The sequence below is a fragment of the Nocardioides sp. LML1-1-1.1 genome (assembly GCF_040676175.1).
Taxonomy (GTDB): Bacteria; Actinomycetota; Actinomycetes; order Propionibacteriales; family Nocardioidaceae; genus Nocardioides.
Genome location: NZ_JBEGHK010000001.1, coordinates 836811 through 890697 on the forward strand (window position 1 = coordinate 836811; position 53887 = coordinate 890697).

56 protein-coding genes, 1 pseudogene and 2 riboswitches (2 of these 59 only partly in view) are annotated in these 53887 nt (G+C 73.1%); of the genes and pseudogenes, 30 read left to right on the plus strand and 27 right to left on the minus strand.

Translation table 11 applies throughout. The annotated features are described in order from the left end of the window. The 3 genes in view from MRBLML1_RS04065 to MRBLML1_RS04075 are tightly spaced (at most 25 nt apart) and all read right to left on the minus strand, a layout consistent with a single transcriptional unit that may run on beyond the window. Window positions 1–226 carry the 5' portion of a hypothetical protein gene (locus MRBLML1_RS04065; RefSeq protein WP_364511752.1) on the minus strand. The gene continues 290 nt to the left of window position 1, outside the view, so only the first 226 of its 516 coding nucleotides appear in the window; its start codon is at window positions 224–226; its stop codon lies beyond the left edge, outside the window. A gap of 25 nt (window positions 227–251) precedes the next feature. Then, window positions 252–2081 (minus strand): glutamine--fructose-6-phosphate transaminase (isomerizing), encoded by a 1830-nt coding sequence (gene glmS / locus MRBLML1_RS04070; protein WP_414691205.1) that lies wholly within the window; start codon window positions 2079–2081, stop codon window positions 252–254. 18 nt (window positions 2082–2099) lie between these two features. Next, the gene (locus tag MRBLML1_RS04075) at window positions 2100–2363 is read right to left on the minus strand and encodes a hypothetical protein (protein ID WP_364511756.1); all 264 of its coding nucleotides are present in this window, start codon (window positions 2361–2363) and stop codon (window positions 2100–2102) included. A 236-nt stretch (window positions 2364–2599) separates the two neighbouring features. Between MRBLML1_RS04075 and MRBLML1_RS04080 the strand changes: the two genes are divergently transcribed. From MRBLML1_RS04080 to MRBLML1_RS04095, 4 genes are all read left to right on the plus strand, one after another. Further along, complete coding sequence (locus MRBLML1_RS04080; protein ID WP_364511758.1) at window positions 2600–2731, plus strand: hypothetical protein; 132 nt, start codon at window positions 2600–2602, stop codon at window positions 2729–2731. A gap of 176 nt (window positions 2732–2907) precedes the next feature. Further along, window positions 2908–3462 carry a YceI family protein gene (locus tag MRBLML1_RS04085; protein WP_364511761.1) on the plus strand — a complete coding sequence of 185 codons (555 nt, stop codon included), beginning with the start codon at window positions 2908–2910 and terminating at the stop codon, window positions 3460–3462. A 48-nt stretch (window positions 3463–3510) separates the two neighbouring features. Further along, window positions 3511–4443: a GNAT family N-acetyltransferase gene (locus MRBLML1_RS04090; protein WP_364511764.1), complete on the plus strand. Its 933-nt coding sequence runs from the start codon at window positions 3511–3513 to the stop codon at window positions 4441–4443. A gap of 10 nt (window positions 4444–4453) precedes the next feature. Next, entirely contained in the window at window positions 4454–5485 is a 1032-nt protein-coding gene (locus MRBLML1_RS04095) for a serine/threonine-protein kinase (protein ID WP_364511767.1), read from the plus strand. Between the two features lie 3 nt (window positions 5486–5488). On the opposite strand, the gene MRBLML1_RS04100 is transcribed toward MRBLML1_RS04095, so the two are convergent. Further along, window positions 5489–6841, minus strand: coding sequence for a hypothetical protein (locus MRBLML1_RS04100; protein ID WP_364511770.1), 1353 nt, complete (start codon window positions 6839–6841; stop codon window positions 5489–5491). Between the two features lie 124 nt (window positions 6842–6965). On the opposite strand from MRBLML1_RS04100, the gene MRBLML1_RS04105 reads away from it, so the two are divergent. Next, window positions 6966–7505 (plus strand): SigE family RNA polymerase sigma factor, encoded by a 540-nt coding sequence (locus tag MRBLML1_RS04105; protein WP_364511773.1) that lies wholly within the window; start codon window positions 6966–6968, stop codon window positions 7503–7505. Next, window positions 7498–8586, plus strand: a complete 1089-nt coding sequence (locus tag MRBLML1_RS04110) for a hypothetical protein (protein ID WP_364511776.1) — start codon at window positions 7498–7500, stop codon at window positions 8584–8586. Before MRBLML1_RS04105 ends, MRBLML1_RS04110 begins: the two co-directional genes overlap by 8 nt. Window positions 8587–8661: 75 nt before the next feature. On the opposite strand, the gene MRBLML1_RS04115 is transcribed toward MRBLML1_RS04110, so the two are convergent. The 5 genes from MRBLML1_RS04115 to MRBLML1_RS04135 all read right to left on the minus strand — a co-directional run bounded on the left by MRBLML1_RS04115 (window position 8662) and on the right by MRBLML1_RS04135 (window position 13362). Next, a complete protein-coding gene (locus tag MRBLML1_RS04115) occupies window positions 8662–9414 on the minus strand; it encodes a PadR family transcriptional regulator (RefSeq protein WP_364511779.1) in 753 nt (250 codons plus the stop codon). A 235-nt stretch (window positions 9415–9649) separates the two neighbouring features. Next, complete coding sequence (locus MRBLML1_RS04120; RefSeq protein ID WP_364511782.1) at window positions 9650–11599, minus strand: M3 family metallopeptidase; 1950 nt, start codon at window positions 11597–11599, stop codon at window positions 9650–9652. A gap of 30 nt (window positions 11600–11629) precedes the next feature. Further along, window positions 11630–12841, minus strand: coding sequence for an RNA polymerase sigma factor (locus tag MRBLML1_RS04125; RefSeq protein WP_364511785.1), 1212 nt, complete (start codon window positions 12839–12841; stop codon window positions 11630–11632). Continuing rightward, entirely contained in the window at window positions 12834–13193 is a 360-nt protein-coding gene (locus MRBLML1_RS04130) for a YciI family protein (RefSeq protein ID WP_364511788.1), read from the minus strand. Before MRBLML1_RS04130 ends, MRBLML1_RS04125 begins: the two co-directional genes overlap by 8 nt. Window positions 13194–13233: 40 nt before the next feature. Then, window positions 13234–13362: a hypothetical protein gene (locus MRBLML1_RS04135; RefSeq protein ID WP_364511791.1), complete on the minus strand. Its 129-nt coding sequence runs from the start codon at window positions 13360–13362 to the stop codon at window positions 13234–13236. Between MRBLML1_RS04135 and MRBLML1_RS04140 the strand changes: the two genes are divergently transcribed. Further along, entirely contained in the window at window positions 13361–13843 is a 483-nt protein-coding gene (locus MRBLML1_RS04140; RefSeq protein WP_364511793.1) for a hypothetical protein, read from the plus strand. The genes MRBLML1_RS04135 and MRBLML1_RS04140 overlap by 2 nt on opposite strands. Before the next feature lie 10 nt (window positions 13844–13853). Here the strand turns inward: MRBLML1_RS04140 and MRBLML1_RS04145 are convergent, their stop codons facing one another. Then, window positions 13854–14129, minus strand: a complete 276-nt coding sequence (locus MRBLML1_RS04145; RefSeq protein ID WP_364511796.1) for a DUF1905 domain-containing protein — start codon at window positions 14127–14129, stop codon at window positions 13854–13856. Between the two features lie 66 nt (window positions 14130–14195). Here MRBLML1_RS04145 and MRBLML1_RS04150 point away from each other — a divergent pair, with 66 nt between their 5' ends. The 3 genes from MRBLML1_RS04150 to MRBLML1_RS04160 are packed head-to-tail and all read left to right on the plus strand — an operon-like array spanning window position 14196 to window position 16860. Then, on the plus strand, window positions 14196–15473 hold the full coding sequence (locus MRBLML1_RS04150) for an MFS transporter (protein WP_364511799.1): 1278 nt from the start codon (window positions 14196–14198) through the stop codon (window positions 15471–15473). After that, window positions 15470–15862, plus strand: coding sequence for a DUF4440 domain-containing protein (locus MRBLML1_RS04155; protein WP_364511802.1), 393 nt, complete (start codon window positions 15470–15472; stop codon window positions 15860–15862). Before MRBLML1_RS04150 ends, MRBLML1_RS04155 begins: the two co-directional genes overlap by 4 nt. After that, window positions 15859–16860, plus strand: coding sequence for an NAD(P)H-dependent flavin oxidoreductase (locus MRBLML1_RS04160; RefSeq protein ID WP_364511805.1), 1002 nt, complete (start codon window positions 15859–15861; stop codon window positions 16858–16860). The genes MRBLML1_RS04155 and MRBLML1_RS04160 overlap by 4 nt, the downstream gene beginning before the upstream one ends. Window position 16861: 1 nt before the next feature. Here the strand turns inward: MRBLML1_RS04160 and MRBLML1_RS04165 are convergent, their stop codons facing one another. Next, a complete protein-coding gene (locus tag MRBLML1_RS04165) occupies window positions 16862–17362 on the minus strand; it encodes a mycothiol transferase (protein ID WP_364511808.1) in 501 nt (166 codons plus the stop codon). Between the two features lie 44 nt (window positions 17363–17406). Here MRBLML1_RS04165 and MRBLML1_RS04170 point away from each other — a divergent pair, with 44 nt between their 5' ends. Next, window positions 17407–17958: an MmcQ/YjbR family DNA-binding protein gene (locus tag MRBLML1_RS04170; protein WP_364511811.1), complete on the plus strand. Its 552-nt coding sequence runs from the start codon at window positions 17407–17409 to the stop codon at window positions 17956–17958. On the opposite strand, the gene MRBLML1_RS04175 is transcribed toward MRBLML1_RS04170, so the two are convergent. From MRBLML1_RS04175 to MRBLML1_RS04185, 3 genes are read right to left on the minus strand one after another with little or no spacing between them, the layout of a single operon-like run. Continuing rightward, window positions 17937–18458 carry a TetR/AcrR family transcriptional regulator gene (locus MRBLML1_RS04175; protein ID WP_364511814.1) on the minus strand — a complete coding sequence of 174 codons (522 nt, stop codon included), beginning with the start codon at window positions 18456–18458 and terminating at the stop codon, window positions 17937–17939. The two genes, MRBLML1_RS04170 and MRBLML1_RS04175, sit on opposite strands and share 22 nt — an antisense overlap. Beyond that, window positions 18455–19648: a cytochrome P450 gene (locus tag MRBLML1_RS04180; protein WP_364511817.1), complete on the minus strand. Its 1194-nt coding sequence runs from the start codon at window positions 19646–19648 to the stop codon at window positions 18455–18457. The genes MRBLML1_RS04175 and MRBLML1_RS04180 overlap by 4 nt, the downstream gene beginning before the upstream one ends. Before the next feature lie 38 nt (window positions 19649–19686). After that, the gene (locus MRBLML1_RS04185; protein ID WP_364511820.1) at window positions 19687–20217 is read right to left on the minus strand and encodes a Dps family protein; all 531 of its coding nucleotides are present in this window, start codon (window positions 20215–20217) and stop codon (window positions 19687–19689) included. A 154-nt stretch (window positions 20218–20371) separates the two neighbouring features. Between MRBLML1_RS04185 and MRBLML1_RS04190 the strand changes: the two genes are divergently transcribed. Together MRBLML1_RS04190 and MRBLML1_RS04195 are read left to right on the plus strand one after the other, a co-directional pair. Further along, window positions 20372–21331 (plus strand): ATP-binding cassette domain-containing protein, encoded by a 960-nt coding sequence (locus MRBLML1_RS04190; protein WP_364511823.1) that lies wholly within the window; start codon window positions 20372–20374, stop codon window positions 21329–21331. Window positions 21332–21336: 5 nt separating this feature from the next. Then, entirely contained in the window at window positions 21337–22128 is a 792-nt protein-coding gene (locus MRBLML1_RS04195) for an ABC transporter permease (protein ID WP_364511826.1), read from the plus strand. 10 nt (window positions 22129–22138) lie between these two features. Here MRBLML1_RS04195 and MRBLML1_RS04200 read toward each other — a convergent pair whose 3' ends face one another. Then, window positions 22139–23455, minus strand: a complete 1317-nt coding sequence (locus MRBLML1_RS04200; protein WP_364511829.1) for a cytochrome P450 — start codon at window positions 23453–23455, stop codon at window positions 22139–22141. A gap of 107 nt (window positions 23456–23562) precedes the next feature. On the opposite strand from MRBLML1_RS04200, the gene MRBLML1_RS04205 reads away from it, so the two are divergent. Continuing rightward, window positions 23563–24321 (plus strand): HAD family hydrolase, encoded by a 759-nt coding sequence (locus MRBLML1_RS04205; RefSeq protein ID WP_364511832.1) that lies wholly within the window; start codon window positions 23563–23565, stop codon window positions 24319–24321. Next, window positions 24318–26840 carry a glycoside hydrolase family 65 protein gene (locus tag MRBLML1_RS04210; protein ID WP_364511835.1) on the plus strand — a complete coding sequence of 841 codons (2523 nt, stop codon included), beginning with the start codon at window positions 24318–24320 and terminating at the stop codon, window positions 26838–26840. Before MRBLML1_RS04205 ends, MRBLML1_RS04210 begins: the two co-directional genes overlap by 4 nt. A gap of 12 nt (window positions 26841–26852) precedes the next feature. On the opposite strand, the gene MRBLML1_RS04215 is transcribed toward MRBLML1_RS04210, so the two are convergent. Continuing rightward, window positions 26853–27401, minus strand: coding sequence for a TetR/AcrR family transcriptional regulator (locus MRBLML1_RS04215; protein WP_364511838.1), 549 nt, complete (start codon window positions 27399–27401; stop codon window positions 26853–26855). An 89-nt stretch (window positions 27402–27490) separates the two neighbouring features. On the opposite strand from MRBLML1_RS04215, the gene MRBLML1_RS04220 reads away from it, so the two are divergent. From MRBLML1_RS04220 to MRBLML1_RS04235, 4 genes are read left to right on the plus strand one after another with little or no spacing between them, the layout of a single operon-like run. Then, complete coding sequence (locus tag MRBLML1_RS04220; RefSeq protein WP_364511840.1) at window positions 27491–29980, plus strand: molybdopterin-dependent oxidoreductase; 2490 nt, start codon at window positions 27491–27493, stop codon at window positions 29978–29980. 13 nt (window positions 29981–29993) lie between these two features. Continuing rightward, complete coding sequence (locus MRBLML1_RS04225) at window positions 29994–30422, plus strand: hypothetical protein (RefSeq protein WP_364511842.1); 429 nt, start codon at window positions 29994–29996, stop codon at window positions 30420–30422. A gap of 4 nt (window positions 30423–30426) precedes the next feature. Next, complete coding sequence (locus MRBLML1_RS04230) at window positions 30427–31635, plus strand: MFS transporter (protein ID WP_364511844.1); 1209 nt, start codon at window positions 30427–30429, stop codon at window positions 31633–31635. 20 nt (window positions 31636–31655) lie between these two features. Then, entirely contained in the window at window positions 31656–31928 is a 273-nt protein-coding gene (locus MRBLML1_RS04235; protein ID WP_364511846.1) for a hypothetical protein, read from the plus strand. 25 nt (window positions 31929–31953) lie between these two features. Here MRBLML1_RS04235 and MRBLML1_RS04240 read toward each other — a convergent pair whose 3' ends face one another. Genes MRBLML1_RS04240 through MRBLML1_RS04250 form a run of 3 tightly spaced genes read right to left on the minus strand, consistent with a single transcriptional unit; the run spans window position 31954 to window position 34364 of the window. Then, window positions 31954–32853, minus strand: a complete 900-nt coding sequence (locus MRBLML1_RS04240; RefSeq protein WP_364511848.1) for an exodeoxyribonuclease III — start codon at window positions 32851–32853, stop codon at window positions 31954–31956. Window positions 32854–32862: 9 nt separating this feature from the next. Continuing rightward, on the minus strand, window positions 32863–33804 hold the full coding sequence (locus MRBLML1_RS04245) for an NAD-dependent epimerase/dehydratase family protein (RefSeq protein ID WP_364511851.1): 942 nt from the start codon (window positions 33802–33804) through the stop codon (window positions 32863–32865). Beyond that, entirely contained in the window at window positions 33804–34364 is a 561-nt protein-coding gene (locus MRBLML1_RS04250) for an NYN domain-containing protein (RefSeq protein WP_364511854.1), read from the minus strand. The genes MRBLML1_RS04245 and MRBLML1_RS04250 overlap by 1 nt, the downstream gene beginning before the upstream one ends. An 81-nt stretch (window positions 34365–34445) precedes the next feature. Between MRBLML1_RS04250 and MRBLML1_RS04255 the strand changes: the two genes are divergently transcribed. Further along, window positions 34446–35219, plus strand: coding sequence for a glycoside hydrolase family 25 protein (locus MRBLML1_RS04255; RefSeq protein ID WP_364511857.1), 774 nt, complete (start codon window positions 34446–34448; stop codon window positions 35217–35219). Here the strand turns inward: MRBLML1_RS04255 and MRBLML1_RS04260 are convergent. Next, window positions 35216–36442 (minus strand): ATP-binding protein, encoded by a 1227-nt coding sequence (locus MRBLML1_RS04260; protein WP_364511860.1) that lies wholly within the window; start codon window positions 36440–36442, stop codon window positions 35216–35218. The genes MRBLML1_RS04255 and MRBLML1_RS04260 overlap by 4 nt on opposite strands. 131 nt (window positions 36443–36573) lie before the next feature. Here MRBLML1_RS04260 and trxA point away from each other — a divergent pair, with 131 nt between their 5' ends. After that, on the plus strand, window positions 36574–36921 hold the full coding sequence (trxA, locus tag MRBLML1_RS04265; RefSeq protein ID WP_364511862.1) for a thioredoxin: 348 nt from the start codon (window positions 36574–36576) through the stop codon (window positions 36919–36921). Further along, complete coding sequence (locus MRBLML1_RS04270) at window positions 36914–37975, plus strand: LLM class flavin-dependent oxidoreductase (protein ID WP_364511864.1); 1062 nt, start codon at window positions 36914–36916, stop codon at window positions 37973–37975. The genes trxA and MRBLML1_RS04270 overlap by 8 nt, the downstream gene beginning before the upstream one ends. On the opposite strand, the gene MRBLML1_RS04275 is transcribed toward MRBLML1_RS04270, so the two are convergent. Further along, window positions 37965–38597, minus strand: a complete 633-nt coding sequence (locus MRBLML1_RS04275; RefSeq protein ID WP_364511866.1) for a TetR/AcrR family transcriptional regulator — start codon at window positions 38595–38597, stop codon at window positions 37965–37967. The genes MRBLML1_RS04270 and MRBLML1_RS04275 overlap by 11 nt on opposite strands. A gap of 81 nt (window positions 38598–38678) precedes the next feature. Here MRBLML1_RS04275 and MRBLML1_RS04280 point away from each other — a divergent pair, with 81 nt between their 5' ends. Next, window positions 38679–39602 (plus strand): oxygenase MpaB family protein, encoded by a 924-nt coding sequence (locus tag MRBLML1_RS04280; protein ID WP_364511869.1) that lies wholly within the window; start codon window positions 38679–38681, stop codon window positions 39600–39602. A 98-nt stretch (window positions 39603–39700) separates the two neighbouring features. On the opposite strand, the gene MRBLML1_RS04285 is transcribed toward MRBLML1_RS04280, so the two are convergent. Next, complete coding sequence (locus MRBLML1_RS04285) at window positions 39701–41548, minus strand: hypothetical protein (RefSeq protein WP_364511872.1); 1848 nt, start codon at window positions 41546–41548, stop codon at window positions 39701–39703. A gap of 261 nt (window positions 41549–41809) precedes the next feature. After that, a complete protein-coding gene (locus MRBLML1_RS04290; RefSeq protein WP_364511875.1) occupies window positions 41810–42436 on the minus strand; it encodes a hypothetical protein in 627 nt (208 codons plus the stop codon). 126 nt (window positions 42437–42562) lie between these two features. Here MRBLML1_RS04290 and MRBLML1_RS04295 point away from each other — a divergent pair, with 126 nt between their 5' ends. The 4 genes and pseudogenes from MRBLML1_RS04295 to MRBLML1_RS04310 form a co-directional block, all read left to right on the plus strand. Further along, window positions 42563–43249, plus strand: coding sequence for a response regulator transcription factor (locus MRBLML1_RS04295; protein WP_364511877.1), 687 nt, complete (start codon window positions 42563–42565; stop codon window positions 43247–43249). Further along, the gene (locus tag MRBLML1_RS04300) at window positions 43246–44559 is read left to right on the plus strand and encodes a sensor histidine kinase (RefSeq protein WP_364511880.1); all 1314 of its coding nucleotides are present in this window, start codon (window positions 43246–43248) and stop codon (window positions 44557–44559) included. The genes MRBLML1_RS04295 and MRBLML1_RS04300 overlap by 4 nt, the downstream gene beginning before the upstream one ends. A 53-nt stretch (window positions 44560–44612) precedes the next feature. After that, window positions 44613–45851, plus strand: coding sequence for a hypothetical protein (locus MRBLML1_RS04305; protein ID WP_364511883.1), 1239 nt, complete (start codon window positions 44613–44615; stop codon window positions 45849–45851). Further along, window positions 45848–46276 (plus strand): annotated as a pseudogene (locus MRBLML1_RS04310) (phosphatase PAP2 family protein); the annotation flags it as partial. The gene MRBLML1_RS04305 and the pseudogene MRBLML1_RS04310, both read left to right, overlap by 4 nt. Here the strand turns inward: MRBLML1_RS04310 and MRBLML1_RS04315 are convergent. From MRBLML1_RS04315 to MRBLML1_RS04330, 4 genes are read right to left on the minus strand one after another with little or no spacing between them, the layout of a single operon-like run. After that, window positions 46270–46965, minus strand: a complete 696-nt coding sequence (locus MRBLML1_RS04315; protein ID WP_364511885.1) for a (2Fe-2S) ferredoxin domain-containing protein — start codon at window positions 46963–46965, stop codon at window positions 46270–46272. The pseudogene MRBLML1_RS04310 and the gene MRBLML1_RS04315 overlap by 7 nt on opposite strands. Continuing rightward, window positions 46962–47735 carry an ABC transporter ATP-binding protein gene (locus tag MRBLML1_RS04320; protein ID WP_364511888.1) on the minus strand — a complete coding sequence of 258 codons (774 nt, stop codon included), beginning with the start codon at window positions 47733–47735 and terminating at the stop codon, window positions 46962–46964. The genes MRBLML1_RS04315 and MRBLML1_RS04320 overlap by 4 nt, the downstream gene beginning before the upstream one ends. Further along, the gene (locus MRBLML1_RS04325; protein WP_364511890.1) at window positions 47732–48760 is read right to left on the minus strand and encodes a FecCD family ABC transporter permease; all 1029 of its coding nucleotides are present in this window, start codon (window positions 48758–48760) and stop codon (window positions 47732–47734) included. The genes MRBLML1_RS04320 and MRBLML1_RS04325 overlap by 4 nt, the downstream gene beginning before the upstream one ends. Next, window positions 48757–49743, minus strand: a complete 987-nt coding sequence (locus MRBLML1_RS04330; protein ID WP_364511892.1) for an ABC transporter substrate-binding protein — start codon at window positions 49741–49743, stop codon at window positions 48757–48759. The genes MRBLML1_RS04325 and MRBLML1_RS04330 overlap by 4 nt, the downstream gene beginning before the upstream one ends. Window positions 49744–49804: 61 nt before the next feature. Beyond that, window positions 49805–49999, minus strand: a riboswitch (cobalamin riboswitch). A gap of 88 nt (window positions 50000–50087) precedes the next feature. Next, window positions 50088–50293, plus strand: a riboswitch (cobalamin riboswitch). A 105-nt stretch (window positions 50294–50398) separates the two neighbouring features. Here MRBLML1_RS04330 and MRBLML1_RS04335 point away from each other — a divergent pair. The 3 genes in view from MRBLML1_RS04335 to MRBLML1_RS04345 are tightly spaced (at most 51 nt apart) and all read left to right on the plus strand, a layout consistent with a single transcriptional unit that may run on beyond the window. After that, window positions 50399–52780 (plus strand): ribonucleoside-diphosphate reductase subunit alpha, encoded by a 2382-nt coding sequence (locus MRBLML1_RS04335; RefSeq protein ID WP_364511895.1) that lies wholly within the window; start codon window positions 50399–50401, stop codon window positions 52778–52780. Continuing rightward, window positions 52777–53805: a ribonucleotide-diphosphate reductase subunit beta gene (locus MRBLML1_RS04340; protein ID WP_364511898.1), complete on the plus strand. Its 1029-nt coding sequence runs from the start codon at window positions 52777–52779 to the stop codon at window positions 53803–53805. The genes MRBLML1_RS04335 and MRBLML1_RS04340 overlap by 4 nt, the downstream gene beginning before the upstream one ends. A gap of 51 nt (window positions 53806–53856) precedes the next feature. Then, window positions 53857–53887, plus strand: partial view of a hypothetical protein gene (locus MRBLML1_RS04345; RefSeq protein WP_364511901.1) — the 5' portion only. 587 nt of this gene lie beyond the right edge of the window; the window shows 31 of its 618 coding nt (coding positions 1–31); its start codon is at window positions 53857–53859; the stop codon falls past the right edge of the window.

Below are 53887 nucleotides of genomic sequence, written 5' to 3' on the forward strand. Positions count from 1 at the left end.
CGAACGACGCCTCGAGCTCCTTCATCGCCTCCGGCGTGAGGTCGCCGTCGGAATCGGGGAGGTCGGGCGAGTCCCGGTCGACCGCCTCCTTCACCAGCGTGCAGTAGGCCGCCTTGTCGTAGCCGCCGCCGGCGGAGGGCTCCTTCCTCTCGCCGGCGTCGTCGTTGCCACATGCCCCCAGGGCCAGCAGCGCGATCGCGCCGGCCCCCACCCAGTGGAATCTCATGCGCGCACCCTAGATGACCCGCCGGTCACTCGACGGTGACCGACTTCGCGAGGTTGCGCGGCTTGTCGATGTCGTGGCCCAGGCTGAGCGCGGCGTGGTAGGCCAGCACCTGCAGCGGGATCGTCAGCAGGATCGGGTCGAGCTCGCGCTCGTTGGCCGGTACGTCGATCCGCCGCACCTCCAGGTCGCCGAGGTCCACGCTCGCGTGGGTCACCACGGTGAGCGGGCCACCGCGGGCCGCGATCTGCCCCAGGGCCGCGACGTTGCGGTCGACCAGCTCGTCGTCCGGCACGATCGCGACGGTCGGCACCGCCGTGGAGATCAGCGCGAGCGGGCCGTGCTTGAGCTCGCTGGTCTGGTAGGCCTCGGCGTGCCGGTAGGTGATCTCCTTGAACTTCTGCGCGCCCTCGCGCGCGACCGGGAAGCCACGCACCCGGCCGACGAAGAAGAGGCTGTCGGCCTCGGCGAGCTCCTTGGCGACGACCGCGAGCTCGGCCTCGCCGGCCAGGACCTCCTCGATCTGCCCCGGGATCGCGGTGAGCCCGGCGATCAGCCGCCGGCCGTCGGCGATGGAGAGGTCACGCACCCGGCCGAGCTGGACGGCGAGCATCGCGAAGCCCAGGAACATGTTGGTCAGCGCCTTGGTCGAGGCGACCGCGACCTCGGGCCCGGAGTGCAGGTAGATCCCGCCGTCGACCTCGCGCGCGATCGCCGAGCCGACCACGTTGACCAGGCCGATGCAGCGACCACCCTTGCGCTGGATCTCCTGCACCGCCAGCAGGGTGTCGATGGTCTCGCCGGACTGGCTCACGGCGACGTACAGCGTGTCCGGCTCGACGATCGGGTTGCGGTAGCGGAACTCGCTCGCGGCCTCCGCGTCGGCGGGGATCCGGGCCAGCTCCTCGATGAGCGAGGCGCCCATCTGCCCGACGTAGTAGGCCGAGCCGCAGCCGAGGATCTTGACCCGCCGGATCGCGCGCAGCTCGCGGGCGTCGAGGTTGAGCCCGCCGAGGTGGCCGGTGCCGAAGCGGTCGTCGAGCCGGCCGCGCAGCACGGCCTCGGCCCGCGCGGGCTGCTCCAGCATCTCCTTGTGCATGAACGACTCGTGCTCCCCCGCGTCGTACGACGCCGGGTCGATGTCGACCTGCTGGGCCCGCCGGTCGGTGGCGGCCAGCCCCGTCGGCTCGAGCCGGTACGTCGTGAAGCCGCTCGCCGTGACCGTCGCCATCTCGCCGTCGTCGAGGTGGGCGACGGTGGTGGTGTAGCGCACGACCGCCGCGAGGTCGGAGGCCACGTGCATCTCGTGGTCGCCGACACCGATGATCAGCGGGCTGCCGTTGCGCGCCACCACGACCCGGTCGGGGAAGTCGGCGTGCACGACCGCGAGGCCGTAGGTGCCCTCGATCCGGCCCAGCGCCTCGGCGGTGCGGGCCTCGAGCGTCTTGGCGGTGGAGGCGCTGATCAGGTGGGCGATCACCTCGGTGTCGGTGTCCGAGCGCAGGTCGACGCCGGCGTCGAGGAGCTCGGCGCGCAGCGCGGCGGCGTTGTCGATGATGCCGTTGTGCACGACCGCCACCCGGCCGCTCCCGTCCGCATGCGGGTGGGCGTTCTCGTCGGTGGCCGGGCCGTGGGTGGCCCAGCGGGTGTGCCCGATGCCGATCTTGCCGCCGAAGCGCTTGGGCAGGCTGTCGGCGAGGTCGCGGACCCGGCCGGCCCGCTTGGCGACCTTGACCCCGCTGCCGCCGAGGACGGCGACGCCGGCGGAGTCGTAGCCCCGGTACTCCAGCCGGGTCAGCCCCTCCAGCAGCAGCGGCGCGGCCTGCTGGCCCCCGATGTATCCCACGATCCCGCACATGTCGGTGCTCCCTCTTCCTCAGCCGTAGACGATCCGGCGCAGCTGGCGCTCGGACAGCTCGGGCGCGGCCACCACGTGGCCGCGCACCTCCTCCTGGAGCCGGGCGAAGATCTCGGCGTTCTTGGCGCCGTAGGTCTTCAGCTCCGCGTGCCGCCGCCGGACCCAGGACTCCACGGGCTCGTCGTGGAAGGACAGGACGTCCTCGACGAGCCGGAGCGCCTCGGGGGCGGTGAGCCCGCTGCTCTGCTCCACGTGGCGCAGCAGCCTCGGGTCGACGTACACCGGACGAGCGTGCAGCGAGTGCCGCCGAAACTCAAATTCCTGCCCGAAATCGGGCAGATCTGACCGACCTGACGACGGCGATCACTCCGGCGCCACGGAAGGTGGGGCAGCGACTGCGGTTCGGCGCCCCCATCGACCCATCAGGTGGAGGACGAAGGCGCCCGTCATGGCATTTCAGTGGCACGAAGTGGGGAACGTGCTACTCTGGTGAACACAAGGTGAACAGGAGGTGTCCCATGACCAACACCGAAGTGTCGACTCGGCTCGAGATGCGCTGGGTCCCCGTGACCGATGCCAGCGGCCGCACGCACATGGAGGCCGTCTGGGTGGAGGTCGGCGCACCCGCCGTCGCCGCCCACGCCGCCTGACGTACCCCCCAGCTCCGCACAGGAAGGAGCATCCCGTCGCCCCGGGATGCTCCTTCCTTCATTTTTCGGTTGTTCATCTTTGTGACCCAGCACACGCCTTGATCCGGAATGGTTGACGTGTCACCATTGCTTCTAATCGTTGACGTTTCAACAACTTCGATCCTCAGGAGCCCCACATGACCGAGAACGCCGCCCTCACCGACATCTCCGGCGACTACACCCTCGACGTCTCGCACAGCCGCCTCGGCTTCGTCGCCCGCCACGCGGTCGTCACCAAGGTCCGCGGCCAGTTCACCGACTGGAACGCGACCGCCCACATCGACACCGCCGACCCGGCGGCCTCCTCGGTCACGCTCACCATCAACCCGGCCAGCGTCAGCACCGGCAGCCCCGACCGCGACGGCCACCTGCAGTCGCCCGACTTCTTCGACGCCGCGCAGTTCCCCGAGTGGACGTTCGTCTCCACCGAGGTCAGCCGCGACGGCTCCGACTGGACCATCACCGGCGACCTGACCATCAAGGACGTCACCAAGCCGGTCACCATCGAGTTCGAGGAGAACGGCTCGGCCAAGGACCCCTTCGGCAACGTGCGCGTCGGCTTCGAGGGCGACGTCACCGTCAACCGCAAGGACTGGGGCCTGACCTGGAACGCCGCGCTGGAGACCGGCGGCGTCCTCGTCTCGGAGAAGATCAAGCTCGAGTTCGACATCTCGGCGATCAAGAACGCCTGAGCGGAAACTCCCTGCGCACACCCGGGCGAGTCGGCCAGACTCGTCCGGGTGTCGCCTTTCTCCACCCGGCCACTGACCCTGGCCGACGCCCCCGCCGTGCACGCCGTGATCGCCGCCCAGGAGCTGCACGACATCGGCAGCGTCGAGATCGAGGTCGACGACCTCGTCGGTGACTGGCAGCGACCGTCGTACGACCTGGCGAGCAGCTCGGTCGCGGTCCTCGACGGCGAGCGGGTCGTGGCCTACGCCGAGCACCTGGGCGAGGAGCGGTACGACGCCGCGGTCGACCCGTCGTACCGCGGCCGGGGGATCGGGACCTGGCTCGCCGGCTGGGTCCAGGACCTGGCCCGCTCCCGCGGCGTGGCGGTCCTCGGCATGCCGGTGCCGGAGGGCTCCGCCGGCGACCGCCTCCTCACCGCCCTCGGGTACGACGTGCGCTGGACCAGCTGGGTGCTGCGCCTCCCACCCGGCGCGGAGGTCGCCGAGCGCGCACTGCCAGAGGGCTACGGGCTGCGCGAGGCGACCCCCGCCGACCACGAGCAGGTCTGGGCGGTCGTCGAGGACGCCTTCCTGGAGTGGTCGGTGCGGGAGCGCAGCAGCCTCGAGGACTTCGGCGCCCAGGTGTGGCGCCGTCCCGGCTTCGAGCCGTGGCACCTGCAGGTCGTCACCGACCCCGGCGGCGCCGTGGTCGCAGCGGCGAACGTGTGGAACACCGCCGACCCGGTCGACACCTACGTCGCCAAGCTCGCCGTCGCCCGCGGGCACCGCGAGCGCGGGCTCGCCCAGGCGCTGCTGGTCGCGGCCTTCGCCGCCGGCCGGGCCCGCGGCGCGGTGTCCTCCAGCCTCTCGACCGACTCGCGCACCGGGGCGCTGACGCTCTACGAGAAGGTCGGCATGCGGCCGGACTCGGTGTGGGTGCACCGCGCGGTCCGGCTGGACCGAGCCCGAGCGCCGAGGGTTCGGCCGGCGGATCCTGGATAGGCTCCCCCGCATGGGCGAGGTGTTCGCGGGACGCTACGAGCTGTTGGACCCCATCGCCACCGGTGGCATGGGCACGGTCTGGCGGGTGCACGACCGCACGGCGGGCGACGTCAAGGCGGCCAAGATGCTGCGCCAGGCGGACGCCGCCATGCTGCTGCGCTTCGTGCGCGAGCAGTCCGTGCGCATCGACCACACCCACGTGGTGACCCCGCAGTCGTGGGCCGGCGTCGACGACCGGGTGCTCTTCACGATGCCGCTCGTGCGCGGCGGCTCGGTCGCCGGGCTGCTCAAGCGCAACGGCGGGAGCCTGCCGCCCCGGTGGATCGCGGCGCTCACCGACCAGACGCTGCAGGCCCTCGACGCGGTGCACGCCGCCGGGATCGTGCACCGCGACATCAAGCCGGGCAACCTGCTGCTGGAGCCGACCGGCGCGGGACGGCCGCACCTGCGGCTGACGGACTTCGGGATCGCCGTTCCGGCCGACGAGCCGCGGCTCACCCACGTCGCCATGGTGATCGGCACGCCGGGCTACATGCCGCCCGAGCAGGTGGCCGGCGCCGATCCCGACCCCAGTGCGGACATCTACGCGCTCGGCGTCGTCGTGCTGGAGATGCTCACCGGTCAGCGGCCGAGCAAGGAGCCCGCGCCGGTCGACGTGACCCCGCTGCGCACCGGCCAGCCCGAGCACGACGCGATCCTCGACCTGGTCGCGGTCGCCACCGCGGCCGACCCGGCGCAGCGCCCGAGCGCCGAGGCCCTGCGCGCGCACCCGGCGCTGCGGGGGCTGGTCGCCCGCTGGGACGACCCGCTGCTGCACGACCCGCTGACCGTGCCCGACGAGCACGCCGGCGACGTACCGCTCCCGCCGCCTCCGCCGACGATCGCCTCCGCGCCGCCCACCCTCGCGGTCGGCACCAGCCTGATGCCGCCCCCGCCGCCGGGCGCGGTGGCCGCGCGCGCCAAGGCGCCGGTCGACGCCTACGTCCTGCTCGGGGCCGGGCTGGTGGGCCTGCTGGTCGCGCTCCTCCTGCTGCTGGGCTGAGACTCAGCGCCGCGCGCGCAGACGGACCAGGCCGCCCGCGAGGCAGGCCACGCTCACCGCGGCGACGCCGAGCCCGGCGCCACGACGGCCGGTCAGCCACCCGTCGCCCTCGTCGTCCCCGACGACCGGGTTGCCCGAGGCGACCGCGGCGAAGGTGCCGTCGGCGACGAGGAAGGGCTTGCCCGGCGAGTACGACGCGACCTGGTCGCCGTCGTCCGGCGAGGTCGCCACCCCGGGATAGCCCGGAGCACCGTCGGTCTCCCCGGTCACCGCGACGGTCACCTCGAACGGGACGTCGAGCGGCTTCTCGTCCTCGTCCGCCGGCGCGACGGACAGCGCCACCCAGTAGTCCCCCGGCACGACCGGCAGGTCGTCGGCGAACCGGTCGAGGTAGCGCAGCGGGCGGGTGCCGGCGACCAGGTCGAGCGTCTTCCCGTCGTCGTAGGTGCCGTCGGAGCTCTCGTCGTCGTTCGTGTCGTTGGTGTCGGCGAAGACCGCACGCCGCGGGTCGACCAGCCGCAATCGGACGTTCGGGTCGCTGTAGCGGCCGTCCTCCGACGGCCGCTTCGGCGCCGTCGCTCGCACAGCGAGCTGCTGGCCCCAGCCGACCCCGACCCGCCACAGCTGCTCGGTGCCCTGGCGCACGGTGCTGCTCACCGTGACGCCGTCCGCGGAGGGGTCGAGGGCGGGCGCGTCGGCGAAGGAGGTCCCGCCCGCGACCTCGCGGGCCCCGCCCGGCTCGGGCACCGGGAAGGACACGTCCTCGTCGGGCTCCGGCAGCGAGGCGCGGTCCTCGACCGGCGCCTCCTCCACGATCTTGATCGCGACCGGCAGCTCGGAGGTGCTGCTGCTGCCGGAGCTGCGGCCGACCTCGACCTGCAGGGTCGCAGCGCGCAGGCAGTCCGGGCGGTCGGTCGCCTCGGCCGAGCTCGGGCCGACCGCGACCGCGGCCCCGATCACCGCCTGCGGCGTCGAGAAGCCGGTGGTGTCGCTGTCGCTCTCGCAGCTCTTCAGCACGCCGTCGTCATCGAGGACGCCGACCTTCACCGCGATCGAGTCGGTCGTGTCGGCGCCCGGCGCGGCGATCACGCCGACGTGCACGGTGCTGTCGCGCATCCGCCGGTCGTAGGTGAAGTGGTGGGTGTTCCGCGCGGCCGACCCGCCGATCGTGTCGGCCCACAGGCCGGGGTCGAGCGCGGTCGGCCGGTCCGGCGTGGTGCTGCCGACACCACCGGGGACCGGCTCGCCACCGAGGTCGATCGCGGACGGCGTCGCGGCGCCGGCGTACCCGGTCGTCAGGGTGAGCCAGGCCAGGCAGGTCGCGCCGGCGAGCAGGGCGGAGGGGCGGGAGCGCACAGGGGAAGCCTATGCAGATCGCCGTCCCGCCAAACGCGGGCGGGAAATCCGTGGTCTCCCCCAACCGGCCGGGCATCCCGGGCGTCCTTGTCTGCAGTGCCACCGCTCGGGAAAGGATGACGACATGAGCAGACCTGGCAGCGCCACCGAGGACGAGTTCGTCGAGCTCGTCCATGCGGCCTGGCCCTCGCTCTACCGGACGGCGATCCTGCTGACCGGGGACCACGGGCTGGCCGAGGACCTCGTCCAGACCGCGCTCGCGCGCACCTACGCCCGCTGGGGCAAGCTGCGCGAGCCGGCGGCGGCCCGCGGCTACGCCCGCCGCGCGCTCGTCACCCAGACGACGAGCTGGTACCGCCGGCGCTCCACGCGCAACGAGCGGCCCACCGAGGTGCTGCCCGAGCGGGCCAGCGGCGCCGACACCGGCACCGCGGTCAGCGACCGGGTCGACGTCACCGCCGCCCTGCGCGAGCTGCCGCCACGCCAACGTGCGGTCATCGTGCTGCGCTACTACGACGACCTGTCCGTGCAGGAGACCGCCGAGGCCCTCGGCGTCGCCACCGGCACCGTGAAGAGCCAGACCTCGGTCGCGCTCGCCCGCCTGCGCACCCTGCTCGGCGACGTCGAGCTCACCACCACTGCTCCGGGAGGACACCATGCCTGAGCTCTCCGACCTGCTGCACCGCTCCGTCGACGACGTCGACGTGCCCCGCCCCCACGTCCACGACATCACCGCCCAGGGCCGCGCGCTGCGCACCCGCCGCCGGCTCGGCGCGGCCGTCGCGGCGGCCGTCGTGCTCGGCGCGGTCGGTGGCGGGTTCGCGCTGGCCGACTCGTTCGGCGGCGACCGGCGCAGCGAGATCGCCAACCCGACCACGGACACCCCCACGCCGTACGACGAGTGGTCGGCCTGGTCGCTCGACGACGACGTCACCATCGGCGGTCGCCCGGTGCGCCTCCCCGGCCAGACCGTCAACCTGGCCCAGACCTCGGCCGGGGTCGTGGCGAAGACCTTCCCGGGCGACGACGACCCGGCGCGCTACGTCCTCGTCCGGCCCGACGGCAGCACGCGGGCGCTCGCGCTCCCGGCGAGCGTGCCGACCGTCGACGGCGACATCGCCGCGCCGCGGATCGCCTGGGTCACCAGCGGGCGCGACGTGCTGGTGCTGCACGTGTGGGACGTGGAGAAGGACGAGGAGCTGGCCCGCGTCGACGTGCCCTCGCCGGGGACGACACCGCCCTCCGCCGGTGAGATCCTCGAGCCGGCGCTGCTCGACGGCGAGGCGGCGTACTTCCAGACGCACGGCGGGGTCTCCCGCCGCGTGCTCTGGGCCACCGGCGAGGTGCGGACCCTGCCGCGGCCGGTCGCGTCCGTGCGCTCGGGAGTGGCGACCGGGGGCGACAGCTCGGGCTCGACGTACGTCGTGATGGACGCCGCGACCGGCCGGGTCCGCCGCGCGGTCCAGGGCGACGTCATCCGGTTGACGGTGTCGCCGGACGGCCGCTGGTTGTACGGCAGCACCTCGGACGGGTCGTTCGTCGAGCCGGTGGACGGCGGCAAGCGGGTGCCGCTGGCGGACCTGTCCGTGATGGCGTCGTGGTCGCCCGGTGGCGCGGTGGTCGGCCAGAAGGGCACAGAGGCCACGATGATGCGGTGCACCACCGACGGCAGGTGCACCGAGAAGGTCGTCGGCGAGGGCGGTGAGGTGTCCGTCCTGTCGGCCGACTTCCTCAACGCCGGCTGAGACGGCGAAGGGCCCGTGGCCCCGGGGATCACCCGGGGCCACGGGCCCTGCGCTGTGCCTGGTCGCCCCGTGGGCTCAGGCGTCGTCCTCGTCCTCGGCCGGCTCTGCCTGGTCGGCGTCCGGTCCGTCGGCGAGGATGCCGTAGAGGCTGCGGCGAGCCTCGACGAGGACCTCGACCGCCGCGCGGCGCTGGCCCTCCGAGCCGGCGGTCACGATCTGCCACACGGCACCCATGACCTGGCCGATCTCGGCCTTGATGTCGGCGGGCGTGCCGCCCTCGGCGCCGGCTGCCTCGGCCGCCTTGCGACGGTCGAAGGGCACCCACACCGCGGCGAGCTCGTCGGCGTGCTCGGCGCACCAGGCCGCGCCGGCGGAGGTGAGCCGCATGCCGCGGCGCCCCGCCTCGTCGTTCTCGACGAGCTCCTCGTCGAGCAGCTGCTGCACGGTCGGGTAGACCGAGCCGGGGCTCGGCTTCCAGACCCCGCCGCTGCGCTCGGTGATCTGCTGGATGACCTGGTAGCCGTTGGGCGACTCCTCCCGCTCGTTCGCCGCGCGGAGCACGTCGAGGATCGCGGAGCGGACGTCGCCACGGCGCACCCGCGGGCCGCGGCCCGGCTCGGGGCGGCCCTGGCCGAAGAGCCCGGCCAGCCACGGCGGCGGACCGCCGTGACCTCCGTGCCCGCCGTGGCGGCCGCGGCCGCCGTACTCACCCCAGCCGCCCCAGGGGCCGGGGCCGAAGTCGCCGCGCTGGCGGCGCTGGAAGCCGCGGAGCTCCGGGTTGCCCCAGGGCCCGCGGTCGTCAGGTCCGAAGTTCTGATGGCGTCCCATGGTGGGACCTCCTTCGCGTTCATGGGCTTCGTGAGCCCGGATCAGTTCGGGATATCGCGCGAACAGTTCGTGTTGCTATCGCGATATATCGCAACCGTACGCGAAAGAAGGCCGCCGCGCAAGGGCGGCGGCTGTGCGTGCCGGAGCGGACTCCGGCATCTACCCGGGTGTTGTGGCCTCTACCCGGGTGGTCTACCACCCTGGTAGAGGTCTGAACACGTAGTTACAAGCGGGCTCAGCGGGCCAGCCAGGCGGCGTACGCGTCGAACGCGAAGGGCCGGCCGAGGAAGCCGGCGACCAGGTCGGCGGCGTCGCCGGAGCCACCCGGGACGAGCACGTGGTCGCGGTAGCGGTGCGCCATGTCGATCGCCGCCGGGGCGAACAGGTCGCCCGTGCCGTCCGGGTCGAAGGCGCTGAACATGTCCTTGGCGATGACCAGCGACCACATGTAGGTGTAGTAGGCCGAGCTGTAGCCGCCGAGGTGGCCGAAGCTGGCGAACATGTGCGTGCCGGGGAGGTAGGGCAGCGCGCCGTACCGGGCCTGCAGCTCGACCATCCGCTCGGTCAGGTCCGGCACCGCGTCGAGCGCACGGTCGGCGTGGAACCAGTACGACATCGCGGCGTAGAACATCTGGGTGCGGGCGTAGATGCCCTTGCCGTAGTCGTCGGCGGCCCGCATCGCCGCGACCAGCTCGGCCGGGATCGGCTCACCGGCGGCGTCGCTGGCGAAGGTGCGCAGCACGTCGGCGTGCCAGGCCCACTCCTCCAGCATCTGGCTCGGCGCCTCGACGAAGTCCCACTCGGTGGCGACGCCGGCGAAGCGGTGCCACGCCCCGTGGCCGGCCAGCACGTGGTGGAGGAGGTGGCCGAACTCGTGGAAGAGCGTGACGACGTGGTCGTGCTCCATCAGGCCACGGGAGAAGTTGCAGACCAGCACCCCCTCCGGCAGCTGCTCGCCCGCGACACCGTCGACGAGGGTGAACTGCGCGGCGTGCTTGTACTTGCCCTCGCGCGGGTGCAGGTCGAGGTAGATCCGGCCGATCCGCTCGCCGTCCCGCAGCACCTCGTAGACCGCCACCTCCTCGTGCCAGACCGGTACGTCGACCGGCTCGTAGGTGAGGTCGAAGAGCCGGCCGGTCACCTCCAGCAGGCCCTGGCGGACCTTGCCGAAGTCGAAGAAGGTGCGCACCCGCTGCGAGTCCACGTCGTAGCGCTCGGCGCGGACCAGCTCGGCGTAGTGCTGGTAGTCGTAGCCCGGGACCTCGATCGCGTCGGGGAAGTCGCGGCGGTAGCGCTCCAGCAGCTGGTCGAGGTCGCGGCGCATCGGGGCGTCGGCGGCCTCGGTGATCCGGTCGATGAACTCCGGGATCGCCGGGCCCGTACCGATCATCTTCACGTCGGCGTCGTACGACGGCCAGTCGGCGTAGCCCACGGTCGTGGCCAGCTCGTGGCGCAGCGCGAACAGCTCGGTCAGCAGCGCCTCGGTGGTGGGCCAGCCCCGCTCCAGCGACGCGATGGTGATCTCGCGCCGCACGCCCTGGTCGCGCGCGAACATCCGCACCGGCACGGAGTCGGGGTAGTCGGTGGTGACGGTGACCAGGCCCTCGTCGTCGGCGGGATGCGCCTCCAGCCAGTCGGCCGGCATCCCGTCGAGCTGCTCGGGTCGCACCCGGATCGTGCGGACGTCGTCGCGGGTGACCCGGCTGAACTCCTGGTCCAGCTCGGTGATCCGCTCCCGCACGGCGGTGATCCGCTCGCGGGTCGCGTCGTCCTTGTCGACACCGGAGCGGCGGAAGTCGGCGCGCACCTTCTCCAGCAGCCGTACGGCGAGCGGGTCGTCGCCGAGCGCGTCCGCGTCGATCGCGGCGAAGACGTCGTAGAGCGTGCGGTCGAGGCTCCACTGGGTGGCGAGCCGGGAGGCCTCCTGCTCGGCACCGTCGGCGATCTCGCGGCACTCCTCGTCGGGGTGCACGTTGCCCAGCAGCGAGCCGATCGCGGCGACGTTGCCGAGGTGGCCGCCTGCCCGGTCCCACTGCCGCAGCACGGCGGCCGGGTCGGCGGGCGGGTCCGCGCGCAGCCCGTCGACGAGGGCGCTCGCGCGACCGAGCTCGGCGGCGCTCCGGTCCCGGATCCAGCCCGCCCACGCGGCGGGGTCGGTCGGCAGGGCGAGCGGCTCGAGCGTCATGCGGGCCAGCCTAGGCAGCCCCGCCAGGACTCAGACCAGCTCGCCCCGCCGCCGGGTGAGGTAGGCCCGCTCGGCGGTGTTGTCGCACACGGCCAGCGCGGCGTCGTACTGCTCCCGGGAGGCGGCGGAGCGACCGAGCCGGCGCAGCAGCTCGGCGCGGGTCGCGTGCCAGGCGTGGTAGCCCTCCAGCGGCAGCCGCTCGACCTGGGCCAGCGCGACCTCGGGCCCGTCGAGCTCGGCGACGGCGACCGCGCGGTTGAGCGCGACCACGGGCGAGGGATCCATCCGGGCGAGCTGGTCGTAGAGCGCGACCACCTGTGACCAGTCGGTGGCGGAGGCGGTCGGCGCGTCGGTGTGCACGGCGTTGACGGCGGCGAGGACCTGGTAGCGGCCCGGCCGGTTGGCGGCCAGGCACCGTCGTACGAGCGCGTGACCCTCGGCGATCAGCGTCCGGTCCCAGCCACCGCGGTCCTGCTCGTCGAGCGGCACCAGCATCCCGCCGCGGACCCGGGCCGCTCGGCGCGACTCGGTCAGCAGCATCAGCGCGAGCAGCCCGGCGGCCTCGAGGTCATCGGGCAGCAGTCCGTGCAGCGTCCGGGCGAGCCGGATCGCCTCGCCGGTGAGCTCGGCCCGGACCGGGTCGCCGTCGCCGCTGGAGAGGTAGCCCTCGTTGAAGATCAGCATCAGCACCGCGAGCACCGTGCCGACCCGCGCCGGCAGGTCCTCGGCGTCGGGCACCCGGTAGGGGATGTTGGCGCCCTTGATCTTGGCCTTGGCGCGGGTGATCCGCTGCGCCATCGTCGTCTCCTGGACGAGGAAGGCGGAGGCGATCTCGGCGACGCTCAGGCCGCCGAGCAGGCGCAGGGTGAGCGCGATCCGGGCCTCCGGCGCGAGCGCCGGGTGGCAGCAGGTGAAGACGAGCCGCAACCGGTCGTCGTCGATGACGCCGGTCGGCGCGTGCGGGGTCGGGTCGTGGACCATGGCGGCGGCCTCGTGCTTGCCCTCGCGCAGCTTCTCGCGACGCAGCCGGTCGATGGCCCGGTTGCCGGCGGTGGTGGTGAGCCACCCGCCGGGGTTCGGCGGTACGCCGGACCCGGGCCACTTCTCCAGCGCGGCCACCAGCGCCTCCCCCGCCGCCTCCTCGGCGATGTCGATGTCACCGAAGCGGCGGACCAGGGAGGCGATCAGGCGGCCGTACTCGTCGCGGAAGATCCGCTCGACGGCAGCGTGCGGCTCAGGCACCCTGGAAGGGGCGGACCTCGACCTTGCCCCCGCAGGCCTTCGAGCCCTCGGCCGCCAGGCGCAGCGCGACGTCCAGGTCGGGCGCCTCGATGATCCAGAAGCCGCCGATGACCTCCTTGGTCTCCAGGTAGGGGCCGTCGGTGGTGACCGGCGCCTCCCCGGTGCCGTCGACGACGGTCGCGTTGGTGGCGGGCTGGAGGCCACCGGCGAAGACCCAGTAGCCCTCGGCCTGGAGCCGGTCGTTGAAGGCACCCGTGTCGGCGAACGCCTGCTCCATCTCCTCCTGGGAGCCGTAGCCGCCGTACTCCTCGGCCTCGACCGGGCCGTGCACGCTCATCAGGTACTGCGTCATGTCGATCTCCTGGTTGCTCGGGGCGGTCCCGATGACCGCCTCACACCTTCTCCACGAAGTCGTGCTCCCCGGTACGACACCTTGCCACGAAACTTTTTCCGGGCGCCTCGGTGAACTCTCCCCCGCCGCCCTTGACCGGCCCGCGCGAGACGTGCGGGGATGGGGCCATGATCATCTCGGGCAAGTCCTTCGTCCTGTCTGCCGTCGCCGCGGTCACCACCGTCGTCGCGACCGCGATCCCCGCCTCCGCCGTCACCCAGGCCCAGGCCGAGTCCGCCTTCCGCGCGGCCGGCATCACCTGGACCTCCTCGGGCGGGTGCACCAACCGCAACGTGTCGACCTGCACGTCCTTCGACGGCCTGCGCCAGGCCTCGGTCGACGGCGCGGTGACCCTCAAGCGCGCCAGCGGCTGCGGGCTGACCATCACCGGCGGCACCGAGACCGGCCACGCGTCGGGCACCTACAGCCACTGGAACGGCTACAAGCTCGACTTCTCGCGCACGAGCTGCCTGACCAGCTGGGTGCACAACACCTACGCCTACCAGGGCCTGCGCGGCGACGGCGCCCCGCTCTACAAGGCGGCCTCCGGCAACCTCTACGCCGACGAGGGCAACCACTGGGACGTGACGTTCTACTCCTGCGGCTGCTGAGCGCGCGTCGTCACAGCCGCTCCGTCAGGTGCACGACGACGGTGTCGCCCGCGCGCTTGCCGCTCTCGACGCGGAGCGCGTGGGCGACCGGCAGCTTGTGGTTGCCGTCGCCGAGCGCCATGAACGACGTCTCGAACGGGACGCCGTCGACGGTGCCGCGGACCTTGACCCGGCCCCGGGTGCCGAACCTCTCGGCGGACTCGGGCCACACGACATAGGTCCAGCCGCCCTTCGCGTCGCTCTCGCGGAGGGTCTCGGTGAAGGTGATGTCCAAGGGAGTGCTCATGCCCGGGTGGACCGGCGGCACCCCCCGGATTCATCGAGAGGTCCGACCTTTCCGTAGCCTGACCCGGTGAGTCTCCGGGGCATGCTGGCCGACACCCGGCCGCTGCGGAACCCGCACTTCCGCCGGCTGTGGACCGCGAACATCGTCACCGTCGTCGGTGCGCAGCTGACGGTCGTCGCGGTGCCCGCCCAGATCTACGCCGACACCGGCTCGTCGGCGTACGTCGGCCTGACCGGCGTGTTCGGCCTGGTGCCCCTCGTCGTCTTCGGGCTGTGGGGCGGGGCGCTGGCCGACCACTTCGACCGGCGCACCCTGCTGCAGGTCACCACGACCGGGCTGATCGCGACGGCGGCGCTGTTCTGGCTGCAGGCGGCGCTCGGCAACGGCAACGTGTGGCTGCTGCTGTCGCTGTTCGCGGTGCAGCAGGCCTTCTTCGCGATCAACCAGCCGACCCGCTCGGCGGTGCTGCCGCGCCTGCTCGACGCCGACGTGCTGCCCGCCGCGAACTCGCTCAACATGACGGTCATGCAGGCGGGCGCGATCGGCGGCCCGCTGATCGCGGGCGTGCTGATCCCCTTCACCGGCTTCTCCTGGCTCTACCTGGCCGACGCGCTGTGCCTGCTGGCGACCCTGTGGGCCGTCGTACGGCTGCCGCGACTGCCGGTCGAGGGCGTCACCGGGACGCCCGGTCTGCGCTCGGTCGTCGAGGGCATCACCTACCTGCGCACCCAGCCGGTGCTGATGATGTCCTTCGTCGTCGACATCATCGCGATGGTCTTCGGCATGCCCCGCGCGCTCTTCCCGGAGATCGCGCACGAGAGCTTCCTCGGCCCGGAGGAGGGCGGCCTGGCCTTCGCGCTGCTCTTCGCCGGCATCCCTGCCGGCGCGGTGCTGGGCGGCGTCTTCTCCGGCTGGGTCTCCCGGGTCAGCGCCCAGGGCCGGGCCGTGATCTGGTGCATCGTCGTGTGGGGCCTGGCGATGGTGGGCTTCGGCGTCGCGGTGCTCCTCGCCGATCACACGCCCGGCTCGGCCCGGCTGTGGCTGGTCGTCGCGATCCTCATGCTGGTCGTCGGGGGTGCCGCCGACATGGCCTCCGCGGCCTTCCGCACCTCGATGCTGCAGAGCGCCGCGGCCGACGAGGTGCGCGGGCGGCTGCAGGGCATCTTCATCGTCGTGGTGGCGGGCGGTCCGCGGATCGCCGACGTGGCCCACGGCGCGTCCGCCGCCATGGTCGGTACGGCGGCCGCGGCAGCCGGCGGCGGCGTGCTGGTCGTGGTCGGGGTGGTGCTCGCGGCGCTCGTCGTACCGTCCTTCGTGCGCTACCGCGTCACACTGGCCCGATGAGCGACAGCAACGAGATCGACGAGGTCGTCGCGGCCTTCTTCGCCACCTTCGTGTCCGGGCCGGAGTGCGTCGCCCGCGCCGACCGGCTGCGCGGGCTGGTGCTGCCCGAGGCACTGGTGTTCCGGCCGGGCTCCGTCGAGGACGTCGAGTCCTTCCTCGCACCACGCGTCGAGCTGCTCACCGGCGGCCGGCTCACCGACTTCTCCGAGTGGCCCGTCGAGGGCCGGGTCGAGGAGCACGGCGACGTCGCGCACTGGTTCGGCACCTACGCCAAGCGCGGCACGCTCGACGGCGAGCCCTACGGCGGCACCGGCGCCAAGTCGATCCAGCTCGTCCGCACCCCCCAGGGCTGGCGGATCAGCGCGGTCGCCTGGGACGACGATCGGTGATCGGCACCGACCTCCCGATCGTCGCCGCCCCGATGGCCGGCGGACCGTCCACGGTCGCGCTGGCCTCCGCGGTCACCGACGCGGGCGGCTTCGCCTTCCTGCCGGCGGGCTACCTCACGGCCGCGGCCCTGGAGAGCCTGCTCGCCGACGCCCGGGCCGCGGGCCGGCCGTTCGGGGTCAACCTGTTCGTCCCGCAACCGGGGGCCCTCCCCGCCGAGCAGTACGACGGCTACCGCGCCGAGCTCGCCGACGAGGCAGCCGCGCTCGGCGTGGACCTGCCCGTGGAGCCCCAGCACGACGACGACGCCTGGCCCGCCAAGGTCGACCTGCTCGTCAGCGAACCGGCCCCCTTCGTGTCGCTGACCTTCGGCCTGCCGCCGGGCTCCGACATCGCGCGGCTGCAGGTGGCCGGCTCCCGCGTGCTGGCCACGGTCACCACCCCGGACGAGGCGCGGGCCGCCGAGGAGGCCGGCGTCGACGGCCTCGTCGTCCAGGGCTCCGCCGCGGGCGGGCACAGCGGCGCCTTCGACCCGCGCCGGCCGATCCCGCCGACCCCGACCGCCGAGGTGGTCCGCGCGGTGCGAGCGGTGACGGCGTTGCCGGTCGTCGCCGGCGGCGGCGTGGACGGACCGGACGCGGTGCGCGCCCTGCTCGACGCCGGTGCCGCGGCGGTCGCGGTCGGCACCCTGCTGCTGCGCGCCACGGAAGCCGGTACGACGCCCACCCACCGCGCCGCGCTCACCGACCCGGCCTTCGCCGAGACCGTGCTGACCCACGCCTTCACCGGGCGCCCGGCGCGGGCCCTGCGCAACGGGTTCGTCGACCGGCACGGCGCGTCCGCGCCGTACGGCTATCCGGAGCTGCACCACCTGACCCGTGACCTGCGCCGCGCCGCGGCCGCCGCGGGCGACCCGCACCGCCTGCACCTGTGGGCGGGCACCGGCTGGCGGGCCGCGCAGGAGCGGCCCGCGGGCGAGATCGTGCGCGGGCTGGTCTGACTCAGCCCAGCAGGCCGCGCAGGTAGGCCGCCTGGCCGACGTGCTGGGTGCAGTCGTTGACCACGCTGACGAGCCGCACGCCCAGCGTCACCGGCGGGTCCCACCGCTCGTCGACCACGCGGTCGAGGTCCTCGGGCGAGACCCCGCCGACGAACGCCAGCGCCTGCGCGTGCGTGGCCTCGTAGTAGTCGGCCAGCAGGGCGGCGGGCGCGCGCACCTGGCCGACCTGCTCGGTGGTCTGGCCGTAGCCGATCTCGGCGGTGTCGAACGGGAGACCGAAGCGCTCGGCGTACCCACCGGCGGTCCAGGCCTGCTCGGCGCCCGCCACGTCGGAGACGTGGTCGTCGAGGACCCGCGTCAGGTGCCAGACCAGCCAGGCGATGGTGTTGGCGTCGGGGCCGGGACGCTGCGCGAGCAGGTCGTCGGAGGCACCGTCGAGGACGGCGGCGACGCTCTCGCGCACGCGGTCCAGGGAGTCGGTCAGCAGGTCGGCGGGAGTCATGCTCCGACCGTACGCCTGTCGGCGCACGCGCCTAGCCTGCTGCGGTGACCGATGCGGAGACCGTCCGGCAGCACGCGCTGGCGCTGCCGCGCGCCGTCGAGCGGGAGGTCGCCCGCTCGGTGCGCTTCCGGGTCGGCTCGCTGGTCTTCGTGGCCCTCTCCCGCGACGAGCAGGCGATGGGCTTCGGGTTCCCGCGCGAGGAGCGCGACGCACTGGTGGCCTCGGCGCCGGAGGTGTTCTTCCTGCCACCGGCCCGGGACCTGCGCTACCGATGGGTGTGCGCGCACCTCGCCCCGCTCGACGACGCCGAGGCCCGCGAGCTGGTCACCGACGCCTGGCGGATGTGCGTGCCGCAGATGCTCCACGACCTGCCCGAGCTGCCGGCGCCGGCCGCCACGGCCTGGTCACTGATCGACGAGGGCGACCTGGGCGAGGTCCGCCACCTGCTGCACCCGCACCTGCACTGGCAGGACCGCTCCGTCCTGCTGCGCGGGCGCGAGCACGTGCTCGCCCACCTGCGGGCGCATCCCCGGCCCCGCCCACCCGACCGGGTCGAGGTGCGGGAGGGGCAGGTCTACCGGTGGGTGCGCGACTGAGCCACGACCGGTACGACGAACCGCTCGACCAGCCGTCGTTCCTCCGCCGCGTCGGCACCCGGCACGGTGAGCAGCGACACGATCACCCGCACCAGCCAGCGGGCACTGTCGGCGTCGGTGACCATGGTCAGGCCGATCGCCTCGACGACCTCCGAGCCCTGCGCCAGGTCGGCGGTGTGGGCGGCGTCGCGGTCGCCGAACCAGGCCAGCAGCGCGGGATTCGCCCGCACGTGACGCAGTGCCGCGACGATCGCCTCGGCCAGGTCGCGCGGGCGCTCGGCCGCCACCAGGGCGCCGACCCGGACGGCCTCGCGCTGCACGAAGGCGAGCTGGAGGGTCGGCCGGTCGGGGAAGTAGCGGTAGAGCGTGGCCCGCGAACACCCCGCACCTGCGGCGATCTGGGCCATCGAGACGGCCTCGACGCCGCGCTCGGCGAAGAGCTCACCGGCTGCGTCGAGGATCCGCTCCACCGCGGGCGTACGACGGTCGACCCAGCTCATGCGACCACCATCGGCACGCTGAGCGGGCGGCGGACGTAGGCGCCCGGCGCCCAGGTCACCGCGTCGGGATCCACCGAGAACGCCGGGATCCGGCGCAGCAGCTCCTCCAGCGCGACCCGGACCTGCAGCCGGGCCGCGGCCGCGCCGAGGCAGTGGTGGTGGCCCTGGCTGAAGGAGAGGATCTGCGTGGGCCGGCGGCGTACGTCGAGCGACGCCGCATCGGGACCGTAGCGGCGCGGGTCGCGGTTGCCGGCGGCGTAGAGCAGGAGGACCTTGCGGCCGGCGGGGATCGTCGTGCCGTGCAGCGTCACGTCGCGGGTGGTGGTGCGCGCCAGCGCCTGGACGGGCGAGGTGAGCCGCAGCACCTCCTCGACGGCGTCCGGCACCAGGGTGGGATCACCGGCGAGCAGCGCTCGTTGCCGCGGGTCGGCGGACAGCAGCTGGACCGCACCGCCGAGCGCGCCGGTCGTCGTGTCGTTGCCGCCCGCGACCATCGTGAACACGAACGCGAGCACGGAGAGCAGCCCGGCGTCGTCGTCGGCGACGCCCGCGCGCACCAGCTGGGAGACGGTGTCCTCACCGGGCTCGCGGCGACGCCGGCCGATCAGCTCGGCGAAGTAGGCCATCAGCTCCGCGGTCGCACTCGCGGCCTCGGCCGCGCCCTCCGCGTTCGCCGCGACGATGGCGGTGCTCCACGCGTCGAAGCGCGGCCGGTCCTCCTCCGGCACGCCGAGGTAGTGGCCCACCACGAGGCTCGGCAGCGGCTTGAACAGGGCGGCGACCACGTCACCGCCGCCGTCGGCCCGCAGCCGGTCGAGGCGCTCCGCGGCGAACGCCCGGACCACGGGCTCGAGGTCGGCCACCTGGCGCGGGGTGAAGCCGCGGGCGACCAGCTTGCGGAAGGCCGTGTGCACCGGCGGGTCGGTCATCACGAACGGCGGGTTGTCGGCGAGGCCGATCCGGTCCAGCTCGTCGTAGGCGACGGTCAGGCCGCGGGCGCTGGAGAAGGTCGCGGTGTCGACGGCCGCCGCCAGCACGTCGGCGTGCCGGGAGAGCACGTAGAAGTCCCCGGCGGTGACGTGGTGGACGGGGTCGTGGTCGCGCAGCGCGGCGTACGACGGCCAGGGGTCGCGCCAGGCCTCTCCCCCGCCGGGGACGTAGACCGCCGGAGGCGACAGATCGGCTGACATGTCCCCAGAATGAGACACATCAGCCGATCTGTCTAGGCTCAGGCCTGGACGGCCTCCGGCACGGAGGTGCCCGGCGTACGACGCTCGGCGTCGGTCAGCCACGCGAGCTGCTCCAGCCGCTCGAGGATCGTGTGCAGCAGGTCGGCGGTCGTCGGGTCGGCCGCGTCGATGTCGTCGTGGATGCGACGAGCGGTGCCGGCGACGGCGTAGATCGAGGCGACGATCGCGTCGATGGCGTCACCCGTGAGCACCTCGCCCAGCGGGAAGGCGGGCAGGCTGGTCTGTGCGGCGATCCGGGCCGAGGTGCCGTCCGGGACGGCGTACACGGCGCGCATCCGCTCGGCGACGTCGTCGCCGAAGTCGCGGGCGGCGTCGATGATCTCGTCGAGCTGGAGGTGGAGGTCGCGGAAGTTCGGGCCCACGATGTTCCAGTGCGCCTGCTTGCCCTGGAGGGCGAGGTCGTTGAGGTCGACGAGGAGCTGCTGGAGGTGGCCGGCGAACTGCTCGTCGGCACGGAAGGCGGGGTGCGAGACGTGCTTCTCGGTGCGGTGGCGGGTCGCGGTGGACATGCGGTGGTGCTCCTTCGCTAGCGGTCACGGTGGCCAGCCCGGTAGGGCCGATGCAGCTCACCCTGCCATTCTTTCTTGAACGATTCCAGGAAAGGCAGCCTTGCCTCACTCGCGATGAGTCTCGCTGTCGGTGCCGGTCTCTAGCGTCATGGCCATGAGCGAACCGATGATCAGCGCGACCGGGTTGGTCAAGCGCTACAAGGACGTCGAGGCCCTCGCGGGGCTCGACCTGGCGGTGCCCGAGGGCAAGGTCCTCGCCCTGCTGGGCCCCAACGGGGCCGGCAAGACCACCGCCGTGCGCTGCCTGACCACGCTGCTGAAGCCGGACGCGGGCGCCGCCCGGGTCGCCGGCATCGACGTGCTCGCCGACCCCGCGGCGGCCAAGTCGAAGATCGGGCTGTCGGGGCAGTACGCCGCGGTCGACGAGCACCTCACGGCGTACGAGAACCTGGTGATGATCGGCCGACTCTACCACCTCGGCCGCACCCGGGCCCGGGCCCGCGCGCAGGAGCTGCTGGAGCGCTTCGACCTCACCGAGTTCGCCAGCCGACCGACCAAGACCTACTCCGGCGGTCAGCGCCGGCGCCTCGACCTGGCCGGTGCGCTGGTCGCCGCGCCGCCGGTGATCGTGCTCGACGAGCCCACCACCGGGCTCGACCCGCGCAGCCGGCAGCTGATGTGGGACGTCATCCGGGAGCTGGTGGGCGACGGCGCGACGCTGCTGCTGACGACGCAGTACCTGGAGGAGGCCGACGTGCTGGCCGACGACATCGTGGTCATCGACCACGGCCGCGAGATCGCGCACGGCACGGCCGACGAGCTCAAGGCGCAGACCGGTGGCCAGCGGATCGAGGTGGTGCTGGTGAGCCCCGCCGACAGCGAGGCCGCGAGCCGCGTGCTCAACGAGGTCGCCGTCGGCGAGGTCCAGGTCTCCGGCGGCGGGCGCGAGCTCGGCGCCGCCGTCGGCGACGAGGCCGCGGGCGACCTGCTCCGCGTCCTGCAGGCCTTCGAGCGCGACGCCGTGAAGGTCCTCGACGTCGGGCTGCGACGACCCACCCTCGACGACGTCTTCCTCTCCCTCACCGGACACGACAGCACGGAGGCCGACCAGTGAGCACCATGGCGCAGGCAGTGAACGACGGCTGGGTGGTCGCCCAGCGCAACCTCATCAAGATCGTCCGGGTCCCCGAGATCCTGGTGTTCGTCCTCGTCAGCCCGATCATGTTCGTGCTGCTCTTCGCCTACGTCTTCGGCGGCGCGATTGAGACACCGGGGGTCAACTACCGCGAGTGGCTGATCGCCGGCATCTTCGGCCAGACCATCGTCTTCGGCGCGACGTTCACCGGTGCCGGGCTCGCGGAGGACATGCAGAAGGGCATCATCGACCGGTTCCGCTCGCTGCCGATGTCCAACTCGGCCGTGCTGGTGGGGCGCACGTCGTCCGACGTGGTCTACAACGTGCTCTCGCTGATCATCATGGCGATCACCGGCTTCATCGTCGGCTGGCGCATCCGCGAGGGCTTCCTCGACGCGATCGCTGGCTTCGCGCTGCTGCTCGTCTTCGGCTACGCGATCAGCTGGGTGATGGCGTGGGTCGGGCTGATGGTGCCGAGCGTGGAGGTCATCAACAACGCGTCGTTCATCGTGATCATGCCGCTGACCTTCGTCTCCAACGCCTTCGTGCCGACCAGCTCGTTCAACAGCGTGCTGAAGCCGGTGGTCGAGTGGAACCCGGTCTCCGCGGTCACCCAGGCCAGCCGCGACCTCTTCGGCAACACCGGCGTGGGGCCGGGCTCCGACGCGTGGTCGCTGCAGCACCCGGTCGCCTACACGCTGTTCTGGGTGGTCGGCATCATCGCCATGTTCGCGCCGCTGGCGGTGCGGCAGTACCGGCTGACGACCAGCAAGTGATCCCGGCTGCTCAGGCGGAGACCGGCGCCCGGTCTCCGTCGAGCAGCACGGGGAGCGCCTCGACGCCGTAGACCGCGGACAGCTTGCGGAAGTCCAGGTCGGAGATGTCGGCGGCCATGGCGAGGTTCGGGAAGCGCTCGGCAAGCATCTGCAGGGCGGTGCGCAGCTCCATCCGGGCGAGCTCGGCGCCGACGCAGCGGTGCATGCCCCAGCCGAAGGCCAGGTGGCGGGTCGGCTCGCGCTCGGGGTCGAAGGAGCCGAGGTCCTCCCCGAGCACCGGGTCGCGGTTGGCCGCCAGGAGCGAGACGCCGACCGCGTCGCCCTCCTTGATCAGCACGCCGCCCACCTCGACGTCGGTCTTGGCGAAGCGCAGGAACGCGAGCTGGACGACGCACAGGTGGCGCAACAGCTCCTCGACGACCTGGTTGACCTGCTCGGCGTCGTCGGAGCGGAGCATCTCGCCGGCCTTCGGCGTGGTGGCGATCAGGTAGGCCCCCAGCGCCAGCATCGAGGCGGAGGTCTCGTAGCCGCCGAGGAAGACGCCGTCGGCGATGCCGCCGAGGGTGACGTCGTCGAGCTCGTCACCGTGCTCCTTCAGCAGCGCGCCGATCAGCCCGTCGCCGGGGTTGGCCCGCTGCTCACGCACCGCGTTGATGAGGAACTCCCGGGTGTGGGCGGCCGCCCCGAAGGCACCGGCTCCGCCCTCGGTGAGGTCGAAGCGGGCGACGCCGAGCTCGAGGAAGCGGGCCCGGTCGTCGACAGGAAGGCCGAGCAGGTCGCAGATGACGTCGAACGGTACGGCGAACGCGAACTCCTCCACCATGTCGACCGGCTTGCCGGAGGCACCGGCGGCGGCCATCGCGTCGAGGCGCTGCTTGACGATCGACTCGATGCCGGGCTGCAGCCGGTCGAGGCGGCGCATCGTGAACTCGGGGGTGAGGTAGCGGCGCAGCGCGGTGTGCAGCGGCGGGTCGGTCATGCCGAGGCCGCCGATCTGCTCCTCGTCGGAGCGCCCCTCCTGGGAGACGAACTGGCCGAGGTCGTTGGACCAGACCTCGGCGCCGCCGGCGAGCACCTCGCGCGACTCCTCGTAGCCGCTGACGAGCCAGACGCCCTTGCCGAACAGGTCGGCGAGCTTCTTCACGGGCTGCTCGGACTGGACCTTCATCATCGCGGGCAGCGGGTCGAGACCCTCGCGCTTGAGGGGCAGGGTGACGGCGGACGGCAGGAAGCGCAGCTTGCGCAGGTCGATGCCGTTGCGCATCGTCCGGTTGAGCAGCCAGACGCCCACGCGCTGCTTCACGGTGCCGAGGAGGGGGATGCGCATGGCGCTATTCCACCAGACGACACAGCCGGGCAGATCCGGAAGTTCCCTGATCCGACCCCGATATCCAGGTGACGCCCACCACTCGACCGCCCGGCTAGCCTGAACGCGTGCCTGAGACCACTGTCGACTGGAACCTGTACGACGCCGTGCTCTTCGACCTCGACGGCGTCGTGACGCCGACGGCCGAGGTGCACATGCATGCCTGGGCGGCGATGTTCAACGACTTCCTGTCCGCGCGCGGGGACGACCAGCCGCCGTACACCGACCAGGACTACTTCGACCACGTCGACGGCAAGCCCCGCTACGACGGCGTCCGCTCCTTCCTCGCCTCCCGCGGCATCACCCTGCCGGAGGGCACGCCCGAGGACCCGCCGACCGCGGAGACCGTCGCCGGGCTCGGCAACCGCAAGAACGAGGCGTTCAACGAGATCCTCGCCAAGGACGGCGTCGAGGCCTACCCCGGCTCGGTGCGGCTGGTCGAGCAGCTGCACGGCAGCGGGAGGAAGCTGGCGGTCGTGTCGTCCTCGCGCAACGCCCCGGCCGTGCTGGAGGCCGCGGGGCTGACGCACTACTTCGACTTCGTCATGCACGGCGGGCTCGCCGCCGAGCTGGGCCTGGCGGGCAAGCCCGCCCCGGACACCTTCACGCACGCGGCCGAGGTGCTCGGCGCCACCGACGACAGGGCGGTCGTCCTGGAGGACGCCACCAGCGGGGTGGCGGCCGGACGGGCCGGCGGCTTCGGCCTGGTGATCGGGGTCGACCGCGGGGCCGGCGCGGACGCCCTGCGCGCGGCCGGCGCGGACGTCGTCGTCCGCGACCTGGCCGAGCTGGCGGACCAGACCGAGCAGACGGGGGAGCAGGCGTGAACGCACCGGAGGGTCCCTCGCACAAGGCGCCGCCCGTCGGCGACCCGCTCGACCGCAGCCGCTTCCCCGTCGACGAGTGGCGGCTGGTCGAGACCCGCTTCGACAAGCACGACCTGGGCACGACCGAGTCGCTGTTCACCGTCGGCAACGGCTACCTCGGCCTGCGCGGCAACTACTCCGAGAGCCGCGACGCCCACGTCGACGGCACCTACATCAACGGCTTCCACGAGACCTGGCCGATCTCCCACGCCGAGGAGGCCTACGGCTTCGCGCGGATCGGCCAGACGATCGTCAACGTGCCGGACCCCAAGGTGATCCGGCTCTACGTCGACGACGAGCCGCTCCAGGTCTCGGTCGCCGACCTCATCGAGTACGAGCGCGCGCTGGACTTCCGCACCGGCGTGCTCTCCCGCGACCTGCTGTGGCGCACGCCCGGCGGCAAGCGGGTGCGGATCCGCAGCACCCGGATGGTGCCGCTGGAGCAGCGCCACCTCGCGGTGCTGACCTTCGAGGTGACCCTGCTCGACCAGCGCGCCTCGCTGGCCATCTCCTCGCAGCTGATCAACCGCCAGGACCAGGAGCGCGAGGCGCCCAACGGCAACGGCGAGGATGCGGCCGAGGACGGCGCCGACCCGCGCAAGGCGGAGATGTTCAGCCGCCGGGTGCTGGTGCCGCGGCTGCACGGCGCCGACCCGGACACCGGGCGGATCAAGCTCGGCTACCGCACGGCCGAGAGCGGGATGACCCTGGGCGTGGTCGCCGACCACACGTTGGAGACCGAGGCGTCGTACTCCATGGAGGTGCACTCCGAGGACGACATGGCCAAGGTGATCTACCGGGTCGCGGCTGACCCCGGCGTCCCCGTGCGGCTGACGAAGGTGGTCGCCTTCCACACCGCCGAGACGGTGCCGCCGCGCGAGCTGATCGACCGGTGCGAGCGGACCCTCGACCGCACCCACGAGGAGACCGTCGCCCACCAGTACGCCGCCCAGGAGGCCTGGCTCGCGGACTTCTGGGCCCGCGCCGACGTGGAGATCCCCGGCCAGCCGGCCGTGCAGCAGGCGGTCCGGTGGAACCTCTTCTCGATCCTGCAGGCCTCGGCGCGCGCCGAGGGCCAGGGCATCGCGGCGAAGGGCGTCAGCGGCTCCGGCTACGGCGGGCACTACTTCTGGGACACCGAGATCTACGTGATGCCCTTCCTCACGTACACGATGCCGTGGGCGGCCCGGAACGCGCTGCGCTTCCGCTCGACCCTGCTCGGCAACGCCCGCCACCGCGCCCGCGAGCTGTCGCAGAAGGGCGCGCTCTTCCCGTGGCGCACGATCAACGGTCACGAGGCGTCGGCCTACTACGCCGCGGGCACCGCGCAGTACCACATCGACGCGGACATCGCCTACGCCCTGAGCCAGTACGCCGGCGCCACCGGCGACGACGAGTTCCTGGCCCGCGAGGCGGTCGACATCTTCGTCGAGACCGCGCGGCTGTGGGCCGACCTGGGCTTCTGGCGCGACGAGACCAAGCGGACCTTCCACATCCACGGCGTCACCGGGCCCGACGAGTACACCACCGTCGTGAACGACAACCTGTACACGAACGTGCTCGCGCGCTTCAACCTGCGCCGGGCGGCCCGGGCGGTGTGGGAGCTGCAGCGCGACGACCCCACGGCCTACGCGGCCCTGGTCCGTCGTACCGGGCTGACCGAGGACGAGCCGGAGGAGTGGGCCGAGTGCGCCCAGGGGATGTACATCCCCTACGACGCCTTCCTCGGCATCCACCCGCAGGACCACCACTTCCTCGAGCGCGAGATGTGGGACCTGGAGAACACCCCGCTCGACAAGCGGCCGCTGCTGCTGAACTACCACCCGCTGGTGATCTACCGCTTCCAGGTGCTCAAGCAGGCCGACGTGGTGCTCGCCCTCTTCCTCCAGGGCGAGGAGTTCACGCCCGAGCAGAAGAAGGCCGACTTCGACTACTACGACCCGATCACCACCGGCGACTCCACGCTGTCCGCGGTCGTGCAGTCGATCATGGCCGCGGAGGTCGGCTACCACGACCTCGCCCTGCGCTACTTCCTCTCCGCGCTCTACGTCGACCTCGACGACCGCCACAACAACACCGCCGACGGCGTGCACGTCGCCTCCACCGGCGGCGTGTGGAGCGCCCTGGTCGGCGGCTTCGGCGGCTTCCGCGACATCGGCTCGGGCGCCGGCGACCAGCAGTGGCAGGTCGACCCGCGGCTGCCCGACGGCTGGGAGTCGTTGACCTACCGGGTCACCCTGCTCGGCACCCGGGTCCGGCTCACCGTGCGGCCCACCGAGCTGGAGCTGTACGTCGAGCACGGCGACGGGCCGGTCACCCTCTCCGTGCGCGGCGAGCCCGTCAAGCTCGCCCCCGGCGACCCGGTGGTGCTCCCGCTGGAGCACCAGGGTCCGCGCCTGGAGGGCGAGCCGCCGTACCCGGCGGGGATCCAGCGGGCCGACGGGACGGTGATCTCGGCGATCGTGCCGAGCGGGGAGTGAGCTCGGACCGTGCTAGCCGGCGAGGTGGCTGCGCAGCACCTTCGCGACGTCGTCGAGCGGCTGGGACGAGCGGTAGGTGCGGGCGAGCATGATCGCACCCTCCACGGCCGCGACGGCGGCGCTCGCCAGTGAGCGCGCCTCGTCGGCACCACGACCGTCGGCGACGAGCAGCGCGGCGATGGCGTCGGTCCAGCGGGTGAAGGCGCGGCGGGCGACCTCGGCGGTCTCCGGCGAGCCGGGGCTGAGCGCGAGCGCGCCGACCGGGCAGCCCGCGTCGTAGTCGCTCTCGACGAGCAGCCCGCGCCAGAACTCCACGAACAGCTCGACCAGCTCGGCGGGGCCGCCGGTGGCGCTCTCGATCATCGTGCCGATGAAGTCGGCGCCCTGCTCCCCGGCCTCGAGCAGCAGCTGGTTCCGTCCGCCGGGGAAGTGGTGGTAGATCGAGCCGCGGGGCGCCTGGCTGCGGGTCAGCACCGCGTCGAGGGTCACCGCGCCGGTGCCGCCCTCCCGCAGCAGCGCCACCGCGCTGTCCAGCATCCGCTGTCGCGTGCCACGCGCCACGTGCCTCTCCTACCGGTCTCCTCCGTGCGACCCGGATCACCCTACCGTCACTCTTGACTATGACATGTTGCATAGCGGAGGGTCGGGACATGGCGACCACGGCACCCGAGCCCACCTGGCAGAAGACCGCCTGCATCCTCTGCGAGTGCAACTGCGGCCTGGAGGTCGCGCTCGACGGGCGGCGGCTGGCGAAGATCCGCGGCGACAAGGAGCACCCCGAGTCGCAGGGCTACACCTGCGAGAAGCCGCTGCGCCTGGACTACTACCAGAACGGCCGGCACCGGCTGGACACCCCGATGCGGCGTCGGCCCGACGGCACCTACGAGCCGGTCGACTGGACGACGGCGCTCGACGAGATCGCCGAGCGGCTGGGCGCGGTCCGCGACGCGCACGGCGGCGAGAGCATCGCGTTCTACGGCGGTGGCGGCCAGGGCAACCACCTGCAGGGCGCGCACGGGCGGGCGCTGATGAGCGCCCTCGGCGTCCGGCTCTACTCCAACGCGCTCGCGCAGGAGAAGACCGGCGAGGCATGGGTCGACGAGCTGCTCTACGGCAGCCACACCTCCGGCGACTTCGAGCACGCCGAGGTGTCGGTGTTCGTGGGTAAGAACCCGTGGCAGTCGCACGGCGTCGCCCGCTCCCGGCCCACCCTGCGCGAGATCGCCCGCGACCCCAAGCGGTCGATGATCGTCATCGACCCGCGCCGCTCGGAGACCGCGGAGCTCGCCGACTTCCACCTCCGGGTCCGCCCGGGCACCGACGTGTGGTGCCTGGCGGCCATGGTCGCGACCCTGGTCCAGGAGGACCTCGTCGCGCACGACTGGCTGGCCGCCCACGCGGAGGGGGTGGAGACGCTGCTCGCGCACTACCGCGGCGTCGACATCGCCGCCTGTGCCGCGACCTGCGGCGTCGAGGAGGAGCTGGTCCGGGCCGCGGCACGGCGGATCGCGGACGCGGAGAGCGTGGCGACGTACGAGGACCTCGGGGTGCAGATGGCGCCGAACAGCACCGTGGTGTCCTACGTGCAGAAGATGCTGTGGATCCTCACCGGCAGCTTCGCCAAGCCCGGCGGCATGCACATGCACTCCTGGATGTTCCCCGTCGCGGGCTACTGGTTCCCGATCGACCGCGACCGTCGCCTCGCCCGCCAGCAGGTACGGCGCACGCTCGGCCTGGCCGCGATGGGGCTCGGCTCCGGGGCGGTCCGCCGTGGGGTGGCGCTGGCGGGCCGTCGTACCGGGACCGGGAAGGTGGCCAACGCCCTGGCGACCGGCGCGCTGGACACCTTCTTCGAGGCGGTGGCGGTGCCGCTCGCGGCGGACCTGGCGGGCCGGCTGGCGATGTACCACTCCGCACCCGAGACGACGCCGGTCACCGGCGCCCGGGTGATCGGCGGCATCATGCCCGCCTCCGCGCTCGCCGAGGAGATCCTCACCGACCACCCCCAGCGAGTGCGGGCGCTGTGGGTCGAGGCGTCCAACCCGGTGCACTCGCTGCCGGAGTCCGAGCAGCTGCGCGCGGCGTTCGCGCAGCTCGACCTGAGCGTGGTCATCGACGTGGCGATGACCGAGACCGCCCGCTGCGCGGACTACGTGCTGCCCGCGGCGAGCCAGTTCGAGAAGTGGGAGGCCTCGCTCTTCACGCTGCACTTCCCGCACAACGCCTTCCAGCTCCGCGCGCCGCTGATGTCGCCGCTGCCCGGGACGAGGCCGGAGGCCGACATCTACGCGGAGGTGATCGACCGGCTCGACGTGGTCGAGCCCGCCCTGCTCGACCAGCTCACCGCGGCGGCGCGGGTGGGCCCGGAGGCCTTCGCGCTGGCGTTCTTCGGCACCGTCCACGCGCGGGAGGACCTGCGCGGGCTGACGCCGTACCTGCTCCACCGGACGCTGGGCCGCACCCTCGGCGCGGGCCGCGAGGCGACCGCGACCGTGTGGGGCCTGGCCCAGCTCGCCGCCATCGCACACCCCGAGGGTCTCGCCCGGGCCGGCTTCACCGGGGCCGGCTTCCGCACGGGGCAGGCCCTCTTCGAGGCGGTCGTCGAGCGGCGCGAGGGGGTCACCTTCACCGTCGACACCTACGACGACGCCTGGGACTACGTCCGCCACGAGGACGGCCGCTTCCACCTCGTCGTGCCCGAGCTGCTGGCCGAGCTGGACGCCGTGCTGGCCGCGCCCGCGGCGTACACCAGCGCGGAGTTCCCGCTGGTGCTCTCGGCCGGCGAGCGCCGCTCCTTCACCGCCAACGTGATCATCCGCAACCCCGAGTGGCGCCGTCGTGACGCCGAGGGCGCACTGCGGGTCTCCCCCGAGGACGCCGAGGCCCTCGGGCTGACCGACGGCGGCCGGGCCCGGGTCGTCACCGAGCGCGGCAGCGCGGAGGCGGCGGTCGAGGTCAACGACATCATGCAGGCCGGGCACGTCTCGCTCCCGAACGGGCTGGGCGTGACCTACCCGGACCAGGACGGCGAGAGCCTGGTCGGGGTCCCGCTCAACCAGCTGACGTCGAACACCCGGCGCGACCGGTTCTGGGGGACGCCGTGGCACAAGCACGTCCCCGCGCGGGTCGAGGCCCTGTGACCCGGGGGGCGCGGTGACCCGGACGGTCGCCGACGCGATGGTGACCATCCCGAAGACGCTGCCCGCCTCGGTCCGGGTCGAGGAGGCGCGGGCGGCGTTCGCGGACCCGAAGGTGCACCTGCTCCTGCTGACCCGCGGCTCCCGGCTGGTCACCACGCTGACCCGGGCCGACCTCGTCGGCGCGGTCGGCGGGCCTGTCCGCTGGCACGGGCGCACCGCGGGCCGCGTCACGGCGCCGGGCGAGTCGCTCGCGGAGGTCGGTGCGTGGATGCGGCAGACCGCCACCCGCAGGCTGGCCGTGATCGCCGAGGACGACCGGCTGCTCGGCCTGCTGTGCCTCAAGGCCGACGGCTCCGGCTTCTGCTCGGACGCCAACGTCCGCGCCCGCATGTCCGACAGGCGGACAGATCTGTCTCATTCAATGGGCAATGTGATGCACTGAGGCCATGACGATCTCGGTCGCGCGCCGGTGGGCGATGCTGGCCGCCGGTACGACGGCCCAGGCCGCCAGCGCCGCGATGGTCACCGCGCCGTCGTTCCTCATCCCCGAGCTGCACCGCCCGGTGGGTGAGGGCGGGCACGGGATGAGCCTCGCCGAGGCGGGTCTGGTCGCGGCGGCCGCGACAGCCGGGCTGATGTGCACCCTCGTGCTGTGGGGCGTGGTGGTGGACCGGCGCGGTGAGCGGTTCGCGCTGCTGACCGGGTTGGCGATCACCGCCGGGGGCGGCGCCGTGGCGACGCTGATGGGCGAGCCGTGGCCGATGGCGGCGGCGCTGTGCGTCGCCGGGGTGGGCGCCGCGGCGACGAACTCCGCCTCCGGCCGGGTCGTCGTGGGCTGGTTCCCGCCGGAGCAGCGGGGCCTCGCGATGGGCATCCGGCAGACCGGGCAGCCGCTGGGCGTCGGCCTGGCCGCGGCCACCGTCGCCGTCGTGGCGCACCACGCGGGCATCGGCCCGGCGCTGTGGGTGCCCACGATCGCGGCGGCCCTGAGCGCGGTGCTGGTGGCCCTGGTCGTCGTCGACCCGCCCCGGCCGGACCGCGCGGCGGCGGCCGAGGTCACCAACCCCTACCGCGCCGACGCCTTCCTCGCCCGCGTGCACGGGGCCTCCGTGCTGCTCGTGGTCCCGCAGTTCCTGGTCTGGACCTTCGGGCTGACCTGGTTGGTGGAGGACCTCGGCTGGTCGCCGGGCGTCGCCGGCGGGGTCGTGGCCGGCACGCAGGTCGCCGGTGCGGCGGCGCGGGTCGGCGCCGGCTGGGCCTCCGACCGGGTCGGCAGCCGGATGCGCCCGATGCGGTCGGTCGCCGTCCTCGCGGCGGCCACGATGGCGCTGCTCGGCGCGGCCGCGCTCGCCGCCGACGGCTCCGGGCCGGTGACCGCCGCGGCGGTCGTCCTGCTCGTCGTCGCCTCCGCCGTCACCGTCGCCGACAACGGGCTCGCCTTCACCGCCGTCGCCGAGCGGGCCGGGCCGTTCTGGTCCGGGCGCGCGCTCGGCCTGCAGAACACCGCTCAGCACCTGGCGGCCGTGGCCGTGCCGCCCCTGGCCGGGCTCGCGATCACGGCCGGTTCCTACGGCGCGACCTTCGCGCTGGCGGCCCTCTTCCCGCTGGTGGCCGTGTCCGTCGTACCCGTGCACGGAGAGCGTCGGGTCGGCTGAGCCGACGGTAGCCTGGCGCCGTGGCAGGTCGTCAGGCGGTGGTGGGCGCGTTCCTCCTCAGCGCCGCGGTGAACCTCGCCGCCGTCCTGCTCCTGACCTCCCGGGACGGCTTCCTCAGCGAGGGCCCCTGGTTCGCGCTGTTCTTCGTGACCCCCGCCCTCACGATCGCCCTCGCACTCTGGGCCGGAAGGCGCTGGGGGACGCCGGTCGGCCGGGCGGTCTACGGCGGCGTCGTGGTGTGGCTGGTCGCGGTGCTCTACGGCGTCTCAGCCCTGGCGAGCATGGGCAGCTGAGGCCCCGAGGGCGGCAGACCGCACGTCAGCTCCGGCTCGCTCGTCCCGACACCTGGGACATGTCGTAGTCGACGACCACGGGCGCGTGGTCGCTGAGCCGCACCCCGAGGTGCTCCCGGTCGACGACCGCGTCGCGGGCCGCCCGGGCGAGCGCGGGCGTCGCGAGGTGGTAGTCGATCCGCCAGCCGGCGTCCTTGGCGTAGGCCTGGCCCAGCCAGCTCCACCAGGAGTAGGGGCCCTCGGTCTCCGGGTGCAGCCGGCGCACCACGTCCACCAGCGTGCGCGGGGTCAGCTGGGCGTCCAGCCAGGCACGCTCCTCGGGCAGGAAGCCCTCGACCTGGTTGCTGCGCCGCCAGCTCGCGACGTCCAGCCGGGTGTGCGCGACATTCAGGTCGCCCGTCAGCAGGAACTCCCGGCCCGCGCTCGCCGCCCGGCGCCGGGCCGCCGACAGGTGCCGGGCGAAGCCTGCGAGGAAGGCCATCTTGCGGTCGTACTTCGCTCCCCCGTCGGGGTTCTCGCGCATCCGCCGCGGGTCCTGCAGGTGCGCCGGCAGGCCGCCCTTGGGGAGGTAGAGGCTGGCCACGGTCAGCGGTACGTCGGCGAGGTCGACCTCGACGTACCGGCCCTCGGTCGCGTGCTTCCTCAGCTCGCGGGCCAGCGGCCGCTCCGGGTCCGGCACCGACCAGGTGCGCACCGCCACCGGTGGGACCCGGGTGAGCACCGCGACGCCGTTGCGGCCGGCGACCTGGCCGAGGTCGTGGCTGGCGTGGAAGTGGCCGAACGCCTCCTCCGGCAGCGCTTCCTCCGGGCAGCGCACCTCCTGCAGGGTGACCACGTCGCACCCGCGGGTCGCGAGCCAGTCGCCGAAGCCGCGGCGGTGGGCCGCGCGGATGCCGTTGACGTTGACGGTGGCGATGCGGAGCACCGCAGGAGACTAGGCGGTGCGCCAGGCGTCGAGGAGGGCGGCCTCCCGCTCCCGGGTGATCCCGCCGATCCGCGCCGTGGGGTCGGACTCCAGCCACGCGCGGGTGTCCCGCGCGGTCTCCGCGAGGGGGCGGACGGTGAGCCCGGCGTCGAGGGCCGGCTGCGCGTCGTGGGCCAGCATGCCGTCGTACGCCGGCCGCGGGAGCCACACGGGGATGCTGCCGGACCCGGTCCACGGCTCCACGCCCTGGCCGGCCAGGAAGTCGTCCGGGAGCCAGGTCACCGCCGCCTCCGGGGCGATCGCGCCGACGAAGTCGCTCATCGGCGACCGGGGGCCGACGGCGTCGAGGGTCACCCCGGGCTGCTGCTCGGCCAGGACGAGGATCCATGCGGCGAGGTCACGCACGTCGATCACCTGGACCAGGCTGTCCGGCTCGCCCGGGCCGACGAGCGCACCGGCCTCCCCGGTCCGGCGCGCCCAGTAGGCGAAGCGCCCGGTCGGGTCACCCGGCCCGACGATCAGGCCCGGCCGCAGCACCGTCGCCGACGTCGCCCGGCTGCGGACGAGGTCCTCGCAGACCACCTTGAGCGGGCCGTACTCCTCGCCCACCGGCTCGTGCAGCCGTCCCGCGCCCGGCCCGGCGGGGTCGCTGTCGTCGGCGTAGACGGAGATGGTCGAGACGAACACCCAGTGCGTGTCCGCCACGACGTCGAGGGCGTGCCGCACGTGCGCCGGCCGGCGCGCGACGTCGACCACGGCGTCGTACGGCCCGGCGGCGCGGAGGTCCGGCGGCGCCGGCTCGTCGCGGTCCCAGGTCACCGTGGTGACGCCGGGCGGGACCGTGCCCGACTGCCCGCGGTTGGCGCAGACCACCTCGTGCCCGCGCTGGGCGGCCTGCGCGGCCACCTCGCGGGAGAGGAACTGCGTGCCCCCGAGCACGAGCAGCCGCATCAGAGGAAGGCGGCCGGGTCGAAGTCGTCGATCGGGATGATCCGGACCCGGGGGAGCCGCTCGTTGAACGCGAGCATGTCGTACTCCAGGTCGAAGAACTGCAGCCCGCGTCCCGCGAACTGGCCGAACGCGCTGTTGCGGAACTCGGTGAACCCCGCCAGCCCGATCCGGCGCCCGTCCAGCAGGTCCTCGACCTGCTCGACGAAGTCACCGTCGTTGCTGACCAGGACGACGTCGGCGTCCCGGCTGCGCAGCTCGGCCAGGGTGCGCTGGATGGCGATGTCCACGACCTTCTGGCCCGGACCACCGGACAGCGGGATCGGCCGGTAGCCGATCGCCATCAGCGCCTGCACGAAGGACATCGGCAGCTCGGTGTTGGCCGCCAGGAAGAACAGCCCGTTCGTCGGCTGCCCCCACTGCCGCTCCACGAACTGCAGCAGGCGCTCCCAGCGCGGCCGCTCCTCGGGTCGCGGCCGGCGGCCGAGGATCGAGTTGCCGAGGGTGGCGTCGATGTTCTCCCCGTCCACCAGGACGTGGGTGGTCCGCGCGGTCTCGCCCATGCGAGAAACCTACGCCCTCCGCACACGCGCCCGCAGGGGACGGCGGTCGCCGCCACCCGCACGGCCTGACAGGCTGGGCGCATGCGGATCCCTGCGGTGCTGGCGGCGCTCACCCTCGCGCTGAGTGCCTGCGGGGGCGGTACGACGGACACCCGGCCCACCCCGGCCCCCACCCCGACACCGACCACCGCGACTCCGACCACCGCGACTCCGACCACCGCGACTCCGACCACCGCCAGCCCGACCCCCGTCCCCACGCGGGATCCCGCGCCGTCGTACCGCGACGGCATCGACGCCTCCCACCACCAGGGCCCGATCGCCTGGCGGGAGGTCGCGCGCAGCGGGATCACCTTCGCCTACCTCAAGGCGAGCGAGGGCACCGGCTTCACCGACCCGGACTTCGCCGACAACCGGCGCAAGGCGACCCGGGCCGGCATCGACGTCGCGGGCTACCACTACTTCCAGCTCTGCTCCGACGGCGCCGCGCAGGCCGAGCACTTCCTCGCCGTGCTCGGCGACGCGCGGTCCAGCATCCCGCCCGCGCTCGACCTGGAGCTCCAGGGCAGCTGTGCCGACCCGCCGGCGCCGGCGGCGCTCCTGACCGAGGTGCGCGCCTTCCTGCGCCGGGTCGACCGCGCCACGGGGATGCGGACGCTGGTCTACCTCTACCCCGAGCTCGAGGCGCGCTACGGCTTCGCGGACGACCTGGCCTCCCACCCCCAGTGGGTACGACGCCTGGGCGACCGCCCGCCGCGCCGTCCCTGGGCGGTGTGGCAGCACGACGACGCCGGGTCGGTGCCCGGGATGAGCGGCAACGTGGACCTGAACCGGATGAGAGCCGACCGTTCCGACTAGCCGCTTCGTGGCTTGCGCCGCTTCACCGCCGGCACGACCAGGTTGGGGATGGCGCGCAACACGAACTGGTCGAAGTGCGGCACTGTGAAGGCGGCGTATCCGTGTTCGGGCGTGTAGAGCAGACCCATGTTGATGAGCTCGGCGCGGGTGGGCGCGAGGTTCTCCGACGTCCGGTCGGGACCCATCACCTCCGCGACCACGGACGCTTTCTGTGGCTCCGGGCCGAGCTGGGCCATGGCCCGCAGGTAGGCCCGCTGCAACTCAGTTGCCCGGTCCAGACGCACCCGGAAGAACGACTCGTCCAGCTTTGCCTCGTAGCCCGGAACGGCAGCGACGACGTCATCACGCGTGATGATGGGCCCCTCCGCGATCGTCCAGACGGCGTACCCCAGCTCCTGGAGGAAGTACGGGTAGCGACCGGTCAGGGCGACGGCCTCGTCCAAGGCGTCGGAGGTGTAGTCCGCGTCCTCGTCCTGCGCGGGTCGGACGAGCGCCTCCCGGGCGTCCTCGGGAGACAGGATCCCGATCGCCGGGAACTTGAAGAGTCGCTCGGCATAGGACTTGGCGTCGCCCGCGAGCTCCGCGATCTGGGGCAGACCCGCGGCGACCATGGTGATCGGCAGCTTGCGCTGCACCATCTTGTGAAGCCCCTCGATGACGGCCTCCAGCTGCTGCTTGCTGAGGAACTGGACCTCGTCGAAGAGCAGCACCACCCCCCGGTCCCGTTCGGCCGCGGCCTCGCCGACGGCGAGCAGGAGGTCGGTGAGATCGAGGGCCAGATTGGCATGGTCCGCGAAGCCTTCGGCAGCCTCGACATCGAGGCCCGCGGTCCATGCACCCGCCGCGTCGACGTGGAGGGTGAAGGACTTCAGGACCGCGGCAGCGTGCCGGAAGCGGTCGGACCACCTGGCCTTCGGCGACAGCTCGAAGAGGGCGGTACGGAGCCGGGTTGCGATGTCGCGGCGGAAGCCGTTCTCGTCGTTCTTGCTGACCTCGAGCTCGACCACCACCCAATCACGTGCGAGCGCCTTCGTCCGGAACTGGCCGAGCAGCACCGTCTTGCCCACACCGCGCAGCCCCGTGATGATCATCGACTGCTCGGTCCGGCCGGAGGCGATGCGCGCCAGCAGCAGATCGAAGGACTCCAGCTGGTCGTCGCGGCCGACGACGGCCTGTGGCTCGGCCCCGGCATTCGGCGTATAGGGGTTGGTCAGCGCCTTCACCCTGCCACCTTACAGACTTTAGACGACTTTATCTGTTTCTTATAAGTCGCTCTAAGGCTTGTCAGACGCCAGGTGGGGTCCTGCCACCGACGCCCCGGAATCTCTCGCTGGCCTCGGGCGTTGACCAGGGCATGTCCACCATCGACCTCACCGCCGGCAACTTCGAGCAGACGGTCCTCGACAACCAGATCGTCTTCGTCGACTTCTGGGCGTCCTGGTGCGGTCCGTGCCGCAACTTCGCGCCGATCTACGAGGAGGCCTCGGAGAAGCACGGCGACCTGGTCTTCGCCTCGGTCAACACCGAGGAGGAGCAGCAGCTCGCCGCGGCGGCCCGGGTGACCTCGATCCCGACGCTGATGGCCTTCAAGAACGGCGCCCTGGTGTTCTCCCAGGCGGGTGCACTGCCCGGCCCGGCGCTGGAGCAGGTGATCAGCGCGGTCCGTGACTTCGACCCGGCCGCCGCTCCGACCGATGACTGAGCCGACCGTCCTGCAGCTCGGGCTCGACACCTTCGGCGACGTCACCCTCGACCCCGACACGGGCGAGCGGGTGCCCTACCCGCAGGTGATCCGCAACCTGGTCGCGGAGGCCGAGCTCGCCGACCGGGTCGGTGTCGACGCGATCGGCATCGGCGAGCACCACCGCGACGACTTCGCCGTCTCCGCGCCGGAGATGGTGCTGGCGGCGATCGCGGCCCGGACCGAGCGGATCCTGCTCGGCACGGCGGTGACCGTGCTCAGCTCCGACGACCCGGTCCGGGTCTACGAGCGCTTCGCCACCCTGGACGCGGTGTCCGGTGGCCGTGCCGAGATCACCCTCGGCCGCGGCTCGTTCACCGAGTCCTTCCCGCTCTTCGGCTTCGACATGGCCGACTACGAGCGGCTCTTCGCCGAGAAGCTCGACCTCTGGTCCGCGCTGCAGGGCGAGGGCACGGTCTCCTGGAGCAACGGCACCCTGCGCGCCCCGCTGCGCGAGGCCCACGTCTTCCCGCGCACCGAGCGCGGCCACATCCCGACCTGGATCGGCGTCGGCGGCTCGCCGGAGTCGGTGGTCCGGGCAGCCCGCTACGGCTTCCCGCTGATGCTGGCGATCATCGGCGGCGACCCGGCCCGCTTCGCGCCGTACGCCGACCTCTACCGTCGCGCGCTCACCGAGCTCGAGCAGCCCTCGCTCCCGCTCGGGGTGCACTCGCCGGGCTTCGTCGCGGACACCGACGAGGAGGCCCGCGAGCTGCTCTACCCGCACTTCAAGGCCAACCGCGACCGGATCGGTGCCGAGCGCGGCTGGGGCCCGGTCACCCGCGAGCAGTACGACGCCGAGGTCGAGCAGGGCTCGCTCTACGTCGGCTCCCCGGAGACCGTCGCGCGCAAGATCGCCGCGACCGCGCGGGCGCTGGGCATCCAGCGCTTCGACCTGAAGTACAGCAACGGCTCGATGCCGCACCCGCTGCTGCTGCGCAGCATCGAGCTCTACGGCACCGCGGTGGTCCCGCGGGTGCGCGAGCTGCTGGCGGAGGCGCCGGTCAGCGCCTGACCAGGTCGGGCCGGACGGCGAGGAAGAGCCCGACCATCACCTCGACGAGCTGCTCGCGGTCGGCCGGCAGGTCGCCGCGGAGCACCGCGCCGATGGTGTGCGCGACCCCGCCGATGAGGAACTGCGCGGTGGCCCGCAGCTCGACCGGGAGACCGTCCGCGGCGGCCGCGGGGTCGCCGCTGGAGGCGGTGGCCGCGACCATCCCGGCGAACCGGCTGCTCTCGGCGAGCACCCGCGGCCCGAGCATCGGCGAGCTGACCGAGTCGACGAGCGCGACCCGGCCCTTCGCCGGGTCGTCGAGGTAGAGGTCGACCATCTCGGCCAGCACCGCGCGGACGCGGCCGACCGGGTCGCCGGGCGCGGTGCCGAGCGCCGCGACCGCGCGGGTCTCGGCCTCCGCGACGATCGCGTCGAAGACCGCGAGCTGGAGCGCCTCGATGCTCTCGAAGCTCTCGTAGAAGTAGCGCGCCGCGAGCCCGGACGCTTCGGCGACGCCGCGCACGGTGGCGCCGGCGACGCCGCGCTCGCCCATCACGGCGAGGCCCGCGGCGAGCAGCCGGGCACGGCGCTCCGCCACGCGCTGGGCGGCGTCCTGGCCGCCGTAGCGTCGGGCGTCGGTCATGGCGGACATCTTGACACAGCCGTGAGCAGATGGCTGGATGGGGATCTGTCAACACTCGTTGACTGATCCCGAGGAGCCGCCATGTCCGTCGCCCCCTGGCACCCGTCCCAGCCGCACGCCGCGCTGGCGGCCGACGTCCGCCGCTGGCTGGGCACGCCGGCGACGTTCGCCCTCTACGGCCGGCTGGCCCTCGACCAGGTGGCCTGGCGCGAGGTCGCCGCCGCCGTCGACGCCAGCGGGCGGTTCGCCGCGAACTTCACCGACCGCGGCATCCGCAGCGGCCTGTGGGGGCCGCTCCTGCTCTTCGGCGACGAGGCCGACCGGGCCGCCATGGCGACCCGGCTCAAGGACCTGCACGGTGAGGTGCGCGGCCGCGGGCAGGGCCACTTCGCGGGCGAGCGCTACAGCGCGCTCAACCCCGACGTGTGGAAGTGGGTCGGTACGACGAGCATGCTGGTCTTCCACACCGGCTACGTCACGACGTACCCGGGGCTGAGCGAGGCCGAGCGCGACGTCGTCTACGCGACCGTGCTGCACCTGTCCGACTTCGACCTGCCCAGCGAGCGGGCCCGGCTGCCGCGCACCCGGAGCGAGGCGGAGGCCTACTACGACGAGGTCGCGGCGACCCGGCTCGACGACAACGAGTTCCTGCAGTGGGCCAACCGGAGCTTCGACGCGCTCCCCGTGCCGACCCTCCTCGGCCCACGCTGGCTGCACCTGCTGCTCACCCCGGCCTGGCGGCTGCTCACACCGGCGCTGACCAGGCCCGCGAAGATCTGCGCCGAGAGGGCCGCCCACCCGCGGATGCGTGAGCTGCTCGGCGTGCGCTGGACCCGCCGGCGCGAGCGGGAGTTCCGGCTCTACGCCGCCCTGGTCCGCGGTGCGCGCCGCGTGCTGCCGCAGTGGCTCCTGCTGGACCCGCTGGCCCACAACCGCCTGCGCTACGAGCAACTGCGGGCGGCCTACCGCAAGACCCAGCTGACGTCGTTCGCCCCGCCGCAGTAGCGCTTGCCTGCGGCGGGGCGAACACCCGGACTCTCGGCCATCCCTGACCCGACCCGGGCTGTCAGGTACCCCTCACGAGGAGGGGCTCCCGACCATGGTCAGGCGGAGTGGGGACGCCTCACCATGACCATCCCGGCTCCCAGGAGCACGAGCAGTGCACCCAGCGGGAGCAGGAACCCGGCGGGGCCACCCGTGTTCGGCAAGCCCGTGGCGACGATGCCACCGGTCTCGCCCGGCTCGCTCGGCTCACTCGGCTCGCCCGGCTCGCTCGGCGGCGTGCAGGGCTCCCCGTCCCCGTCCACGGCGTCCGGGTCGGTCGCGGCGTCCTCGCAGATGCCACCGACCTCACCGCACATCTCGAGCGGGTCGAAGTCTGCCGCCGTCTGGCCCGGCTGGGTGTAGGCGAGCACCGACACCGTGTCGTTGCCGCTGGTGTAGTCGAACGGGAAGATCCCCAGGAAGCCGTTCGCGATGGCCGTCAGCTCGTCGAGGACGACGATCGTGCCCAGCGGGACGCCGGCGGCGATCCGCGGGGTGTCCGGGTAGACGCAGGCCACCACGGCCCGCGCCACCGGGCACGGCGTGCCGCTGTCGATCGGCGGGTCGTAGGCGATGACCGGCTCACCACCGTCGAACACGAAGCCCGCGTGCGCCGTCAGCTCGACGCTGCCGTCGTCCGGGTCCACCGCGATGTCGTAGTTCGGGCTCGCCGGGATGTTGACGTAGGCCGCGTTGTCCGGGCCGCACGGGTCGTCGACGTCCAGGTCCGGACGGTCCAGCACCTCGGTGTCACCCGGGCAGGCGGAGAGCGGGACGTCCTGCGCCTGCTCGCCGTCGTTGGCGTAGCGGATCGCGATCGACTTGAACTGGGCGTCGGCGAACTCCCACGGGAAGGTGCCCACCGGCCAGTTCTGGCCGAGCGCGCTGACGCTCACGATCACGATCGTCTGCAGCTTCTCGCCGCCACCGGGCGTGGCGGCGTACTTGCAGACGACGACCTTCTTCTCGTTGACCGGGCAGGCCGCGGTGTTCGTCTCGACCGGCGCCGCGATCTGGTACGTCGGCGCGCCACCCGGGAATTCGTAGCCGGAGTCGGCCGTCAGGGTGATGCTGCCGTCCGGGTTGACCGTGATGTCGTACGGCCCGGTGGCGACGCTCCAGGTCGCGTTGCCCGTGCCGCACGGGTCGTTGAGGACCGGCGTCGGCGGCGTGATCTCGACCGGGCCCGGGGCCGGGTCGCACTCGGTGATGTCGAGCTGGTTGGAGCGCTCGCCGTCGTTGGCGTAGCGGATCGCGACCGAGAGGTTGTGCGCGTCGGCGAAGACGTACGGGAAGGTGCCGACCGGCCACCCCTTCCCGAGCGTGCTCGTGCTGACGATGATGATCGTCTGCGCCTTCTCGTTGACGCCCGGCTTGGCGGCGTACTTGCAGACCACGACCTTCTTGGTGTTCACCGCGGCCGGGACGGCGGCGGCCTTCACCTCGGCGGTGCTGCCGGACTTGTCGTCGCCGGTGTTCTTGGTGCCGGGCTCCTGCGGAGCCTTGGCGGGCACCTCGTTGGCGCTGTCCTCCGCGCCGTCACCCGCCGGTACGGCGTCCGCGGGAGCCTCCTGCGGCTGCGCCGCCGGCTCCTCCTGCGGGGCGGGCTCGGGAGCCGGTTCGGGGGCGGGCTCCGGCTCGGGCTTCGGCTCCGGGGCGGGCTCCGGCTCGGGGGCCGGCTCGGGCGCGGGAGCCGGGTCCGGCGCCGGAGCGTCGGCCGGGGTCTCGGCGGAGGCGGGTGCGTCGCCGCCGTCACCGGCGTCGTCGGCGTACCCGGGCGCCATGAAGGTCGTCACGGCGACCAGAGCGGCGACCGGGAGGGTGAGCGCGGTGCGCTTCCCCAGCCCGGTGCGCCGGCCCTGGGCCCGGCGGAAGATGCGGCCCTCGCGCCGCGCTGACTGGTTCATCTCGGTGTCCCCACAGGTCTGGCGGCCGTGCCCACCGCACGTCCGATCGGTCGGAAGCGGGGCCGTCCGAAAAGCGGCAGAGGGAGCACTGATCGAGCCTCGAGAAATCTCGTTCCCCGAGGCCTGTTCAGCACTCCCTCTTCCTGGCTACGACCCCACGTCGCGACCAGGCCCGCTTTCGAGGTTAGGGATCTTTACCGGAGAAAGATCTGAAAAATCAGGCCAACCATCGGATCCGATAGGCAGCCGGTGCGGCGCCCCTCAGGCCTGCCGATCCTCCGGCCCCTGGGGCAGGAAACGCTCGGTCAGCGCCGGCCAGGCGTGGTCGATGAGCTCCTCCATGTCGAGGTGCGTCGCCCGCTGCACGTAGGGCTTCGCCAGCTCGGTGTCGATGACCTTGAGCACGAACCGGCGCAGCTCGGAGTCGAGCCCGGTGAGCTTGCGCAGCATCGCCCCGCGCCGGGTGTCGGTCTTCAGCTCGAGCCCGATCTGCTCCTCCGTCGGCGTGATCAGCTCCAGGCGCAGCCGCAGCGGCTCCTCGGTGTGCACGACGAGGACGAGCGGGATGACGACCTCGGCGTTGAAGTTCAGCCGGTCGAGCGGCAGCTCCAGCTGGAAGACGACGCTGATCGGCAGGTCGATGGCGTACGTCAGCAGCGGCGCCCCGACGACCTCCTCGCCGGTCGTCGGCCGGAACCGCCCGACGAAGCTGACGCTCGCGAACGCCCGGCCCGGCCCGGCGCCGATCGGCCCGAGCGCGATCTGGTCGCCGAGGACCTGGTCGATCGTGTGCAGGATGCGGTCGCGGTGCAGCACCCGCCGCACCCAGTTGACCCCGAACAGCTCGTACGACGGTGGGCTGGCCACCTCCGTCACCACGTCGACCACGTCTCCCCTCGCGTCGGTCGGCCTGGCGCATCGGAAACCCGCGTCAGGACTGACGATTCTCGACCATCCTGCCCTACCCGGCGCGCTCGGGGGCGTCCTTCGCACCAACCGGGCATGATGATGCCGATGGAGCTCACCGTGGGCATCTGCGAGGACGACCCGGCCCTTCGACGGGCGCTGCGGGGCGCCCTCACGCTGGCCGGGCACACCGCGGTGGTGGCCCACACCGGCGCCGAGGCGCTGCACCTGTTCGGCGAGGACCGTGCGCTCGACGTCATCGTGATGGACATCGGGCTCCCCGACGCCGATGGCCGCGACGTGTGCCAGGCGCTCAAGACGGCGGGCCAGGAGGCGCCGGTGCTCTTCCTGACGGCGTACGGCGCCGTGCACGACCGGCTCGCCGGGTTCGGTGCCGGCGGCGACGACTTCGTCGCGAAGCCCTTCGACGTCAAGGAGCTGATGGCACGGATCGCCGTGCTCGGGCGCCGCGGGCGCCAGCTCGCCGTACGACGCGACGACAGCGGCCTGGTCCTCGACCCGACCACCCACTCGCTGCGCACCGACCGCGGCGAGGTGGCGCTGTCGCCCACCGAGTTCCGCATGCTCGCCGCGGTCACCGCCCGCCCCGGCGAGGTGGTCCGGCGCGCCGCCGTGGTCGCCGCGGCCTGGCCAGACGGCGCGATGGTCAGCGAGAACACCGTGGACTCGCTGATGCGCCGGGTGCGCTCCAAGCTGGCCGAGGCCGGGGCGAGCGCGCAGGTGGAGACCGTGCGCGGCGTGGGCTACCGGTTGACGGTGGGCGGAGCCGGATGAGCCGCCCAACGGCGCGAGCCCGCTCCTTCCGCGCTCAGCTCGTCGTGCTCACCGCCGCGGTCACCGCGCTCGGCGTCGTGGTCCTGACGATCGTCGTCCAGATCGTGCTCGAGGGCGCCACCGGCCGCAGTGTCGACACCGTGCTGGAGGACCGCACCGAGGCCGTGATCAGCTCGGCCACCAGCGGCGCCGGCGGCCGGCTCGTGGTCCCCGACTCCCGGCTCGACGCCGGCGTGGCCGTCTACGACGACACCGGCCGCCTGGTGGCGGGCAGCGCCCCGAGCGCCGACGCCGCGCAGTACGCCGCCCTGGCCACCACGGCCAGAGCCCGCACCGTCGAGCCGCCCGGCACCGAGGAGCGGCGGATCCGCGCCAAGCCCTTCCGCACGTCCGCCGGCGCCCGCGGCGTGGTCGTGGTGACGGAGCGGATGGCGCCGTACGAGCGGGGCGAACGGCTCGCGCTGCTCGTGTGCGTCGGCGCGGGCGGGCTGATGATCGTGCTCGCCGCGGGGCTCGCGCTGTGGGTGAGCCGCCGCGCGCTGGCGCCGGTGGTGGCGATGACCCGATCTGCCGACGACTGGAGCGAGCACGACCTCGGGATGCGCTTCGACCCCGGCCCCGGTGGCAACGAGCTCGCGACGCTGGGCCGGACCCTGGACCGCCTGCTGGAGCGGGTCGCCCACGCGATCCGCTCCGAGCAGCGGCTCACCTCCGAGCTGGCGCACGAGCTGCGGACCCCGCTGACCGCCGTACGGCTCAACGTGGACCTGCTGCTGCTCGACCCGGACCTGACGCCGGACACCCGGGAGCGGGTCCAGGAGGTGCAGGACGCCGCCCGGCGGATGGCGAGCGCGATCGAGAGCCTCCTCGAGCTGGCCCGGACCGCGTCCAGCCAGGCGATGTCCGGCTCGTGCCTCCTGGTCGAGGCGGTCGCCGAGGCGCTCGGGCCCGGGGACCACGCGGGCGTCGCGGTGGACGTCGCCCCGGCACTGCGCGTGCTGCTGCCGCCCGCGCTCGCGGCGCGCGCCATCGCGCCCGTCCTCGACAACGCCCGGCGGCTCGCCGGCCACACGGTGGTCTCCGCGGGTCTGCACCGCCCCGGTTTCCTCGCCCTGTACGTCGACGACGACGGCCCCGGCATCGGACCCGCCGAGCGGGAGCGGGTCTTCGAGCCGGGCCGCACCACCGGCACGGGCGCCGGGCTGGGCCTGCCGCTGTCGCGGCGGATCGCGCGCAGCATGGGCGGCGACGTGACGGTCGGCGACGGCCCGCTCGCCACCCGGCTGGTGATCACCCTGCCCACGCCGTAACGGCGCCGGCACAGTCAGGTCCGTGGCAGGTTCGGCGCCCGATCCTCGGTGCCATGACCACCACGCCCCTGCGCCGCGCGGCGCCGATGCTCAGCAAGGTCCCCGAGGTCACCGTCTGGTTCTGGATCATCAAGATCCTCTGCACCACGGTCGGTGAGAGCTTCGCCGACTACATCAACGAGACGCTCGGCTTCGGCCTGGTGCCCACCGCTGTCCTCTTCACGGTGGTCTTCGTCGCCGTGCTCGCCGTGCAGATGCGGCTGCGCGCCTACGTCCCCGCGGCCTACTGGCTGACCGTGGTCGTCGTGAGCGTCACCGGGACGCTCTACACCGACATCCTGACCGACCGGCTCGGCGTCCCGCTGTGGATCAGCAGCACCGTCTTCGCCGTCCTGCTGGCCGCGGTGTTCGGTGCCTGGTACGCCCGCGAGCGGACCCTGTCGATCCACAGCATCGACACCACCCCACGCGAGAGCTGGTACTGGCTCGCGGTCCTGGTCACCTTCGCCCTCGGCACCGCCACCGGCGACTGGACCCTCCAGCTGACCGGCTGGGCGCCGGGCCAGTCCGTGCTGCTGCCGCTGACGCTCATCGCGCTGGTGACCGGGCTCTGGCGCTTCGGTGCCAACGCGGTGCTGTCCTTCTGGCTGGCCTACATCCTGACCCGCCCGCTGGGCGCCAACATCGGCGACTGGCTGGCCACCCCGGCCAAGGACCACGGCCTGGGGCTGGGCACCTTCGGCACCAGCCTGGTCTTCCTCGGCGCGATCCTCGCCTGCGTCGTCTACCTGTCCCTGAGCCGGGCCGACGTGGTGGAGGAGCAGGCGGCCCCGACGGCACCGGTCACCTCCGAGCACCGGCAGCGGATCTCCCTGGCCGTGCTCGGCCTCGCAGCGGTCGCCACCTGCGGCGTCCTGGGCTGGGCCCACAGCCAGCCGCACCAGGACGCCCTCGCCGCCGAGGAGGGAGCCGCGCCGACCTGCTCCGGCCCGGGCACGCACGTCGCCGCGGCCTCGGCGTTCCCCGCGGCCGACCTGCGCCGCTTCCGGACGATCACCCAGGACACGCTGAGCCGGGTCCGCTCCGGTGACCGGTCGGGGGCCTCCGCGCGCGCGACGGACCTGGAGACCGCCTGGGACGACGCGCAGGACCGTTTGGTGGCGAAGGACTGCACCACCTGGACGTACGTCGACCACGAGGTCGACGCGGTGCTCACCGCGGTCCGCGCGTCCTCCCCCGACGAGCAGGCGGAGACCGGCGCCCTGACGACGCTGATCGGCACGCTCGGATGAGTCCCGACGGACTGGGCCGGCCCGCCACCCACTGGGCCGCCGGGCACGGCCTGGTGCCCGTCCTGCACGCGGTGGAGGTCGCCTTCGCCCAGCCCGTGCTGGTCGCGGTCGCGGTGCTCGTCGCCGGGCTCCTCACGGCACGGCGGGCCTGGGGGGCCGCCGCGCTCGTGGGCGGCTCGACGGCCGGCACCGTGGTGGCGACGGCCGTGCTCAAGGCGGTCGTCGGCCGCCCACGCCCGGACTGGCAGGTCGCCGCGCACGCGGTCCACACCCCGGCCTTCCCCTCCGGCCACACCTCCGGGGTGACGGCGCTGGTGCTGGCGCTGCTGGTGGCGACCGGGCGCCGTGGCGGGACCGCGGTGGCGGGGGCGCTGACCGTGCTGCTGGTCGCGGCGGACCGGGTCCTGCTCGGCCGGCACTACCCCAGCGACGTGGCCGGCGGGATGGTGCTCGGCGTGCTCTCCGTCGGTGCCTCGGTGCTGGTGCTCCGGTTCCTCGCCAGCCGGTGGGCGGCCACCGGGGCGTCCTCGACGAGGTGGTCCCCGACGATCCGACGGGCGCACTCCGGGTCGACCGCGCCGTACCAGGCGTCGTCGGGGTGGACGACCACCAGTGGCGCCTGGTTGCAGGGGAACAGGCAGCCGGTCGCGGTCAGCAGCACGTCGTCGTCGCCGAGCCCGCGCCGGCGCAGCTCGTCGGCCAGCGCCGCCGCGGTCGCGTCCGAGCCGCGCGCCGAGCAGCGTGGTCCGCGGCAGACCAGCACCTGACGGGCGTGCCGGGGCACGTCCTCCCACGCGGGCGAGGTGAGCGGCGCCTCGGACCCGGTCACCGGGCGCTCCGCCACGACCACGGTCACCTCCGGGTGCCGGCGCACCCAGTCGCCCGCGACCCGGCGCAGCCAGGAGCGGGCCGTCGGGGCGCCGAGGCCGAGACCGACGAGCTCGACGGCGGTGACCCCGCACGCGGCCAGCCGGTCGAGCTCGTCGGCCACGGCCGGCGTACCGGCCTGGAGGAAGGCGAGGGTCGCGCCGGTGGCCGCGGCGACGGCACGGAGGTCCTCGACGTGCCGCTCGGCGTCGACGCCGAGCGGCACCAGGACCACCGCGGCGCTCACCGCACCGCCCGCTCGTCGTGCCACACCACGTGCAGCCGGCCCGAGGTCTCGTGCCGCCCGACGCTCGCCTCCACGCCGTAGACGTCCGCGACGAGCGCGGCGCTCAGCACCTCCTCCGGCGGGCCGGCCGCGACCACCCGGCCGTCCCGGAGCACGACCAGGTGGTCGCAGAAGGCCGCGGCCAGGTCGAGGTCGTGCAGCGCGGCGACGACGGTGCGGCCGAGCGCGCGGACGGTGGCCAGGAGGTCGATCTGGTGGGCGAGGTCGAGGTGGTTGGTCGGCTCGTCCAGCATCAGCACGTCGGGCCGCTGGGTCAGCGCGCGGGCGAGCTGGACCCGCTGGCGCTCACCGCCGGACAGCGTCCGCCAGTCCCGGTCGACGAGGTGCTCGATCTCGGCCAGGCGGAGCGCCTCGGCGATCTCGGCGGCGCCCTCGTCGTGCCGGGCCGGCCAGCGCCCGCGGTGCGGGATCCGGCCGAGCTCGACGACCTGGCGCGCGGTGAGCGGCAACCCGGTCGAGGAGTGCTGCTCCAGGACCGCGATCCGGCGGGCCCGCTCGCGCGCGGGCAGCCGGTGCACGTCGTCGCCGTCGAGGTGCACCGCGCCGGCGTCCGCGCGGCGCAGCCCGGCCATCAGGTGCAGCAGCGTGGTCTTCCCCGAGCCGTTCGGCCCGAGCAGCCCGGTGACCGCGCCGGGCGGACAGGTCAGCGCGACGTCGTCGAGGATCGTCCGTCCACGCACGCCCCAGGTGAGGCGGTCCACCGCGATCATCGGGTCCTCGACTCACGCCGCAGCAGCCACGCGAAGACCGGTGCGCCGAGCACCGCGGTCACCACGCCGATCGGGATCTCCTGGCCGTCGACCAGCGAGCGGGCGACGGTGTCCGCGCCGACCATGAGGATCGCGCCGGCGAGCGCGCTCAACGGCAGCAGCCGCCGGTGCAGCGGCCCGCACACCAGCCGTACGACGTGCGGGACGACCAGTCCCACGAAGCCGATCGCGCCCGTGTAGGCCACCAGGCAGGCGGTCAGCAGGGCGGTGCCCACCAGCAGGATCCACCGCACCCGCTCGACCGGTACGCCGAGCGAGGACGCCGATGCGTCGCCGAACGCGAACGCGTCGAGGTCCGCCGCGAAGGCGAGCACCAGCACGGTCGCCAGCAGCACGACGACCAGGAGCACGACCGCGCTGTGCCAGCGCACGCCCGCGAGCGAGCCCATCGTCCAGGCGAGCACCCGCCGGGCGGCGTCCCGCTCGCCGCTGGTCATCACCACGAAGGAGGTGTAGGCGGCGCAGATCTGCCCGACCGCGACGCCCGCCAGCACGGTCCGCGCCGGAGGCAGGTCGCCGCCGCGCCCGGTGGCGAGCACGAGGACCAGGACCAGCGCGACGAGCGCGCCGAGGAAGGCGCCGGCACCCAGCGCCGCGCCGCCGGCGAGCCCGGCCACGCCGACACCGAGGACGATCACGCTGACGGCGCCCACCGTGGCGCCACCGGAGATGCCCAGCAGGTAAGGGTCCGCGAGGTCGTTGCGGGTCAGCGACTGCAGCACCGCGCCCGCGATCGCCAGGCCGGCGCCGGTGGCCGCGGCTCCCAGCACGCGGGGCATCCGCAGCTGCCACACGATCCGGTCGTCGACCACGCTCGCGTCGACCGCGGCGCCGAAGCGGCGCAGCACCACGTCCAGCACGTCGGTCACCGGCACGTGCACCGAGCCGATGCCGACCGCCACCACGACCGCCGCCGCCAGGAGCACCGTCAGCACGGCGCCCAGGGGCCGGGCCGCCAGGGTCATCGCGAGCGCTGCGCGAGCTGCTCGCCCAGGTCCACCGCGCCGTCGGCGAGCCGGACGCCCGGCGTGGTGGCGGAGAACGGCAGCACGACGTACGCCTTCGCCTTCACCGCGCGCAGGTTCTTCAGCACCGGGTCCTTCTCCAGCAGTGCGATCTTCTCCTGCGCGCTCGACCAGCTCGCGTCCGCGAGCACGATCAGGTCGGGATCTGACTTCACGACCCGCTCCCAGCTGACGTCGGCCCAGCCGCCCTTGACGTCGGCGAACACGTTGGTGGCCCCGACGGCGTCGAGGATGAGCTGCGGGCCGCCCTCACCGGCGCCCGCGAAGGCCGCCTTGTCGCCGGAGTCGAACCAGAACACGTCCAGGCCCTTGCCCGGCGCCTGCTGCGCGAGCGCGTCGAGCGCCTTCTCCTGGTCCTCCTCCAGGGCCTCGGCCCGCTCGGGCACGCCGAACACCTCGGCCACCGTCTCGATCTCGTCCCAGACCGCGTCGAACGAGACGTCCGCGCTCGGCTCGTTCTCGCCACACCCGAAGAGCGAGACGAAGGAGCCGATGCCGAGGCCCGTCAGCTCCTTCTGGGAGCCGGCGGCCTCGTCGCCGAACGCGCTGGAGTAGGAGCCGTAGACGAAGTCGGGCTCGGCGGCGAGCAGGGACTCGTGGTCGGGGTACTCCTTCGAGAGCACCTCCACCTCGTCGTACGCCGCCTTCCACTTGGCCGGCACGCTGTCGTCGAGGTACGCCGTGCCGGCCATCCGGTCCTGCAGGCCGAGGGCGAGCATCACCTCGGTGGCGCCCTGGTTCATGGTCACCGCGCGCTCGGGCGGCGCCTCGATGGTGGAGGTGTAGCCACAGCTGGAGGCCTCGACCGGGAACCCGTCCCCGGCCGCCTCCTTCTTCTCGGGCTCGGGCGCTCCGGCGCAGGCGGACAGGGCCAGCGGGAGGGCGAGCAGGGCAGGCAGAAAACGGGGACGACGAGACGTCACGGGTCACTCTTTCGATCCGAGGCTCTTGCGCGAAGCCTGTGTGGGTGGGGTGTGACGCGGACCCCGAGGCCCACGGCCAGCAGGTCTTCGGACTCGGGATCGACCGGACGGAGCGCCTTCCCAGAGCGGCGAATTGCCCGCTCCAGTGGCGTGTTGCCCCGCCCGTCACCCTCACCGCTGCGCGTCAGTCCCGGACTCTCACCGGGTTCCCTGACCCACGATCTTCGTGAGTGCGACTGGCGAGGCGGACGCTAGCACGCCGGGCCCCGCCGGCCCGCCGTGTCCTTCCTCACCCGCGACACGCCGCCCCTACATCTGGTCCCACTTCTCGGGCTCGGCCCTACATATGGTGGCGATGCAGCTGGTTCTCCGACCCACCCGGGCCGGAGAGGCAAGAGGGAACCCGGTGAGAGTCCGGGACTGCCCCGCAGCGGTGAGTGGGAACGACCGCCGTCAACAGCACTGGGCCTCAGGGCCTGGGAAGCGACGGCCAGTAGGAGCGAGCCGGACGCCCACGAGTCCGAAGACCTGCCAGCGCACCGCACCCGCCGGGTGCGGTGGTCCGAGGCCTCGTGGGAAGGCCGACGGCTGGAAGGCGCTGTGCCGTCGACCGCTGTCGTCCCCTCGCGAGCCACGACTCCGAGGGGAGAGACCAGTGACGGTCATCGAGTCACCCACCCGCACCTCCATGCAGGTGCGCAAGCGCAACGGCGAGCACGAGAACGTCGACGTCGCCAAGATCGTCCGGGCGGTCGACCGGGTCAGCGGCGACCTGCCCGACGTCGACCCGATGCGGGTCGCGACCCGCACCATCAGCGGCCTGTACGACGGCGCCACCACCGCCGAGCTGGACCGGCTCTCGATCCAGACGGCCGCCGAGCTGATCGGCGAGGAGCCGGCGTACTCCCGGCTCGCGGCCCGGCTGCTCGCGGGCTACGTCGACAAGGAGATCCGCAACCAGGGCGTGGCCTCGTTCAGCCAGTCCGTCGCGCTCGGGCACGCCGAGGGCGTGATCGGCGACGAGACCGCGGCCTTCGTCAAGGACAACGCCCGCAAGCTCGACTTCGCGATCGACGAGTCCGGCGACCGGCGGTTCGAGTACTTCGGGCTGCGCACCGTCTACGACCGCTACCTGCTGCGTCACCCGACCACCCGGCTGGTGATCGAGACACCGCAGTACTTCCTGCTCCGGGTGGCCTGCGGCCTCTCCCGCACCCCGCAGGAGGCGATCGGCTTCTACCGGCTGATGTCGAGCCTGGCCTACCTGCCGAGCAGCCCGACCCTGTTCAACTCCGGCACCCGGCACACCCAGATGTCCTCCTGCTACCTGGTGGACAGCCCGCGCGACGAGCTGGAGTCGATCTACGCCCGCTACACCCAGGTCGCCCAGCTCTCGAAGTTCGCCGGCGGCATCGGGATCGGCTTCTCCCGCGTCCGTTCGCGCGGCGCGCTGATCCGCGGCACCAACGGCCAGTCCAACGGCATCGTCCCGTTCCTGCGCACCCTCGACTCCTCGGTGGCGGCGGTCAACCAGGGCGGACGGCGCAAGGGCGCGGCGTGCGTCTACCTGGAGCCGTGGCACCCGGACGTGGAGGAGTTCCTGGAGCTGCGCGACAACACCGGCGAGGAGGCCCGTCGTACGCACAACCTCAACCTGGCCAACTGGATCCCCGACGAGTTCATGCGCCGGGTCGAGGCCGACGAGACGTGGTCGCTCGTCGACCCGAACCAGGCGCCCGAGCTGCCCGACCTGTGGGGCGAGGCGTTCGACACGGCGTACCGCCGGGCGGAGGCGGAGGGCCGCTACGTCCGCCAGGTCAGGGCACGCGACCTCTACGCCAAGATGATGCGCACCCTGGCCCAGACCGGCAACGGCTGGATGACCTTCAAGGACGCGGCCAACCGGTTCTGCAACCAGACCAGCGACCAGCCCGGCCCCGGGCGGCCGGTGGTGCACCTGTCGAACCTGTGCACCGAGATCATCGAGGTGTCCTCCGACGGCGAGACCGCGGTGTGCAACCTCGGCTCGGTCAACCTCGCCCAGCACCTGGTCCCGGCAGGCTCGGCCGGCGGGGCCGACGTCGACTGGGAGAAGCTGCGCGCGACCGTCCGGACCGCGGTGCCCTTCCTCGACCGGGTCATCGACATCAACTACTACCCGAGCGAGCCGGCCGCGGCCTCCAACCCGCGGTGGCGGCCGGTGGGCCTGGGCCTGATGGGCCTGCAGGACGTCTTCTTCGCGCTGCGGCTGCCCTTCGACTCCCCCGAGGCCAAGGCGTTGTCGACCCGGATCTCCGAGGAGATCCACCTGACGGCGCTCGAGGTGTCCTGCGCGCTCGCCGAGGAGCACGGCCCCCACCCGTCGTACGACGAGACGCGGGCCGCGCGCGGCGACCTCCACCCCGACCTGTGGGGCGCCACCCTCACCCAGCCCGAGCGGTGGGCGGCGCTCAAGGAGCGGGTCGCCGAGCACGGGCTGCGCAACTCGCTGCTCGTCGCGATCGCGCCGACGGCGACCATCGCCTCGATCGCGGGCTGCTACGAGTGCATCGAGCCCCAGGTCTCCAACCTGTTCAAGCGGGAGACGCTGTCGGGGGAGTTCCTGCAGGTGAACTCCGCGCTGGTCCGCGAGCTCAAGGGCCGCGGGCTGTGGACCCCGGAGGTGCGCGAGGCGATCAAGCGCGCCGAGGGGTCGGTGCAGGGGATCGGGCAGCTGCCGGACGACGTACGGCTGCTGTTCCGCACGGCCTGGGAGCTGCCGCAGAAGGCGCTCATCGAGATGGCCGCCGAGCGACAGGGCTTCGTCGACCAGGCCCAGTCGCTCAACCTGTTCCTCGCCTCACCGACGATCGGCAAGCTGTCGTCGATGTACGCCTTCGCCTGGAAGAGCGGGCTGAAGACGACGTACTACCTGCGCTCGCGGCCCGCGACGCGCATCCAGCAGGCGACCGTCGCGGTCACCCCTGCCACCGCCACCGACGAGGAAGCACTCGCCTGCTCCCTCGAGAACCCCGAGAGCTGCGAGGCCTGCCAGTGAGCACCGTCAACGACCACTCCGCCACCCGGATGCTGCTGGACCCGGGGATGAACCTCACCCTGCGGCCGATGCGCTACCCGCACTTCTACGAGCGCTACCGCGACGGCATCAAGAACAACTGGACCGTCGAGGAGGTGGACCTGCACTCCGACCTCGCCGACCTGAAGCGGCTCACCGAGGCCGAGCGGCACCTGGTGTCGCGCCTGGTCGCCTTCTTCGCCACCGGCGACACCATCGTCGCCAACAACCTGGTGCTCAATCTCTACCAGCACATCAACTCCCCGGAGGGCCGGCTCTACCTGTCCCGGCAGCTCTTCGAGGAGGCGGTGCACGTGCAGTTCTACCTCACCCTGCTCGACACCTACGTGCCCGACGAGACCGAGCGCCACGAGGCCTTCGCCGCCGTCGACAACATCCCGTCGATCAAGCACAAGGCGGACTTCTGCTTCCGGTGGATCGACAAGGTCTTCGAGCTCGACCGGCTGGAGACCAAGGAGCACCGGCGGGCCTTCCTGCTCAACCTGATCTGCTTCGCCGCCGTGATCGAGGGCCTGTTCTTCTACGGCGCCTTCGCCTACGTCTACTTCCTGCGCTCCCGCGGCCTGCTCAACGGGCTGGCCTCGGGCACCAACTGGGTGTTCCGCGACGAGTCGATGCACATGGGCTTCGCCTTCGACGTGGTCGACACGGTGCGCGAGGAGGAGCCGGACCTCTTCGACGACGACCTCGCCGCGCAGGTGCGGCAGATGCTCATGGACGGCGTGGCCGCGGAGGCCCAGTTCGCGGAGGACCTGCTCGGGATGGGCGTCGCCGGGCTGTCGACGGCCGACATGCGCTCCTACCTGGAGCACGTCGCCGACCGCCGGATGCAGCGGCTCGGCCTGGAGCCGATCTACGGATCGCCCAACCCGCTGGCCTTCATGGAGCTGCAGGACGTCCAGGAGCTGTCGAACTTCTTCGAGCGGCGGGTCTCGGCGTACCAGGTCGGGGTGAGCGGGACCGTGGGCTTCGACGAGGACTTCTGAGGCGCGCACCGGTAGGCGGCGGGTCCCCACCCGCCGCCTACCATGGCGGGGATGTCCGCCACCCGAACCGCTGCCGCCTCCG

What these genes read in the sequence shown, in the direction of transcription:
- MRBLML1_RS04220 (WP_364511840.1), top strand. Translation starts at nt 27,491, where the DNA reads ATGGCGACCACGGCACCCGAGCCCACCTGGCAGAAGACCGCCTGCATC.
- MRBLML1_RS04190 (WP_364511823.1), top strand. Translation starts at nt 20,372, where the DNA reads ATGAGCGAACCGATGATCAGCGCGACCGGGTTGGTCAAGCGCTACAAG.
- MRBLML1_RS04245 (WP_364511851.1), bottom strand. Translation starts at nt 33,804, where the DNA reads ATGCGGCTGCTCGTGCTCGGGGGCACGCAGTTCCTCTCCCGCGAGGTG.
- MRBLML1_RS04325 (WP_364511890.1), bottom strand. Translation starts at nt 48,760, where the DNA reads ATGACCCTGGCGGCCCGGCCCCTGGGCGCCGTGCTGACGGTGCTCCTG.
- MRBLML1_RS04280 (WP_364511869.1), top strand. Translation starts at nt 38,679, where the DNA reads ATGTCCGTCGCCCCCTGGCACCCGTCCCAGCCGCACGCCGCGCTGGCG.
- MRBLML1_RS04130 (WP_364511788.1), bottom strand. Translation starts at nt 13,193, where the DNA reads ATGACGCAGTACCTGATGAGCGTGCACGGCCCGGTCGAGGCCGAGGAG.
- MRBLML1_RS04185 (WP_364511820.1), bottom strand. Translation starts at nt 20,217, where the DNA reads ATGTCCACCGCGACCCGCCACCGCACCGAGAAGCACGTCTCGCACCCC.
- MRBLML1_RS04305 (WP_364511883.1), top strand. Translation starts at nt 44,613, where the DNA reads ATGACCACCACGCCCCTGCGCCGCGCGGCGCCGATGCTCAGCAAGGTC.
- MRBLML1_RS04165 (WP_364511808.1), bottom strand. Translation starts at nt 17,362, where the DNA reads ATGACTCCCGCCGACCTGCTGACCGACTCCCTGGACCGCGTGCGCGAG.
- MRBLML1_RS04180 (WP_364511817.1), bottom strand. Translation starts at nt 19,648, where the DNA reads ATGTCAGCCGATCTGTCGCCTCCGGCGGTCTACGTCCCCGGCGGGGGA.
- MRBLML1_RS04110 (WP_364511776.1), top strand. Translation starts at nt 7,498, where the DNA reads ATGCCTGAGCTCTCCGACCTGCTGCACCGCTCCGTCGACGACGTCGAC.
- MRBLML1_RS04230 (WP_364511844.1), top strand. Translation starts at nt 30,427, where the DNA reads ATGACGATCTCGGTCGCGCGCCGGTGGGCGATGCTGGCCGCCGGTACG.
- MRBLML1_RS04200 (WP_364511829.1), bottom strand. Translation starts at nt 23,455, where the DNA reads ATGCGCATCCCCCTCCTCGGCACCGTGAAGCAGCGCGTGGGCGTCTGG.
- MRBLML1_RS04175 (WP_364511814.1), bottom strand. Translation starts at nt 18,458, where the DNA reads ATGAGCTGGGTCGACCGTCGTACGCCCGCGGTGGAGCGGATCCTCGAC.
- MRBLML1_RS04105 (WP_364511773.1), top strand. Translation starts at nt 6,966, where the DNA reads ATGAGCAGACCTGGCAGCGCCACCGAGGACGAGTTCGTCGAGCTCGTC.
- MRBLML1_RS04115 (WP_364511779.1), bottom strand. Translation starts at nt 9,414, where the DNA reads ATGGGACGCCATCAGAACTTCGGACCTGACGACCGCGGGCCCTGGGGC.
- MRBLML1_RS04080 (WP_364511758.1), top strand. Translation starts at nt 2,600, where the DNA reads ATGACCAACACCGAAGTGTCGACTCGGCTCGAGATGCGCTGGGTCCCC.
- MRBLML1_RS04095 (WP_364511767.1), top strand. Translation starts at nt 4,454, where the DNA reads ATGGGCGAGGTGTTCGCGGGACGCTACGAGCTGTTGGACCCCATCGCC.
- MRBLML1_RS04195 (WP_364511826.1), top strand. Translation starts at nt 21,337, where the DNA reads ATGGCGCAGGCAGTGAACGACGGCTGGGTGGTCGCCCAGCGCAACCTC.
- MRBLML1_RS04270 (WP_364511864.1), top strand. Translation starts at nt 36,914, where the DNA reads ATGACTGAGCCGACCGTCCTGCAGCTCGGGCTCGACACCTTCGGCGAC.
- MRBLML1_RS04300 (WP_364511880.1), top strand. Translation starts at nt 43,246, where the DNA reads ATGAGCCGCCCAACGGCGCGAGCCCGCTCCTTCCGCGCTCAGCTCGTC.
- MRBLML1_RS04295 (WP_364511877.1), top strand. Translation starts at nt 42,563, where the DNA reads ATGGAGCTCACCGTGGGCATCTGCGAGGACGACCCGGCCCTTCGACGG.
- trxA (WP_364511862.1), top strand. Translation starts at nt 36,574, where the DNA reads ATGTCCACCATCGACCTCACCGCCGGCAACTTCGAGCAGACGGTCCTC.
- MRBLML1_RS04320 (WP_364511888.1), bottom strand. Translation starts at nt 47,735, where the DNA reads ATGATCGCGGTGGACCGCCTCACCTGGGGCGTGCGTGGACGGACGATC.
- glmS (WP_414691205.1), bottom strand. Translation starts at nt 2,081, where the DNA reads ATGTGCGGGATCGTGGGATACATCGGGGGCCAGCAGGCCGCGCCGCTG.
- MRBLML1_RS04135 (WP_364511791.1), bottom strand. Translation starts at nt 13,362, where the DNA reads ATGGCCCCATCCCCGCACGTCTCGCGCGGGCCGGTCAAGGGCGGCGGG.
- MRBLML1_RS04155 (WP_364511802.1), top strand. Translation starts at nt 15,470, where the DNA reads ATGAGCGACAGCAACGAGATCGACGAGGTCGTCGCGGCCTTCTTCGCC.
- MRBLML1_RS04285 (WP_364511872.1), bottom strand. Translation starts at nt 41,548, where the DNA reads ATGAACCAGTCAGCGCGGCGCGAGGGCCGCATCTTCCGCCGGGCCCAG.
- MRBLML1_RS04275 (WP_364511866.1), bottom strand. Translation starts at nt 38,597, where the DNA reads ATGACCGACGCCCGACGCTACGGCGGCCAGGACGCCGCCCAGCGCGTG.
- MRBLML1_RS04085 (WP_364511761.1), top strand. Translation starts at nt 2,908, where the DNA reads ATGACCGAGAACGCCGCCCTCACCGACATCTCCGGCGACTACACCCTC.
- MRBLML1_RS04140 (WP_364511793.1), top strand. Translation starts at nt 13,361, where the DNA reads ATGATCATCTCGGGCAAGTCCTTCGTCCTGTCTGCCGTCGCCGCGGTC.
- MRBLML1_RS04145 (WP_364511796.1), bottom strand. Translation starts at nt 14,129, where the DNA reads ATGAGCACTCCCTTGGACATCACCTTCACCGAGACCCTCCGCGAGAGC.
- MRBLML1_RS04120 (WP_364511782.1), bottom strand. Translation starts at nt 11,599, where the DNA reads ATGACGCTCGAGCCGCTCGCCCTGCCGACCGACCCCGCCGCGTGGGCG.
- MRBLML1_RS04250 (WP_364511854.1), bottom strand. Translation starts at nt 34,364, where the DNA reads ATGGGCGAGACCGCGCGGACCACCCACGTCCTGGTGGACGGGGAGAAC.
- MRBLML1_RS04255 (WP_364511857.1), top strand. Translation starts at nt 34,446, where the DNA reads ATGCGGATCCCTGCGGTGCTGGCGGCGCTCACCCTCGCGCTGAGTGCC.